Genomic DNA, 57671 nt, shown 5'->3' with positions numbered 1-57671 from the left:
AGCGCCCTTTCAGTTTAAAGTCATACTTATGACATCTTCATGTGGGAATATAGAAGCAAAAGCACGAAATTTGAAGCAAATGGAGAGACAGCCCCAATGGAAAAACGCTTTACGATCCCATACATCCAGGCTGCGCGCGGCATTGCCGTTGTTCTGGTCATGCTGTTTCACGCATCGCAAATGGCGAACAAATATTTTCAGATCAATTTTCTCGGGGTTAGTGACATGGGGCGTTCAGGCGGGTATGCCTACTTTTTCGTATTGACCGGATTTTTAATGTACACGCTGTACCATAATCATTTCGGCCGTTCAGGAATATGGCTTTCGTTCATCGTCAAACGGTTTCTGCGCATTTATCCCCTGTACTGGATCGTTACGTTAGCCGTCATTCCGGTATATTTCCTGGTCCCATCCTTCGGCCTAGGATTTGAAACAAAGCCTTCGGAAATTATCCGCTCCCTGTTTCTGATACCCGGTCCGAACCCGCCCATTCTGGGAGTCGCCTGGTCGCTTATTTATATTGTCTTTTTCTATGCGGCCTTCTCACTGCTTTTTGTTCTCAAGAAACCCGCCGCCGCTCTTTTATTCGCGGTATGGGTGACCATTATTGGTTTGAACAGTCTTGGCTGGATTCATTTGAAGGATCATCTGTGGATACACTTTTTATTTGATGGTCTTCATCTGGAATTTATGTTGGGGGTAACCATCGCGATCCTGACCCGGCATACCCGGATTCGGAACGGCTTTGGCTGGCTTGCGGCAGGAATCGCCGTGTTCCCTGTTGTGTGGGGACTTCGTCATGCAAATCCTGATTTTTCCTATGTGAACACCCTGTATACTATCGGTTCAGCACTTGTTCTTGTAGGAATAGGGTCCCTCAAGATGAAAGCCCCTGCGTGGCTTAAGCCCTTGCAATTTCTCGGCGATGCTTCCTACTCCATTTTGCTGACAAGCCTGATCGGTTTGTCCATCACGATGAAGCTGGCCAAAGCAGCCCATCTGACGAACTGGATCAGCCCTTCTGCAGCCGCTGCGCTCTGCTTTCTTATGGCATTGGCCATCTGCTGTACATTTTATGGCTTGATTGAGAAGCCGCTCGTCCAGCGCTTGAGACAGCTTCTGCTGCCCAAAGTCCAGCCGGCGGCCACTCCATCGAAATAGGAGCGGCTCAAACTTCATGCAACCCTGCGATCCGTTATCGTACGTTTTCGTTCGATACGCCGCAGGGCTGCTTCGTTTTGGGCCCATGCTCACCTTCCTTCCTAGCTCTCATACCAAAAAAGGACGCTCCTGTTAAGAGCGTCCAGATGGATGAGTAACTACAATCCCTTGAACAATGCGAAAGGTGGGAGGTGAGGTGTCTCCCGGAGGAGCGGAGCGTCCGCCTTTGTTATCAGGAAATCACACCTAATAAAGTCAGATTAAAAATTTCCTGATAACAACAGCGGCCGGAGGGAGATGCCTCACCGGGGAACCGGAGCAGTTGTTCAAATATCGAGGCTTCCCATCCATCCCAAAAAACGCTCTCAAGGAGCGTCCTTTTTTCCCCGCCTTAATCCATTTCATAAATCGAGCCGGACTTGCTGGCGAACATTTCGGCATATACTTTTTCCGCGTAGGCATCGGTCATACCCGAAATATAATCGGCAACAAAGCGGGGCCAAGGCCATCTGCTTTTATGCTGCTCGTAGTTCTCCATCCAATCCGGCGGGATGATCAAACGGCCGGTTTCATACTCGATGAAGCTGGTCCATAATCGTTGAATCATAATTTCGCTGCGCTTTTGCAGCCGCTGCACACGGAAATCCTTGATCAGCGTGACCCACGCCAATTTCTTCAATATTTCCATCGTCCGCAGCAAATGAAGGTCCTCTTGCCCGTCGCGGACAAAGGTAACCCGCTTCCAGCCTTTTTTCGGATCGTCGATAATCCCGACCTGGTGCGCGAAGGCGCTGACCCAACGGGCCTTGATCTCTCTCCGCGTTCTTGAGGCCTCCTGGCCGCACTCGGCATAAATCGTCTCCCACTGCTCCAGGAACGAGATAAGCACCTGCTTGACCATCACATTCAAATCGACCTGCTCCCAGCCCATGTCTCCGTTGCCGTGATCGTCGACGATTTCCTGGATCACATTCTCTACAAGCCGCGGGTCCTCGAAAAAGGTCCGGTTCATCTGAATTTTCCCTGCACGAATCCCGTCCTCGATGTCATGGGTGGAGTAGGCAATGTCGTCACTTAAATCCATCAGCTGCGCCTCGAGTGTAGAGCATCCCTCCGGCATCCCCCACTGGTCCCGAAGCATCCCGATCTCCTGCCACTCCATACCATACACGCCCTTCAGACGTCCGGGCTCATCCAGGTTATACGGGTATTTATTTATCGCAAGCAGCACCGCTGCCGTCAAATCCAGTCCGCTGCCGCTGCCTGCGCGCTTTTCAAGAAACATCAGAATGCGAAAATTTTGGGCGTTCCCCTCGTAAGCCATCCCATGGACGACGGCAAGTAGCTGATTCAGCACCTCCTCACCCTTATGCCCGAAGGGAGGATGCCCCAAATCATGGGCTAACGCTGCGCACTCCACCACCGCCGGATCCATCATCAGTCCCGGATGCTCCTTGCGTCCGAGGAAGGGGTACAGCTTTCCCATTTTACGCGCGACTTCACGGGCGATTTGGGACACCTCCAAAGAATGGGTCAACCGGGTCCGGTAATAATCCCCCGACCCCGCGCCGAACACCTGCGATTTGCCTTGAAGCCGCCGAAAAGCGGGAGATTGAATCAATCTCGCGTAATCCTTCTCGTATTCGTCCCGTTCTTCGCTGGATTTTGTTGCCGTCGTGTCATTCAATCGCAGTTTTCGCAAATCCATCTATGTTCTCATCTCCAATCACCTGTCCCGGGTCCGTTATCGGTAAGGTATATCGAAAAACGACGTTCCCCCGGAACGCCGCCTTCATGTTCTATGTACCATATTATCATTTTCATGGACAAAATAAAATCAACATTTAAATCGCTCAATCTTCGTCTGCAGCTCTTCCGCCATCGAAGACAAGGCTTGCGCAGAAGCGGATATTTCCTGCATGGAGGCCATCTGCTCCTCGGCCGCGGCGGAAATCTGCTCCGTATGCTCAGCAGCCGTCTCGGTAACCTGCTGCACCGTATTCATCGTTTCACTTACCTTATGCGTTCCAAGGGCTGCGTTCCGGGAGGAGGCCGAAGCGATCTGCATCTGGTCAGAGACCTCGGTGATTTTCCCTTTAATCTCTTCGAACAGCTGCCCCATACGATCCACGACCTCCTTGCCTGCGGCCACTTCCCGTGATGCCTCAATCATCGAATGCAGCGCCTGGTTCGACTGCGTCTGGATTTCTCCGGTCAGGTTATTAATCTCGCTCGACGACCGCGCAGTCTGCTCCGCAAGCTTCTTGACTTCGCCGGCAACAACGGCAAAGCCCTTGCCATGCTCTCCTGCCCGGGCCGCTTCGATAGAAGCATTAAGCGACAGCAGGTTGATCTGATTGGCGATCTCGGTAATCTGCAGGATCATCCGGTTAATATCCTCCGAGCGGCTGGCCTGCTCTTTCACGATAGCTTCCAGCTGATCGACATTGGCGCCGATCACATTCATTTGACGGATCACCGTCCCCAATACGACGGCCCCTTCATCCGAATAGCTTCGGGCCTCTTCCGCACGGGCGGACGAATGCTGTACCAGCCCGGTAATATTGGACATGTCCGCTGCCATTTCCCCTGTCACTCTGGAGCTCTCATTGACCTGTTCCACAAGAAGCTGGGAGCCCTGCGACATGTCCTGGGCCGAGGACGCAATTTGGTCCGTCGCCTTCGTATTCTGCTCTGCGCTTGCGCTCAGCTCCTCGGAAGAGGCGGCCAGCTGCGTCGAGGTTTCTCCGATTTCGACAATCATGGTCTTCAAGGATTGCACCATCTCATTAAAGCTTTGTCCCAGCTTGCCGATCTCATCCTGGGATCGAACCGTAACCGTCCGGCGCAGATCCCCTTGGCTCAAGGAAGCAGCCGTATCCATCAGCTCCCTTAACGGACGGATGATGGAGCGAATGATTCCAGCGATGAGCAGTCCGCCAAGCACTAAAGCTGCTATGACGACACCGGCCGTAACCTGGTAAATAACCGCCGATTTTTCCACCGTTTCCTGTGATTCCATCGCTCCTACCAGCTTCCAGCCCGTTGACGGATTCGTCACGAACGCAGCCTGCTTCTGCTGGCCGTTCAGCATATAGCTGGTCCTGCCCGAATCCCCCTTGTAGAACTGCGAATAATGCTCCTCCACCGCCTCCGCACCCGGCTTCTGTGAAGGATGAATCAGAAACTTTTTGTTTTTATCCAGTATGTAGACGTATCCCCGCTCCCCAATTTGCGCGTTTTTTACCATGGAAGCCAGCTTGTCGAGACTTAAGTTTACGCTGATAACCCCTTTTTTGTCGGGAAGCGTCATGGCAACCGATACTACCATATTCCCTGTAGTGGCCGACACATAAGGATCGGATATGATAACGGCCCCTGCGGATTTCATCGCATCTTTATACCAATCCCGCTCCCGGGGATCGTACTTTTGACTGCCGGGGTCCGGCGATTTCATCCATGCGCCGTTTTCGTTCCCGAGAACCGTGAGCTCTAGCTCCGGATGGTTGGAAGCGAAGGCATCGATGACTTCGCGGGCCCGGGAGCTTTTTTCATCAATCGCACTGCTCGAAAGCTGCTTGGCCAAGCCTTGCACATTGCTCATTTCCATGCGGAGATATTGCTCCACTGACTGATTCATCAGTTCGACCGTATCTTCTGCCGCTCCCATGAGTTCACCTTGCATGCTGCTTTTAGCAGTTTGATAAGCGATAATCCCAATCAACAAACAGGGAATGATAAGCACAATGGCAAACGCAGCAATCAGCTTGTGCTTTAAACTCACATTATTCAATCCAAGCATGGGCTTGTCTTCCTTCCATCTTTAAAGGGTATGTAAAGCATCATCCCAAATGTCTGATTCTTCTACTCCCAAAGCGCGGGCAACCAGGCTTTTGGTATAGGCATGGGGCTTGTTGATTTTACCGTTGCGAAGCTTGGAGAGCGTCGTTTTGGAAATTCCGGTCATGCGGGACAGCTCCAAGAGAGACATCTGCCGATCGATCATAAGCATTTGCAGCTTTAGAGCGGGAGGAACCGTAGGTGCGGCTTCATCACGAACTTCAAGCAGCACGAAAGCAAAATGCCGGAACTGCCCGTCCGCCCTGTAAAAAGGGCAAATGATCGCTTTGCGGCGCCGCCTTACATTTTTGACCAGCGTAGAAAAAATAAATTCCGTGACGTTCCCTTCCTTCGCACATTCCCGCAGCTTTTTACGAATTCTCATAATGTCTTCCGAAGCGGTAAAATGAACCAGAGAGCGTTCCTCGAAATGCTCGATCGACAGCTCTGTACCGGAAACGTATTGCGTAAGCCGCTCAACCGTCAGCTGCTCGCTTAGCAATCCAGAACCGATGATCTGCGGTAGCCGCAAATGAGCCTCAATCCACTTCCGCTCGGAGATATCCCGCACAACGCATAATAGAAACGTTTCGGCCCTTCCGGGAACCAGACTCATATGAATCTCAGCATGAATTCTCGTCCGATTTTTCCTTACAAGGACCGTTTCGGTCAGAACCGTTCTTTGCTTATGTGCCTTCTCCACTTTCTTGATCATTTCGCTGTCATTCTCCGGAGCAATCATTTCCCCGGGGTGGAGCTGGAACAAATCGCATATGGAGTCGCAGCCTAGCAAAATAAGAAACGAATCATTAGCTGTAACGAATTGCGACAGCTTCCCGTCCTTCAGACCGATAATCACCATTGCGTCCGGAGCGTATTGAAAGATCGTTTCTATAATTTCCCCTCCCCCAGCTCGTAATCTGTTGCCAACATTGTAACAAAGCCGTAAATTGGCAGGCTATTGTTAAATGATACCAATGGGAAAGTAAGAAAAGAACAAATGGACATGCCCTCAGTATAGGGGGTCATTTTGCCGCTTTACAAACGGTTACAGGCTCGTAACAATGCCGTGAAACTTGCGTTTTCGAGTCCGATTTTCCTCTTTCGACATATTCCGTACGAAACTTAAACAGATTAAACTTTTTCCGCAAAAAGTTTCATTTCTCCGTTTTTTTTGGGAACTAATCCCTAGGATAAAGGGTCTTATTTATAGAGGTGATACTTATTGGAGCGGCACTACTTGGAATTTTTGGCCGGAGGCTATGACCGCAATGCGGTCCTGAAAGAGCTCATGCAGAGCTACGGTGAAGACGTATGGAATTTCGCTTATTTTCTCACACGCCAGTCCCATGCGGCCGATGACATATCCCAGGACGTGTTTTTATCCGCATACGACAAGCTGTATTCCTTTCGCGGGGAGTGCAGCGTAAAGAGCTGGCTGTTGACCATTACGCGCAATAAGTCGCTTCATTATTTAAAGAGCGCCTTTATTCGGAAGGTGACTTTGCGGGATACATTGACTTTCCGTAAGGATGCCTCCCCTTCGGCTGAGCAGGTTGTTCTGGACAGACTGGAATCGAATCGGCTGTGGAGCTATGTCATGGAGCTGCCGCGCAAATACAGAGAGGCGATCATTCTGGACTACCACTATGGGCTAACCATGAGGGAAATCGCATTGCTGCTGGATATTTCAGAGGGAACGGTGAAATCGCGGGTGTTTCGCGCCAAGCAAAAAATATCGGAGCGTCTCGCCACAGCGGCCGAACGAGAGGAGGAGTAGAGCATGGATCATCAAAAGCCGGGTTGGGCAGAGGAAATGAAGGCCTCTCCATTTGCCGAAAATCATTTTACTCCGGAGCTTCAAAGCCAAGTTATCCAAAAGGCCTCCTTAACGAGAAGAGTAAAACCGGCATCGCGTGTAAGAGCCGTCGGAGCCGCCTTGGTGCTGGTCTCCATCCTAGCCTGTTTGGTCTGGATCGGAAAAGAGTACGGGACGTTCCCGTCACCCGCCTCCTCCCTTGGCGTCACATCGGGCCAGGAGCAAGTCCGACAAGTCTATTACGATAAAGGGAAGCTTGTCCTGGAGGTATTCCCGGACCCCGAGCTTAAAGCGGGACAGCCGTATGGATATATTTGGTCCTTTAAGGCCCCATTCGATGAGCTGAAAGGGAAGACGCTATCTATCACCGCTGAGCATAAGAAGTCGGGGCTGAAGCTGACCGTGCTGCCCCCCGTCGAAATAACGGAGCCCAGCAGCGGCTATCCCGGGCTGGAACGGTTTACGGCTACCTTCGGGCTTCCCTTCAGCGGGCTATGGCATTACACGGCGGTGCTGGACGGCCAAGCGTATGCCGATGTGGTCCTATCCGTACAAGAGCCTTCTTGGGAGGTCAGCCCGATGTTTCGTTCCGGCAGTTATGACATGCGGGGGATCGAGCATCAAGTCGGTTTTATCGATGCAGGGTTTATTGCGGGAGCAGGCCAAAAATATATGTGGCATTTCTGGGAAAACCGCGAGCCTCTGGAGGGAGCCTTTACAGTCAAAGCCGTCAAGCAAGGGGAGGAGCGGCTTATCGACGTATTTTCTGCTGCCTCCTTGGGCGGAGCGAACAACGGCGCCGACCGCACCGCCGTCTCTATGATGTCGCTCCCTGAGCCGGGGCTCTGGCGTCTCCTTCCCTATGTAGGAGACCGAATGCTCGGTTCTATCGTCGTCCGGGCGAAATAGAGGGAGCCACAAAGTTGGGCGAGTCTGTCGAGAAGCCTACAGAGCTTGAACTATGGCTAATATACTCCGGTGAGGCTCGGAGGCCTATACAGCAAAAAACCGGCCGCAGCGGCGGCCGGTTCTTTGTCATTAAGCGTGAATATTTTGCAGTACGTAAGTAGAAGCAGGCTGCGTCGTAATGAACGGGCTCAGCTCCCCGAGCGCGTAAATATGCAGCAGATGCATCGCACGCGTACATGCGGTGTAGAACAGCTTGCGTTCGCTCTCGCGGGCGTACTGCTCCTTCGAGCCATCGTAAAGGAGGACGGCGTCGAACTCCACACCCTTAGCGAGATACGCAGGGAGCACATGGATGCCCTTGGTAAACTCCGGCGTATGCTTCGTTATCAGCTGCAGCGGCAAGCGCCCCTGCAAGGCATCGAAGACATCGGCGCTTTCGCCCGCCGTCTTGCAGATGATCGCAATCGAATCGAAGCCGTCCGCGCGCAGCGCTTCGATATCGGCTGCAATGGCCTCGTGCAGGCTGCCTCGGTCGGCCGCCACCGTAACCTGCGGCTTGTCGCCGCTGCGGTTGAACGGGATGATCTCCTCGCCTCCCGGCACCATGCCGCGGGAGAACTCGACGATTTCCTGAGTTGACCGGTAGCTGCGGGTCAATCGGATCAGCTCCGTCTGCTCCGGTCCGTAGAGCGCCGTGATCGGGTCAAGCTCTCCAAGCGCCGAAGCGTGAGCGTAGATCGCCTGGTTCATATCGCCCAGCGCCGTCATGCGAGCGCGGGGGAACAGCCGCTTCAGGAATTCCAGCTGGAACGGCGAATAGTCCTGAGCCTCGTCTACGATAACATGGCGAACCGAGGTGTTCATCTGGAAGCCCAGCATCAGCTCGTTCAGATATAAGAGCGGCGTCGCATCCTCATACGCGATCTCCCCTTGCTCCATCCGGGCTAGCGTCTGCTTGCCTATTTCGGCCCACAGCGCCGGCTTGCCGGCTGCCCCGGATGCTTGCAGGAACAATCCGTCATCCTCGAATAACTGGCGGTAGACCGCCGTGACATGGACGAACTTCAGCCTTTTGATTCTGCCGCGAACCGGCTTCAGCTCCTCCTGCACGACCATCCGCGCAAGCAGGTCCTTCTCTACCTCGTAATCGTCGAAGGATTCTTCGCCATCCTTCTTCTTGCGGCGCATTTGGTTATAAGCCCGCTGATAATCCTCCGTCTCCAGCAGGTTGATCCGATCCTCCACCCATTCCGCCTGCCGCTCCTTCTTCTCGAATTCTCTTACTTCTTTCAAGAGCCAATCCCGGATCAGAACGATCCGGTTCGGAAGCCGGATCGAACGATCCATTTCATAGAATCGTTCTTTCATCTGTTCGGCAGAGACGATCGTTCTCCCTTGGAACTTAATCGGCTTAAAGATCATCCCTTCCTGCTCCAGCACTTCCTTATAACGGGAGATAACCTGCAAAAAATCAACGGAGGATTTGTAACGAATCCCCTCGATTCTCGCCTCATACCCCGGTTCGGACGCCGATGACAGCACATATTCCAGCTGGGTAAACGGATCCTCCAGATTGTACAATTTGCCAAGCCGGTGTTCCAAATATTGCTGGAACGTCGTCTGCTGCATGTTTTCTTCCCCCAGCTCGGGAAGTACTGTCGAGACATAGCTGTTGAACATCGGGTTCGGAGAAAACAGCACCATCTGATCGGCCTGCAAGGTGTCCCTATGCTTATACAGCAAATAGGCAACCCGCTGCAGCGCGGCGGATGTTTTACCGCTTCCCGCAGCTCCCTGCACAATCAGCATCCGGCTGCGGTCGTTCCGGATAATGCGGTTTTGCTCCTTTTGAATCGTGGCCACGATGCTTCTCATCTGAGCGTCGGAGCTTCGGCTCAGCACCTGCTTCAGAAGCTCATCGCCGATCGTAAGGCCTGTATCGAACATTAATTTGATTTGTCCGTCATGAATGACATATTGTCGTTTCAAATGCATCGTACCGGTCACATCGCCCGACGGCGTTTCATACGAGGCTGGACCCGGCGGGTAATCATAGTACAAGCTCGATACCGGAGCGCGCCAATCGTACACGAGGAACGTATTGTCATCCTCATCCGAAAAAGAAGCGATGCCCAAATAGATCTTCTCCGCTCCGCTCGTGCCATCCTCTGTAAAGTCAATCCGTCCAAAATAAGGCGTCTTGATCAGACGCTTCAGCTTCCCGAGCGCTATCGAAGCCTGACGATGCCGCCGCTCACGATCCGTGAGCACTTCAACCTGCTGCTTTAAGCTGAAGTAGGTTTCGGTCAGATCCTCCATCGTGCTTAGATTCACGGTTACTTCATCCCAAAAATGCCTGCGGATATCGACGACATCGGTTCTCACGTCGCCGACTTCTCCCGCCAGCTCCTCCATACGCTTGCCGATCTTTGCTGTAACCAGGTCCACTCGCTGCTGCTCTTCGCGCCAATCGATTTCCTTCATACTCAAAAAAATCGCCTCTTTTCGAATGGAATTCAAAACAAAAAAATAGGTTTGACATGGCTTGAACAGGATGCTATAATGATATTAGAAATGTTAATGTGGAGAAATATTACTTTCTGCGAAAACAGAAATGACCGAATCCCATTGTAACACTTCTGTTTTTTGAAATCAATATTTGGACTTGCTTAAACTAACGTCGCAAGACGTTTTTTTTATTTTCAGCTAGTAAGCATTGAATCGGCCCACCGCCGGCCCTTTCCCCAATGGAGTTATAGAATCCTCTAAATATAAATAATGGCCTATCAGAACATCGGCAGAATGGGCTTTACCAGATTCCAGAATTCGTACAGGTCCGCCCAAATCCCAACTAATCACTTCCAAGATTCCGGCGATAGATAGCAGAAAAGAGAGGATACTGACTACATAAAATGCCCTTTTCGCTTTTATCCATAATAAATGAATCAATACTAGCACGACTATCGATAAAATGCTCGAAAACACCACTGTTAGTCTTAATAAAAATAAAAACTCTTCTGCATTTGAGCTATTCTCTCGGAAAAAGTCAAGTAATTGCACACTAGTAACGAGATAAAGAGATATACAGTAAAAAATAAAAAAATAAAGGTAATAACATATAAAAGCTACCCATTTGACATACCTATTCATGCTGCCTTTATCCCCCAAAATCATTTACAGATTGTCTTATTCTACCACAACATGAACTGTACTAATAGGTTGAAACAAAAAACCGTCATGCACTTCCCTCGTTTAACCTCGAAGGGGACGCATAACGGTTTTTGCTTTTAGATACTAAGCTTTCCTTCTTAACAGCCTTAATGGTTAAACCCGAAAATTGTTATCCTAAATCGAACCCTTGTTTTGCAAGTTCCTACGGGTTTGCTTTTATTTTTTAAAAATTAGTGAAACAATGTACTCGTTTTGGAACGTCTTATAAATGTAAATCAAAAAAATAGGTAGAAAAGTGCTCATTTGAAACTCTTCAAATCAATCGTTCTATTAAATACTGCCTCGGCAGTATTATCTTTTTAACATTATTTTTTATTTTATTAAATAATGGAGGGACCTGAGACATGATCAAATTACTTGTAAATGCCCTATCTGTGGGAAGAGGACAAACGAAACTTTTCGTTATTTTTTCAATAATTATGTATTCGTTTTTACTATTAGGCTGCAGTTCCTCAGAGAAGGTGAAGGGCTTGAGTACGAGCATAACAGGGTATATTGTAAAAAATGAAAATACTCGCCTGCTTGTCGTTTCACAACGACCGTATCGGGATAAAGACTACGAAACAATATGGATCACAAGTAAGGATGCTGCTAACTTTACAGCTGGACAATTAGTTGAAGTACAATTAAAAGGCCAGATACAAACATCAAATCCGGCGCAGGGATTATCAGAAAAAATAAGCGTAATCAAAATGGATGCAATTCCTGGCGCACACAAAACCAAGGAAGACGTATTAAAAGAAGCTCTATCAAAACTGCAAAATGTTGAGGTCCCTCTAGTTAAAGATATAACATTTTCGAATGACAACAATAAATGGACTCTTACATTCTCTGATTCTAAAAATGCGGATCAAAAGGTAACTATAGACATAACCGATTAACCAGGTAAATCCGAGCAGCAATTTTTTTTGCTTGCAGAATCGGGTACTTCCAGAGCTGAAGAAATTTATTTTTAGGTCTTGATAACACGGAGTCTCGGTCTAATGTAGTGTAGTTTCTTAGGAGCAATAAATAAGCCCATTAAAGTAAATTGAAATCCGACTAATGTTCAATTTACTTAGTAATGGGCTATTTTTGTTCCCTTTAAAGGGAGTGTACCGATAGTCATTTATAAAAAATCATTGTCAACTAATTTTCTGACTGAAGTTCGTAATCTTCTCAACATTATTTACAAGAATATTCAACTTACTGGAAAAGGAATCCCATACCGGCGCCAAGGCTTGTTAGCGCCGAAATAATTGCACAAGCTCCGAACGGCGGGAACCGGTGCTATAACGAACGAGTCCGGGCGTTCCCCTTCGTATAACACGACTTCCTCGTCCTGGTTCAGGTCCAGCTCAATGAGACCGCCGCCCAGCAGCCTCACTGGCACTTCCCGTTCACCTATCACCCGAATGGCCGAAGTATCCAGCCAATCGGTTTGCAGCCGGCACGGCTCCCCCGCCAAGCTTTTGACGCGGATGAACGCTGTCCGTCCCTCTTTGCGCTGGGCGCTGAGGAGAAAAGCCCCTTCCGCCCGCAGATCGTGGAAGCTGACGTCTTTCCATGTGCTTGGAAGCGCTGGGAACACGCGAATTTTATCTCCCCAGCTTTGCAGCAGCAGATCGTGAATCGACTCTGCGCAGGCTAACGGGGACTCCATCACGGGCCCGGCTTCCCTGTACATCGTATTCGGCTTGATCAGATGCATGAAGGTTTGGATGTACTGCAGCGCTTCGTCTCCCTCTCCGATCGCCGCGGCGATAGAGGCAGCCCCGGTGAACGTGAAGCCGCGCATGTCCCCCTCCATGCCGGTCCAGTAGCGAAGCGACTTATGTATCAGCTTGCGCTCCTCCTCCTGCTCCCCCGTCATCTGGTGTAATGGGAACACGGCGAGCAGATGGCTGAAGTGCCGATGGCCGAATTCTATCGGAGCATCGCGCCCGAGCAGAAGCCCGTTCTCATCTACTGGATATGGGGTCAGGTGATCCAGCACAAACGTCCAACGCTCCGCTGCCGGATCCTCAAGCTGCAGCCTGTCGTTGATGCTGAGCAGCGTCTCACAGCCCCAGCGGATCAAGGACAGATCGTAGTGGCAGTCGGGAACGGTCATTTTCTTGAAGGAGCCGTACTCTGGTGAGACGGTCGGCGGCAGATGCAGCTTGCCGTCTTCCCCCTGCTCCAGAATATGGATGAAATATTGCACGCCGCGCTTTAACAGCGGCAGCAAGCCGTTTCTCAGCATCGACTCATCCATGGAATGGCGGTATTGACGCCAGTAGTTATGGCAGATCCAGAGCAGGTTGCCTGTCTCGTCCACTACCTTGCTCTTCAAATCGTAGCTGCAGCTGCGGCCCAGCCCCGCGGAGTCATGCCGATACTCCTCCGGAACGTTGGCGATCAGATGATCGAAATTAGCATCCAGCGCTCGGGTCAGTGACTCCCCCATCTCCAGTCTGTTGGACGTATACACCGGAGAATAGCTCATTTGAACGTTCATATTAAACCATACGCCCGGCCATGGGGTAGGCGCCATCCAGGGCCCTTGATTGTCTATGATCAAATGCTCCTTCCGGGTAGCGGAAGCCAGCTTATACATTTGAATCCAGTAAAAGCCTTCCAGCAAAGTATCCGGAATCGAAACGAAGCTTTGCGGATAATATGCATGCCACCAGCTCCGGTGCTGCTGCACCTCCTGCTCCAGATCGGCTTGCGCGGTTTGGCGTACAAGATCGGCAGCATCTTGCTTGACCGCGTCGCTAACCCCGTTCTGAATCGTCAAGTAACATACCCGATGATCTAAAGCGGCTTCTACCTCCTGCCATGCCGTTGTACAGCCGTCTCCCAGCGGATACTGCTGAACTCCGATATGTACCCCGTCTACTATGCTGCGGCTCACTTGAATGTCCGGAATGTACTGATTCAGATTGGGGCCGTCCGCGTTTTTCAGCACATGGGAAACCTCCGGCTCCGCATACCATTGAAGCTTCGCTTCGCGTTCCCCTTCGGAGGTCTCCAGCTCGATGACCATTACCATCTTTTCGCTGTGGATGAAGGCTCTCAACCCGATCTCCCCTACTGTAGTGACCACCCGCGCTTTGATTTCAGCGTTCCATAGATCAACCCTGATCTCCGTCGGCTGGTAAACCCATCCTACACATTCTAAATCGATCTCCCCGACCGGAATGCGCGGACTATAACCGCTTTTGCGCGCAGCCGTCACATCCGTGCGTCCCAGCACGAAGCGCAGCACGTTCCTTTTATCGCGATGCTCCTCCCCGAACATCATAGCGCCCATTAACCCGTTCCCAATGAATGCGCCTTCATTCCACGTCATAGGACGCGTTGTCCAAGTCATATCATGCCGGGATAAAAACTCTTTCCAATCCAGATTGACCTCAAGCCGGCTCGACTTCTCCTCTTCCACTCTCATACCGTTCTCCTCCCAGCTAGCGTTGTTCCTTCTTAATAGTCTGCTCTGCCGCCTCTTTGGCAGTCCGAAGCAAAGTGTTAATATCTGTATTGCCCGTCGTTAAAGCTTCGAACGCTTTATCGATTTCTTTGGACACGAAGGCATCGTTCTCATTGATCTGACGCATTGGTGCAGCCTTCAGTTTAAATATAGCCGAGGTGTTCTTCCCTTTCAATATGTTTACTTTCTCGCCGAACACCTGCTGCAGCTCCGCATCCTGAATCGCCGGCAGCTTGCCGTTCTTGCTCAGCTCCATCTGCGCCTCCTTGGAGGTCAGCTGCATCAGCACTTGAAAGGCTGCATCCTTGTGCTTGCTTGTCGAGGAAATAGCTATATTGTGCGAGTCAATACCATGGCCGATACCCGGCTTATCCTTCATAATGGGGAATGTCGCCATATCCCAATTCATCGGCTTGCCTTCCCGCTCCAATTGCTCGAGATTTTGCGTATTATCGTAGGTTATATATGTTGCCAGCGTCCGTTCCTTCAGGAACAGGTCGCGGTAATTTTTCATATATTGATTGCCGGGAATCGAGTAAAAATCCAGCATCGTCCGGAACGCCGTCACCCAGCCCTCGGAGGTTACGTCCACCTGCTTGGTGGCAGGATTAATATAGTTGAGGGACATCGGCGCTCCGCCCTTCAGCGCATACGGATTGACGCCTGAATACTGAACTCCGTCGACGACTCTTGTCAGCTTGCGGCTTAAATCGAGATAATCGTCCCAGGTCATGCCATCCTTCGGATAAGGAATGCCGAATTTATCAAAAATATCTTTATTGTAGTACGTTACCGCGTAATTGGTCGAGAACGGAAGCGCATACAACTTGTCGCTGCTGCCGCCCGCCTTGCGAATAGCATCCAATGCTTCCTTATTAAATGCATCCAATGGGAAGCTATTTTTCTTTGCGAGGGCATCGAGGTCCTCAACAACCTCCAGCTTCCGCATATCGGTGACGTACGGTGTACTGAGGAAGATGAGATCGGGCACATTGTCCGCAGCAATTAAATCCTCGATAGACGATCCTTTGGCATTATTAATAATTTCGATTGTGATGTTCGGGTACTTTTTCTGAACGGGCTCTATAATATATTTTTTTATGCTGTCCTCGGGATACGCAATACGCATGAACAGCTTTAACGTCACCGGTTCATTGCTAACCACAGTCTGACCCTTGCCCTCTTCCTTGGGCGAGGAGCTTCCCCCGGCTCCGCAGCCTGCCATCAAGACAAGCGCCATAGCCGCCAACCACATTCTGGATGGATGTAACATCGATAAGGTCCCTCCAATTCTTCATCCCCTGTATTCGCATTGCTCTTCTAGTGGGATCGGGGAGAAGGCCGTCCGAACAGGACAGCCTGTCTCCGCCGTGGAACCCGCTATCGCTTGAGAGCAACCGGATTATCCTTTAATAGCACCGACCAAGGCGCCTTTCACAAAATATTTTTGCAGGAACGGATACACCAGCAGGATCGGCACGGTGGCAACGACAATCGTTGCGTGCTTCAGTGTCTCCGACAGCATCGCGATATCGCTTGCGCTGGAACCGGACGCCATATTACTCGCTTCATTTTGCAGCAAAATCTCTCTTAAAATCAGCTGCAGCGGATACAACGAGCGATCCCGCAAGAAAATCATCGCGTTAAACCAGGAATTCCAATGGCTTACACCGTAATACAGCAGCATGACAGCAATAACCGGCATGGACAGCGGCAAAATGATCCGGAATAAAATGACGAATTCGTTCGCCCCATCGATTTTAGCCGATTCCTCCAAGCTGTCCGGGATTGCTTCAAAGGAGGTTTTCATGATGATCAGGTTAAAGGTGCTGATGGCCTGCGGAATAATCAAGGACCATAAAGTGTTGGTAATGCCCAGCCCCTTGACCGTCAAGTAGAACGGAATTAATCCGCCGTTGAAAAACATAGTGAACACGATGAACAGCATGATCGGCTTACGGAACTTCAAGCATTTGCGGGATAGCGCGTAGGCCCCCAACGAGGTGAAAAAGATGTTAAAAGCCAAGCCGACAATAACAACAAACAGCGTATTGCCATAGCCTTTAAGGATCATCGGATTGTCGAACACCATTTTATAGGCATCCCAATTAAACCCAAGCGGCTTCAATAGAAATCCTTTGTGGGCCATATATTCGCCAGGATCGCTTAAGGAAGCGAAAATGACGTAGATTAACGGGTAAATCGTTGTAATCATCAACAAGGTCAGAAATACGGCGTTACTCCACTCAAAGGCGATTTCACCCAGCTTTTTTCGATACGGCATACTCCAGCCCTCCCTCTACCATAAGCTCGTCTCGTTGAGCCTGCGGCTTAACCAGTTCGAAAAAATGACCAATGTGAAATTGATGACCGAGTTAAACAAGCCGACAGCGGAGCTGAAGCTGTAATTCAATTCCTGCAGACCGATACGGTACACATAAGATCCGATGACATCGGCGGTTTCGTAAGTCGACGGATTATAGAGCAGAATGATTTTCTCCGAACCGACATTCATCAGCCTGCCGATATCAAGAATGATCAGGATCACGATCGTCGGCATAATACCGGGAAGCGTAATATGCAGCATTTGCTTCCACCGGCCCGCACCATCGATCTTGGCGGCCTCATACTGCTCCGGGTCGATGCCTGTTAATGCCGCTAAATAAATGATCGTTCCCCAGCCGATGTGCTGCCAAATACCGGACGAAATGAATAGCGTTCGAAAATATTCCGGCTCCAGCAAGAGCGAGATTCGTTCCCCGCCGAAATAGGCGATCACATCGTTGACAATGCCTGAACTGGAAGTGAATTCCTTGATCATCCCGCAGACGACAACCAGCGAGATAAAATGCGGCATATACGTCACGGTTTGTACCGTTCTTTTGAACAAGGAGGAGCGGACTTCATTCAGCAGCAGCGCCAGGATAATGGGTGCCGGGAATCCGAACAGCAGCTCGTACAAGCTGATCAGGATCGTATTTTTCAAAACCCGCCAAAAGTAAAGCCCGCCGAAAAAGCTTTGAAAATGCTCCAGTCCCGCCCATGGGCTGCCCCAAATGCCAAGCCTTGGCGAATAATCCTTAAAAGCTATGATGGCGCCATACATCGGCACATAATGGAAGATGGCAAAAAACAAAATGACAGGCGCCAGCATTAAATACAGCAGTTTATTTTTGCGAATATCTCCAAGCCATTCAACAGCCAAGTTCCTCTTTGCCGGGTAGGGAACCGTATTCGGCTTCGTGAGCGTTTTCGTGCTCATCCTCATTCCCTCTCTCTTGTTGTAGTTAAAAGGGAACCGGCAGTCCAACCTGCCGGATCTCCCCATTGGCTTCCTCCATTAACGCTTGTTATAGCGGTCGAGGGCATCCTGATAAATTTTGACCGCGCGCTCAATCCCAAGCTTCTTGATCTGCGCTACATAAGTATCATAATTATCGAGCGGTTCCTTGCCGACTACGAATTTCACGAACATTTCTTCCTTGTAATTCGTGACGTCGTTAATGATTTTGCCGAGCTCCTTGCTCTCCTCCGCCGTTGGCGTCAGGAATAATGGAATCGTGTGCTTCTCCGCATCGGTCGCTCCCCAAATCGCCGGCGCCTCGTCCTGCTGCTTATAGGAGTTCCAGCTTCTGCGTTCGTCCGCTTCGTAAGGACCATTCGGCTTCGTATATTGGGAAATCATTTGCTGAAGATTGTACTTATCGTTCTTCACAATTTTATCCGTATACTTGGGAATGCCTTTGTCCATCGTGTAGCTGTCGCCTTCGATACCGAAGTTGAAGAGCAGCCCGCCTTTTTCGCTGTAGGCGTAATCGAGCCATTTGGCAACCAATTCCGGGTTTTTGGCTCCGGTAGTGATGGCTTTGCTTGCCCCCGGGCTGTATTTGAAATCACGGTGCCCGGTGAACGGCTTCTCGCCCTTTTTAAGCGATGGGTACGGGGCAGCGACCAAATTGTATTTAGGGTCCTTTCCTTTCATTGTATCCAGCCATTTGCCCAAGCCGCCGCTTTGCAGACCTACGGTGGCCCCTGTTTGGCCGCTTAGCATCTTGGTATCCAGCGCCTTGCCGTCCGTCAATGCAAAATCTTTGTCAAACAGCCCTTCCGCGTACCATTTGCGCAGCAAGGCTAACGCGTCCTTGTATTGCGGATCGATAGGACCGAATTTCACTTTGCCCTGATCGTCCAGGTAGAACGAGTTGGAGGTTTTGTAAGCGCCGATGAATGCATCGCGCATCTCCAGGTTGCCATTCACGTAGGTGACGGATAATGGAGCCGTGGCACCTTTCTTCTCTTTGAAGGCCTTCAGAACAGTTTCCCATTCATCGATGGTCGTCGGCATTTGAAGTCCAAGATCATCGAGCCAGTCCTTACGGATAATCGGTCCGCGGAATACGAGTCCGGAAGGGTTACGAATCATCGGGAATACATAGTATTTGCCGCTGTCCGTCTTGATCATTTTGTCGAGCTCTTTATCCGCCTGCAGCTTCTTCTTCAAGTTCGGCGCATATTTATCGATAATATCGTTCAACGGAACGATAACCTTATCGGCAATAGCTTTCTCCGGGCCGCCAGGATACGAGCCCGCGCTGCGTCCGGTCCAGTCATACTCCACCGTATCGGGAAGCTCATTCGATGCAATCATCAGATTGAATTGTTCTTTCGTTTGATTGTCGGCCGGGTGAATATATTTCACCTTTACCCCTGTTTCCTTCTCCAACTGTTTGCCGAAAGGCAGATCCGCCAAGTTGGGTGCGAAGGTGGTGGCGTTATTATTCAGACTCTCCCAGGAGGTGATGCCTTCCGTCGTTTGCAGCGGATAGCTGCTGCCTAATCCGGCTTGCCCTTTCGCCGCATCCTTCCCTCCGCTTCCTGTCCCGCTATCTGTTCCCGACTTACTGCAGCCTGCGAGAACCAACCCGCCGGCCAAACTAATCGCCAATCCGACACCGACGACATTTTTTACAGATCGATGCTTGCGCTTCATCCAAGAATCCCCCTAGTCTATATTTTCACCATATCCATGAAACTGTGGAGTGCACTCATGGCCTCATTATGCTATGTCCCCGGTCAAATGCCTATCTACAAAAAGTGAAATCGTCGATAAAATCGATACTTCCGGATCGGTACTTTAGGTATTGTTCGGCAATTGTTGAAAAAACGGTTCCTAAGAACAGCGAGGTTGTTGAGTACCCCGGAGAACTTGAAATATTGCTGCTCTATTCCAGTGGGATATGCCCCTCCAGCCGCTGTTGAAACCTGTGAATGGGGATTATATTTTGCGGTATTTTCACAGGTTTCAAAGGCGGACGTGAACTCCTCCGAGGCATACCCCACTTCCTTAGATAGCAAATTTCTCGATTCGGGCATCTCAACAAGCTTGCTGTTCTAATGAACCGTTTTAAGGGTAAGAAAGGGAGGGAGACCCCTCCCCCTGGTTCAAGATGCACTACGGTGTTACAGGGCCGACATCCGAAACGGTCAAAGGCTTGCGTACATCGGAGCTGGAGGCGTAATATTCATCCGCGCCGATATCGCTGATGCCCGAACGGGCTTCACCGTCCATATCCTCCGTAACGTAAGTGAACGTTCCGCCTGAAGCGTTGATAGCCTGCGTGCTTGCCGAGGAGAGCTTCTTCAGCATGAGCGGGCTGGAGGTCATGCCTTCGTTGACATCGACCAGATTAGGATCGGCATTTTTCACCTGTGCGCTAGTGGCATTAAAGTTACTCGCGCTTTGACCGAAACCGATATTGTTCTGGAATATTGGATTCACAGCTGTTCCGACGTTGTACATAGGCGTTGCGTTGATGCCAACCATGAGATTATTGGCTATTTTCACATCCTGCGGAGCGTAGTTCGGCGTTCTCGTCTTCATTCCGACGTTGATGCCGCTGGTGCTGTTAACAATCGTGTTGTTGACGATTTCCGCACGATACACCTTCCAATGCTTCGTCAAATCATCCTTCGTAGGATTGGTGCTGTACCCGTCGGAGCCTCCATCATAGTCACCGCTATCGACATTAACAGCGTCCATGGTTAGACCCGACATATAGTTGTTATAAATTTTGTGATCGTTGCCGTAAATCCGGAAGCCGCCGACCTTCGCTTTGACGCCGTCGCCCAAGATGAAATTGCCGTAGTAGCTGTTCGCATGGCCATGACGAGCCGTGATTTGACCTCGTGAATTTTTAACGGTGTTGTATCGGATCGTGTTGTGGCTGCTCTTAACGGAGATGACTTCGTCGTCGTTATCCGTATTTTCGAACAGATTATACTGCACCTTGGCTAGGCCGTCCGACATGGACATGCCGGATAGGCCGACGCGAATGTTTTCCCCGCCGTTGTCCGTAATATAGCTCCAATCGTGGAAATAGTTATACTCGATCGTATCATTTTGAGACACTTGGGTACCGGCTCCATCGACGGAGATCATCTGCCCGATGCCGTTGCGCGGACCGAATTCATTATGGTCTATCATGTTGTGATGGCTGTTGGCTCCTGTAAGCTCCACCCATTTCACTAAAGTGTTGGGGTCGCTTTGCTGCAGCTTGAAGAGATTGTTCGTCAAGCGAATGTTGTTGCTGGCGTTCAGCGATATTCCCGGCGTCAGTGCGGTGCTCGTCAGCTTTAAGCCTTTTATGACGATGTAGGAGGAGCTTTTGACAAGGAAGCTGCCGGACAGGACGGCTTGCCCTTGATTCGCCGCTCTTATCGTAATCGGCTGGCTGCTGGTTCCGTTCTTGCCCGAAATGACGAATCGCCCGGCAACCACTGGGCTCTCCGTGTTATTGGAGTTATAGTACGTGCCGTTAGCCAGCACGATCTCAGTTCCTGCCGTCGCATTGTTAAGTGCAGTCACCAATTGGGCGGAGGTCGACACATTGACTATATTGGAGCCTGTCAAATCCTCTCCGTAGATTTCAACCTCCGTGTAGCTGTTCCACGCACTGGCCGAGTTCATGTGGCCGATAATGCGCACATAACGGGCCCCGCTCACATCCGGAAAATCGAAGGTCTGCAAGCTGTTGTTCATAGCGCTCGTTACGTTAGATTTAGCGGTTGTGAATGTCGTTCCATCCGCAGAAGTTTTGATATCGAAATTGAACGTACGCGTATCCCCGCTTTGGAAGGCGATTTTGACATACGCGACCTTTTTGCTGGAGCCTAGGTCGTATTGAATCCATTGATTGTCTCCGCTTGCCGACCAACGTGTCGCCAGATTACCGTCAACCGTATTGGCCGGCACATTGCCGTCATCCGCGCTTGCGGTTACAGCGGAAGCGGCGATACTGAATTTCGCATCCGCAGCATACCCCATGCCGGGAAGCAGGGCTGTAAATAGAAGCAAGCATAAGCAGATGGACCACATTCTTCTTTTGATCATCAATTTTGCACCGTCCTTTGGCAGGCTTTTTTGATACCGGCATTTCTAAAAAAGGAAGCGTTATCAAAACATCCTTTGCTTCTTCCTCCCGCATCCCTCCTTCAGCATCCGTATCCAATGGAGTGCGCACTCACTCTATTATGAACGTCCAACTGCCCGCCAAAGTAAATCTCGAAAACGTAAAATGATCGTTAAAAAGCAAACTTGGACCCATAAAAAGTACCTATATAAAACGGAGAGCCGCAAAAGCTCAGCTTTTGAACGGCTCGGACAAAACAACAATGAGTGCTTTTTACGTCGGAGGAGTTTTGGTATATTTGCCGGGCGTGATGCCCTCAAACTTTTTGAAAATACGCAAAAACGTATTAACGTCATTGTAACCGACCTTGCCGGCCACCTCATTGACGGTATATTTCTGCTCCAGCAATAGCTTCTTGGCTTCCTCCAGGCGGGTTTTATTGATGAAATCCAACAGAGCTTCGCCCGTATATTCCTTGAACAGCCGCGACACATACGAAGGCGTCAGATCGAACGCTCCCCCTATCATCGATATGTTCAAGCTCTCCTCGCTGTAATGCTCCTTCACAAACGTCTGGATCTGCTCGACAAAATGCTTGTGATGGTTTTTCTTTTCCTCGTTGATGGATTCGCATACCTGAAGGAGCACCTTGTTAAGGTGGGTCTTCATGTCCTTAATCGTTTCGCAGCTCATCAGACGGTCAATCGCATCCGCTTGGTCAAAAAATTCCTTCCTGCTGCTCGCATTCACTTCGTCGATCGTCTTCAGCATGGTGCTGACCAAATCGAACATGAGGCACTGGGCCATTCGGACGGACATGGAGATGCCCGATACATTTTTCTCAAAGATTTGCTCCAGGAGCTCCTGAGCTTTAGCCACATTGCCGGTTTTGATAAAATAAATGAACTGCTGCTCGACATGAAGCGGATAATCGTAGGTACGACGTGCTTGCCCGTTCTCATTTTCCTTCAATTCCTCATAAGACAGAATCTCCCCGCTGCCCATAACGATCCGGTATTCCATCGCTTCCATCGCCTCTTGATACGCTTGGGCAATCCCGACCAGCTCTTGCCTCACCCCGCTGATCGATACCGTTAATTCGGCATGAATATGCTCCTTGATAAACGCCTTGGCGCTGTCCGCAATCCGCTGGAGCTCCTGGAGCGGGTCCTGCTGCGCTGCGTCCACATTCATAATGCAGGCCAGCACATCATCCATCTCGACGGAATAAGCCGTGATATGGGCACCCGCCAGCTCCTCGATAACGTTCGTAATAACAAAATACAGCATCTGCGCCTTATGATCGGCTCCCGGCTGCTCCGAGTCATCATTGAACTTGCCGTAATGCTCGACGTGGAACAGCAGCACCGCAAACTGATCGGATCTTAGCTGCATGTCATGAGCGGCCAATGATTCGTAAAGCGGCACTCCCCCGTCGGTCTGTCCCTTCAGCAATCTCCGCAAAAAGTGGGAGCGGATCGCATTATGATGCTGCTTGAGCCGCTGGTATACCTCTTCTTTTTCCGCGAAGGTGTTATTCATGGCCGCTTGAAAAAACACATACTCATTGGAGCCGATATCGAACGGAACCCCTGCTTTTTGGGATAAGCTCTCAATGAGAGTGCGGATGGGCAAATAATTTCGCCGCAAAAATAAATACGTTACGATACCGCCGAACAGAAAGCATAAGAACACGCTCCACAACGTCACTTTCTTCACAAAATTCATTTTCTCCGAGTAAATATCTGCCGGAATAAGCGAAACGTATTTCCACCCGGTCACATCCGAGGTTGTGTAGGACAGCGCCAGCTTGCGGCCGTCGGCTCCTTTTTCATACAACAACCCCTTTGCCCCTGTAAGTCTATCGTACTGCAGCCCGGAAGGGATATCCTGCTCGCCGATATTGGTCGCCACGACCCGGTTCTGCTCGTCCATGATGACCACATGTGCGTTCGCTTGAGGAGGAATCGTCTCCAGCAGCTTGGAGTCCTTCATAATAAACATGATGACGGCACCCGATGAATCCGGATAATCGCCGAGGATCGTCCTCGCATACATGACAGATTTCTCTACCCCTTTATCGTTCCAGCTGATAACGGGGGTGTAGCCTTGAATATATTTTTGGGCAAAATAGTCCGCCCATTCCTCATATTTCGTATCCTTCGTCTGCCGCAGCACCGAGTATAAGCTTTCGAGACTCATCCGATTATAGGTGGAGAGCACCGTGTTGCTGTTTCTATAGTAGACGTACAGCTGACTGATGAAATCATTAGCCATTTTAAAAACCCGGACATCCCCCGCGATATTAAACAACTGGAAGTGGTCGTCATCCGTCAGAGGCGCACTTACATTAATAAAGCTGGTTACCTTTTTGTTGTAAGCGATTTCCAAAGTGAGCTGTTCCAGGCTCTTGAGCTTGCTGTCGATAGCTTGTTCAATCTGGGTCAGCAGAAGCTCGTTCGACCGGTTCACTTCATTCTCTACAATACGCAGGGTTGCTATATAGATAATGACGCTGATGATAATCGGGACCAGCAAAACGGAAATATAAGAGATCAGCCATGTCGTCATAACGCTACGGCTATTCAGTCGGATTCTTTTCATTATGGCCAGCTCCCCCGGATGCTCTACGAATTGATTTGAAAATAGGGACAAACGTCACTCTCTCATTATATAGAAAAAACGGCATTACCGCATGGTTTATCTTCATTTGGTTTCGAACAATATTCATATCCCCGCGTGCGAGACTGCGAGCAGGATATCGGCCGTGCTACAGGCTTCTGGCCAGTGAGGACGCCGGCTTTATCACGGGACAAACCATTATGGTTGACGCAGGCTCTGTTATGTTAAGATAAGGACAGGCATTCGATGCCTGACTTATATTTCGACTGAGGTGTCCTTATTGCTGACAGGAAAGAAAAAAGAGCTGTCTCGTTTATATGCCCGGCAAACTTCGGATTATGTAAATGAGTTCACTAAAATCATATGGAGCTACGATCTGACCGATTCCCAGTACGCCTTGCTGCAAATTGTGAACCGAGAAGGCAAGAAAACTTGCTCCTACCTGGCTGAATCCCTTGGCGTCACCCTCTCGGCAGTGACCAATCTTTCCAATAAGCTGGTGAAAAAAGGGTTCATCGAGCGCATCGTTCCGGAAAACGACCGCAGAACGACGTTACTGCAAATTACGGATGCCGGAAAAGAAATGATGCAAAAAATGATCGACCGCTATACGGAAATTTCGGAGGGCATGTGGACCGGGTTTTCGGAGGAAGAGATGGAGCTGCTCATCGGAAGCTACAAGAAGATGATTGCCAATCTGGAGCGAGAGAAGAAATAAGGAGTGCTTTACGTGACGTGACGAATACCCCAAAGATCGACGGCGTTATCCGCTGTCTTTCCTTGGGGTATTTTGCATTCCCTTTGCTAATCTTAATCTGCAGGGCAAAGATGCTAAACCTGCTGCTCCTGCTTGGCCTCAGGGGCCGTATGGATAATCTCGCCAACGATAATTTGCGGATTCGCAAGAAGGTTCAGCACAGGGCACACCCGCTCCACCGCTTCATGAAGCTCGGCAATCGTTTCTTCGGATTCGGGAGATACAATATGCAGCTTGTACTGAATATTGTGCGGGTAGATAGGGATCTCCTCATAGCCCGGCTTGCCTGCCAGCGGATGCTGCTGTCCCGTCACTTCAACCTCCAGGGACTCCAGCTTCACGCCGCGTTCAGCCGCTTGAATCAAAGTGATATGAGTCAAGCAGCTGCCTAATACGCCTAGCTGAAGCTCAGGAGAGCTTGGTCCGAGATCATACCCGGCAAAATCCGGCGGGCTGTCGCTGATGATCTGAAAATCGCGGATGCGGATTTCCCGTACGCCGCTGCGGCCTTTGGCACGCACCTTGGCTCCAAAACGGTTAGGGGCCAGATTCGGGTCGTTTTGGGCTTTTTCGCGTCTTGCGATGGAAGCCTCACGCTTCTCCAGCAAATATTCATTTAATGTGCTCATGCAATAACACTCCTTTTATTATTTAAAATATAGAATGATGACTTTGTAACTTACGATTCCTTAAATGAGGTGAGATCAGTCCGTGTAGGGAGCAGCTTTACCCGGCCTCACCTCCTTCGAAGCGGATCGTTTGATGATAGAGGCGATCTATGCGAATGGTTATTGATGGCTCCTCTTGAAATTCGTGGAACGATGGATCGGAAGAAGACTCCTCCCGTCTCTCCTTCGGCTCGATTTCACTTATCTGCCAAAACGCCGGGATCGTCGCCTGGAGTACAGCGATGCTGCTTCGGCCAAGACGGAGCCCTTCCAGCGCGCCTTCAGATGCCTCGTAGTCCTCCTGCTCTTTCAAGCCAAAGCGATAGAGAAGATAATGGATCAACCCCCGCACCGTCAAAAATTTGAATTCATAGCCGTCCAGAATGGCTTGTTCAAGCTCATCCTTATTTTGCTCTCCATACTCGATCAAAATATCCCACGGCAGCCGCTCCGGTCCTAATGCCTTCAGCGTGTCCGTATCCTTACGATGAATGACATCGATTAACGCTTCACCTGATAATCCTCCCGCTCGCGCTATTTCCAGGCGGATTCCTACGGGCTGCGGCAGTCTTACTTTCGTTCCTTTGTTGGTCATGGCAACCACGCCTCCTTCACAGCCTATATCAAATGACAAGCGGCATAATGTCCTCCGCCCACGTCGCGAAATTGCGGCTCCTGTTCCCGGCATACTGGCGCGGCCATCGGGCATCGGGTATGAAACTTGCACCCCGACGGCGGATTGGCCGGGCTCGGAATGTCGCCTTTCAAGACAATGCGCTCCCGTCTTGCGTTGGGGTCGGGTATCGGAATGGCTGACAGCAGCGCTTTCGTATACGGATGCTGCGGCCGGGCGAACAACTCGTCCCGCGGAGCCAGCTCGACAAGCGAGCCGAGATAGAGCACGCCTATCGTGGAGCACAGATGCTCTACCACACTCAGATCGTGCGAGATGAACAAGTACGTCAGCTGCCTGCTCTGCTGCAGGTCATGCAGCAGGTTAATGATCTGCGCCTGGATGGAAACATCCAGAGCCGAGACCGGCTCATCCGCTACGATAAACTCCGGATTCAGGATCATCGCTCTGGCGATCCCGATCCGCTGACGCTGTCCGCCGGAGAATTCATGCGGATAACGGTCGATATGATAAGGCGCCAAGCCGCAGAGCGACAGCACCTCCTGCACCCTCTCCCGCGCCTCCGCCTTCGTTGCTGCGATTCCGTGATCCAGGAGCGCCTCCCCAATGGCGTCACCGATACGAATACGGGGATGGAGCGACCCGTAGGGGTCCTGAAAGACCATCTGCATCCGCGGACGGATACTGCGCAGCTCGGCGGGTGAGAGCGCGAACAGATCAATGCCGTCGAACCGTACCTCTCCATCCGTTTTGTCTGACAGCCGCAGGAGCGTCCTGCCTATCGTGCTTTTGCCGCTGCCTGACTCTCCTACCAGCCCGAAGGTTTCCCCGCGCCGTATCGTCAGGTCGATGCCGTCCACGGCTCTAACATCGCCGGTTTTGCCGCCAAAGAAGCCTTTCCGGATCGGAAAATACGTCTTTAACCCGTTAACCTGAACTAACGGCTGGGACATGCGCTCTCGCCTCCTCGTACAGCCAGCATGCGACCGGATGGCCGTCCCCCGCCTCGCGCAGAGGCGGCTGCTTCGTGCGGCACTGGTCCATGCAGTGCTCGCATCTGTCGCTGAAATAGCAGGCATCGCCTAAGCCGACAGGTCTCGGCACTTGGCCGGGAATAGAGTATAACCGTTCCTGCCGCTGCCCGATGACCGGTCTGGACTTCAGCAGCCCTTGCGTATAAGGATGCTTCGGCCGCTCGAATAAGTCGCGGACCGGAGCCTGCTCGATGACCTTGCCGCAGTACATCACGACGACATAATCGGCCATCTCGGCCACAACGCCGAGATCATGGGTGATGAGCAGGATCGACATGCCCTGCTCCTGCTTGATCTCCCGCAGCAGATCGAGTATCTGCGCTTGGATCGTCACGTCCAGCGCCGTCGTCGGCTCATCGGCGATAAGCAGCTTCGGATTGCAGCAGAGCGCCATTGCAATCATGACCCGCTGCAGCATCCCGCCGCTCAGCTCATGAGGATAGGCGTCCGCAATCTCCCTTGCCCGCGGAATGCCGACCCGTTCGATCAGCTCTACCGCGCGGATGCGGGCTATCTTTTTGCTTACGTTCAGATGCCGGATCAAAGGCTCCATCAGCTGCTCTCCGATGGTCAGCACCGGATTCAGGGAAGACATCGGCTCCTGAAAAATCATGGCCAGATCCTTGCCCCGCAGCCGATGGATGTCTTTCCTCCCGGCCTTTAGCAAATCCTGATCTTCGAACAGGATGCGGCCGCCCATAATGCGGCCCGGCGGCTCCTCGATCAATCCCATCATCGATAGCGCCGTGACGCTTTTGCCGCAGCCGGATTCTCCTACCAGCGCCACCGTTTCTCCCTCATGTATGCGGAAGCTCACACCATTGACCGATTGGACGACGCCTTCCTCGGTGTAGAAATACGTATGCAGATCTTGAAATTGTGCCAGAGTCCTCCGGGTCAAGCCGCTTCACCTACCTTTTCGTTCTGGGGTCCAGCGCGTCGCGCAGGCCGTCGCCCAGCAAATTAATCGCAATGACCGTCAAAAATATCGCCGAGCCGGGAGGAATCCACAGCCACGGTCTCGTCTGAAAATCAATCAGCGAATTCGCTGCAGCCATCATATTGCCCCAGGAAGGTGTCGGCGGCACAACGCCTAAGCCCAAGTAGCTGAGTACGGTCTCGCTTAAGATCGCGCGGGCCACGCTCAGCGTCGCAACCACAATGATGATCGGTATCGCATTGAGGATTAAATGAACGATTTTTCGCTTGTCACTCAGCCCCAACGATTCAGCCGCCAGCATATAGGGCCGCTCTCGAAACGATAAAATCTGGCTTCGCACAAGCCTCGCCAGGGATGGCCAAGCCATGAAGCTGATCATCAGCATGACCAAATAAATGCGATATTCCGAAGGCACCTTCAGATCGGATAAAATCGCCCCGATGATTATGAGAATCGGAATTTCCGGCACCGCCAGCAAAATATCCGCCGTCCGCATCACAAGATGATCCACAACCCCGCGGTAGAACCCGGCCAAGGCACCCAGGAGGGAGCCGATAGTAACCGACAGCACCATGGAGACGAGCCCGACAATAAGCGAAATTCTTCCGGCCTGCATCAGGCGGGAGAGCACGTCCCTGCCCAGATTGTCGGTGCCTAACCAATGAGAGACCGACGGCGGCTTGTTGATTAGCGCTACGTTCACCTTCCCTGTCGTGGGCTCTGAGAACAACGGGCCTACGAAGCAGAACAGAAACATGACGAGCAAAAACAATAAACCGGATACCGCCAGCTTGTTTCGTATAAGCCTCCGATAAGACGTGCGCCATAAGGATGAAGAAGGAGCCGCTTTTCCTTGGGGGCTGACCTTCAAGCGGGCATGGAGCGCCTCTGACGATTCCGCAGCCATACGCTCACCTCCTTCACTTTAAACGGATGCGCGGATCGGCCACGGCATACATCCAATCCGCCAGCAGATTGCCAATGACCGTGAGCACCGCCAAAAACATCGTAAAGCCCATCAAAACCGTATAATCGCGATTCGAGATCGCCTCCATGTGAATGTAGCCTACCCCCGGCCATGTGAATATCCGTTCGGTGATTATCGCTCCCGAGAACAATCCGGGAAGCTCGAGCCCGAGCAGCGTAATAGCCGGCAGAAGGGCATTGCGCAGGGCATGCTTGTAAATGACGGTTCGTTCCTTCAAGCCTTTGGCCCTTGCGGTTCGGATGAAGTCCTGCTTGATGACGTCGATCATGTTGGCGCGAAAATGGCGGGTCAGCGACCCTACGCTAAGCATGGTCAGTACTGTCGTCGGAAGAATCATGTGCCGCAGCATTTCCCACATTCGCGCATAACCGGTCGTTTGGCTGCCCGTATCCAGCAGGCCTCCGATAGGCAGCCATCCGAGATCTACGGCGAACCATTTGATCAGGAGCAAGCCGATAAAAAAGGACGGAAACGACATCGCCCCGAATACAGCCAGTGTAATCAGCGAGTCGTACCAGGAGTACTGCCGTGTGGCGGAGAATACCCCGATGAATACGGCAATGATCCAGGTGAAGACCAGGGACACTCCGGCGATCAGGAACGAATTGAAGACATATTCCTTCAATACCGCCGCCACGGGCTGCTGATACTGCAGCGAATAACCGAAATCCCCTTTTAGCGCATTGCCCAACCAGATGAAATATCGCTCCCACAACGGCTTATCGAGGCCGTATAACGCCTTAAGCTCTGCCGCCCGCTCCGGTGTAAGCATGATATCGGAGTCGACATAATCTCCGGGAGCAAGCGCGAAAATGAAGAAAATAATGAGAGATGCGCCAATCAGCGTTGGAATCAGCTGCAGCACTCTTTTGACCATATAGGGACGCATGACAGCCTGTTGCCTCCTTACCGGCCGGGCCGGTTATGGCTTTTAGCCCGGGTCCGTGCACGGCGTTATTCGATCTTTAACTTGGGAATGGAACGGTTCAGAATGGACACCGGATCGGGATTGATCCCTTGAATACGGGCATTGTGTGCCGATAAGATTTTCAAATAAGACAGCAGCAGCACCGGCGGATCTTCCTTCAATTGCTTATACAGATCGTGATAGATCGGAATCCGTTTATTCGTATCCAGCGTTTCGGTCCCTTGGTCTATCAGCTGATCAATCTTCGGATTGGAATAGCCGCTGACATTGTATTTGCTATGGAAGCTCTTCACACCGTCGTAAGGATCCGAGAAATTGGTGGAAGTAAAGGAAGCAATGTCAAAATCGCCTTTTTTCCGTTTAGCCAGCAGCGCATTGAAATCGAGAATTTCAGCCTCTACCGCAATTCCGATATCCTTGAAGTTTTCTTTGGCAAGCGGTATCAGCACATCGTCGATGTTGTACCCTTTGCGTCCCAAATATTGCAGCTTCAGCTTCTGCCCATCCTTCTCACGAATGCCGTCAGCGCCGACCTTCCAGCCTGCTTCATCGAGAAGCTGCTTCGCTTTTTGCGGATCGAACGGGTAGGGCGTTACCTCCTTCGTGTAAGCCCATGACGCAGGAGATACGGGTACGTTGGCGACTTCGCCGAATCCTTGGTACAAAATATCAGTGAACTTTTGCCGGTCTAGCCCGTAATAGAGCGCCTGCCTTACCCGTTTATCCTTAAGGAATTTGCCTCCGCTGTTAAAATCCAAATAGACGTAGGAGGTCGCCGTGAACGTATTGATATTGACGAAGCCGAGCGCCTTCAGCTGATCGAAATTATCGCGGTTCGCCGTAAAGCGGTCGTAATCCGTCTCGCCCACCTTAATATATTGAAGGTTTGTATCGTTGTTCGTAATTTTGAAAATAAAGTTCTCCACGGCAGGCTTCCCCGCGTAGTAGTTAGGATTCGCTGTAAACCGGACTTCCTGGCCTTTGATAAATTTATCGAATTGGTAAGGGCCGGCACCAAGCGGCTTGTCGTGAAGCGTCTTGATGTAATCCAGATTACCTTGCTTGTACTCCTTGCCATAATAAGCCTTGGACAGCACCTCGCCGCCCAGCAGCGGCAGCGCCAGAGTCGTCACCTTCTCCGTCGTAAATTGAATGGTCAGCGGATCGATCACCTTAATCCCTTCTACGGTATCCGCCTTTTTCTCCTTGTAGGCCGCTCCGCCTTTAATGTACGCCTGCGAAATATCGACTCTTCCGTCATAAGCGGGATCGTGCAGCAGCGTTAATGTGAAGGCTACATCCTCCGCCGTTAACGGCGTGCCGTCGCTGAACTTCAGATTAGGCCGCAAGTGGAAGGTGTAAGTCAGCTGGTCCGTGCTTGTGTCCCATTTCTCCGCCAGCTCCGGAATCGGTTTGCCGGTTTCGTCCTTCGTAATCAGCGAGGCGAACAAGACGCCCGTGACGTTGCCATCCCAGCCGTTCTGGTAAAAATAAGGGTTAAACACCCCTTCCGGCGTTTGTGTTCCGGAAATGAAGGTGGTGGTTCGTTTTTTAGCGGCGTCGGGATTTTTGGATAGTTCCGATGCTTTGATCAGCCCGTCCTTGACGCTGCTTAGACCAGCCTCACTCTTATTTTCCGCCTTATCCGCCGGGTCCGGGCCCGTAGCGGAACGATTCCCGCCGCATGCCGTCAGCAGCAAAGCCAAGGCCAGTACGGAAACACTTGCTTTCATCCATTTGCCTTTCATCTCTGTTCCCCCTATTCTCTTGTCCTGGAAGCAATGAATTAATCGATTATACATACCTGAATAGTAGGAATAACGATAGAAGTTTTCCCTGTTTGTCTCTGCATATGCCTAATAGACCAACAGCTCCCTATCCGTTGATCTCCGTTGGTTACGGTAGATTCCCCTTCCCCTGCTCCTATATATGTACCTTTCTTACCTGCCCGTCAAAACAAAAAGGAGACTAACAGCCATTCGTTAGTCTCCGTTCGTACGGTAGATATCAAAGTATTCTTATGTGATTTATATGCTATCACCGTCTCTTGTATCTGTCAACCTTTTTTCTAGGCTTAACCGGAAAAGACCGCCATCTCGCTATAGCTGTTCCACGCGTTAACCGAGTTGCCGTAACCAGTCACGCGAACATATCGTGCCTGCTTCGGGGCGAAGCCGAAATACTCCATATTCGAGGAAAGGCCGCTGCTGACCGCGTTCTGGACCTTCTCCCAGGTCTGACCGTCCTGCGATACGGAAATATCCAGTTTAAAATATCGCGTCGCACCATTGTAGAAGGCGATGCCCAAGCCGTTAATCGGCTTCACTCCTCCAAGATCAAGCTGAATCCACTGGGTGTTCTCGGCGGACCAGCGCGTATTCAAATCACCGTCAATAGCTCTGTCTTCGCCATTGCCTTCCTGCGCTGAGCTGGCCGTTACTCCCTGAACGGCCAGCTGCGTATAGCCAGCAGGCTTGGTTGGAACGGACTGCGCATTGAACTGGACCACGTATTGCTGCGAGCGGTCCGTATATACAGCATCCGTCACCGTGATGACAACCGGGTTCGGCGAGTATACATTTTGCGCGACTGTCACTTGGTCGCCGGGCTTGGCAGGCGTTGCGTTCACTGCCGGATAGCTCTGTGACCCGAACGGAACGTTGACCGCATAATGGTAATTCGTTTTACTGAAGCCTGACAAAGGCTGTCCGTTCAACGTTATTTGCGATAGCTGCGGAAGCGGTTGAATCTCTCCGTCCGCAATGCTCCAGCTCGCAAGCGGAACATAAGACGCTACCCCTGGCACGTTATCTCCGACAGCCAGTGGAGTCAGATGGATCGCCATATTGAGATCCTGCACGCCAGTCAGCTCCAACGCCAGCTTGCGGATGCCGGTATTGGCATCTTGACCGGACGGGTTCGGCGACACCGGCAGCGGCTTGGCGTCCATCACCTTGAATACGGCCCCTGCCGGAGCCTGGCCGGAGAAGCTCATCGTCACACCGAGACGCTTGCCGTTCTGAGTCAAAATCGCCGATTTGCCGTCAGCAGCGACCGCGATATCGGCCTTCGTATGCATGAACCACCATATCGTCGATGGCGCTTTGGCATGAATTTCATCCTGAACCGTCAGGGTGTTTCGGTTATTACCGAACATCAAGCCTCTCTTGGCCGTGGCGGCATTCTTGGCATAAGCCGGCGTCATATTGACGATAGCCAGCCCTCCCTGAGGCTTCGATTCATAGCGTTCGATCGGGCTGAATGCGTATTGGTCCTGCTCGAAGGTACCGTCCGGATTGATCACAACCGTATTATGGCCTTCCGGCATGAGCCGGTAATATTTGAACCGCTGGTTATCATAGTCAAAATAATTAGGAAGGTTATAATCATCGCTTCCTAAATCAATAGCCCACTGGACGCCGTCAGCCTCAAAGACGAAATTGCCGACATCGGAATGTGCATGGCTGGAATTGCCTTTGCCGCCCATGATTCCAGCGAATCTAGCCGTTAAGTCATTCCATTTGCTGCGGAATGTGGCGAGCTCCGTATTGCGGAAATACTGATCTAACGGAATGGATACGTTCATGTTCAGCAAGCTCGGATCGTACCAGAGCAGATCGTATACACCGCCCGCCTGCTTCGCTTCCTGCATCAGCAATAACCGAAGTCCGGCTACATCCGGATTGTTAAGCTGCTTCGCCATCCAGAACAGCTCCGGCGCCCGTATTTTGAAGCTGTTGGAATCGCCAAAGTTAAACGAGCCCTGCGGACTAAGCACATAATTTATGAAGTAAGCCGTCTTGTAGAAGCCGGGCGTTTCCGTATGACCGTAGGTTTTGCCTAATGCGGTTTGCATGGCTGCCATATAGGTTACCAAATATTCTACCGTATAGCGCCAGTAGCCGGGCCCTTCGCTCCAGCCTCCGTCGGGATTAAATTCCAGCAGGATAAAATCCTCCAGCGAGCGAAGCGATTTCGCCATAATGTCCCCTGCGACGGCTTCCTCCTCATCTCCAATGGCAAGAGCGCCCAGGATAATACCGCCGTTGCATACGGCGTTCCAGTTGCTGATCTTCTCGTTATCCGACAAGCTCACCCACCAAGCGTTATTGTTATGGGCGTCGATGGCTTTGGATAACCCCTTGTCACGGATCGCCGTGCGGATTGTGTCCCTTTGCTGCTGGGTTAAATAGCTGTACAGCCAGTCATATCCTATGGCCATGCCTGCAGTGAGCTCCGATGTGTTCAGAAACTCATTCTGCTCATTCCAATTCGGAATGGAGGCGGCCTTCAGCATTTCATCGACCGCCCGCTGCGCGTACTTGGTCTCTCCGCTTAACAAATACATGAGCGCCGTCTTCTCGATAAAAGGGCGCGCATCCTTGGCGGAATCCATCCGCCGGCCATCGGGGAGATCGTATGTACCTACCGGTGTGGTCAGCACGGTATCTGCGCTTTTGCGCAAATCGCCATACCATTTGGACAAATTGGCGTCCGTTTGAATTTGGTTTTGCAGTGAGGTGATACGGTCCGGCGTCATGAACAACCGGGGGTGCTGCTGATTCGGGTTATGCTGCTTCAGCTCGGCCACCAGCTCTGCTGCCGTCGGGCGATCGTAGACGATGCGGCGAATGGCCTCCTTCGTCAGCTTCAACAGCTCGCTCTCATCCGGCAGCGGATTGGCCGTACTGATCAGTACCAGCTCATCGTGCGACAGCACATGCTGTCCCAAAGCTTTCGAGAACAAATCGGAGGAAACGAGCACCGTGGTTCCGATTAGACGCACGGGTGCATCGAGTACGATCGGACTGCTGCCCCCTGTCACATTGGAGCTGCCGACCGTCAGCGTCAAGGCACTGCCTAGCGTCCCTGATTTCGGGCCCAACGTAACAGTACCTGCCGTCGCATTCCAGCTATACGGAACGTCCAACTGCTCTGCCACAAATTGCAGCGGAACGAGCACTTTGCCGTTCTCCACTCGGGGCTTCACCGTCGGATCGGCGGCATTCAATGGCTTGCGCTGCAAAAAAGCGTAAGCATTCGGGAAGCCTGCCAGCAATGCGATGGACTGCTTCAGTCTGGCTTGAGCATAAGCATCATTCGCATTTCCAGTGCCAGGATCGGGCGTTTGAAAGTAGGAGTCGTCAAGCGGCACTTCACTTGCATACACGCGCACATCATCCATCCAAAACTCATTATCCGTTCCCGTCTGTGCCTTCGTATAAGCTTTAAACGAAGCGATATCGTTCATCGTAGCGGAATTGCTGTAGATGCCGTCCGCCATTTTTTTGACGCCGTCTACGTACACGTCGATTTTCTTCGTCGCATGTTTGACGATGACCGTCACTTGGTACCAAGTATCCGCCGCATAGGTGCCTCCCGGCAGCTTCGCGCCCCCAGCATACATATAGCCGTCCGCCTTGAATTCCAGCAGCGCGGACTGAACATTCGTACTCGACTTGATTTGGATCAGAGGGCTATAAAACTTCGCTTGGTTGTATTTGACCTTCATCTCGATAGCTACATTGCCTGTCAAAGGCGAGGTGAAGGTCTTGGTCAACACCAAATCCGACGCGGTCCCACTGCGAAGGTGGAGGCTTTTTCCTGTTCGGCCTGCGACCTCTTCACCTGTGATCATCGCCCCTGAAGTCAGTCCGGACGCCGACCATCCTTTAGGGGCGCCGGAACCATGCGTGTCGAAGTTATCATTTACGTAAATGACCGGCGCCGCTCCATCGGCATATGCAAGAGCGCTGCCTCCCGCCCAAGCCGAATAAGACGTGAAACCGCTCAGGATCAGCAGCGCTGTCATAAAGAGCAGCAACCCTTTAAAGTATGGACTCGTTCTTAGCTTCATCAGTAACACCTCTTTCGGTTAATAGATCCATCTCACAGTAGGGTATTTCGTTCCTCCATTTCCTACGATCTGTTTTGCAGGAGTAGGTCGGGTTGCTTTAGGTTATGGTGAAACCGAAAAAACTCGAAATGCTGCCACTATATTTCGGTGGGATATGCTCCTCCAGCCGCTGTTGAAACCCGTGAATTTGATTTAGAAGTTAGCGGTATATTCACGGGTTTCAAAGGCGGACGTAAACTCTTCCGAAGCATACCCCACCTGCTTATATGGCAGATTTCTCGTAAAGTTGGTTTCCCATAAACCTAAAAGCTAATCCGCCCTATCCTGCAAACGATCGTTTCTATTTCTTTTTAGCTTTTTCCGCCTCAATATCTTTGGCGAGAAGCTCGTTAGCTTCCCGAACAGCGGTGACGCTGTCCTTTTGGCCCCGGCCGATAAAGCCGAAAGCATCGTTAAGGCGCTTCCAGGCTAGATCGTTATACTCGGTCAAAGGAGCCGGAGCCGCGTATTTTTTCGGGAAGATGGCGTTGATGTTTTTGCCTTTGTATTTCGGCAGGTCCTGAGCAAATGTCTTCTTGATCTCCGGATTTTTCAAAGCAGTTTCGATCCCCATCTTGGAACGCATTGTTTGGAATTCATCCGAGGTCAGTGCTTGAATGACGTCCATAGCCTCGTCTTGATGCTTACTAGTCTTACTGATGTAGATATAACCAGGGTAAGCTTGCGGCCCTACTTCACCCAGTTCCTTAAAGTATGGTAAAGAAACGTAATCCCAGTTCAAATCATCCGGGAAGTTGATCGCCGAGTTGGAGAAGTGGGACCACATTGCCAGCGTCCGATCTTTTGCAAACATATTGGACTGCGCTGTGGAAGCGAAGAAGCCCCCTGCCAGCGGCTTGCCGTCTGGAGACGGGATTAATTGATAGAAGCGCTTCAGGTTATCCAGGAAGGCCATCATCTTCGGATCGTCGAACATCGGCTTCGATGTCTTAGGATCGACGAAAGGCGCCGAGAACTGATTCGTCTTGGAAATATGCTCTGGCGACGCTAGAAAGCCGTAATATTGCGTACCATTATCGTTACGGGTCACTTGCTTGGCCAGATCATAGATTTCATCCCAGGTCATACCGTCCTTCGGATAAGGCACTCCGAATTTGTCGAAAATGTCCTTGTTGTACATAATGACAGGAGATGTATTGGACAATGGGAGACCGTAGATCCCGCCGTTGGCGATTTCCTTTTGCTGATCGATGGTGAACGGCTCGAACCGGGTCAAATCGACGCTCTTTTTCTTGATCAAGTCACTGATATCCATCTGGAACTCGTTGCGGATCAAATTCAGATGCGTATGGCCTATCGAAAAAATCAGGACATCAAACTGCTGACCTCCGGTAATCAGAGCATCCATCGATTTGGAGGCGGGAACCGGAACGAATTTGGGAATGATATTAGGAAATTTTTGCTTAATATAATTGCCGTAATTGTTCATGAAGTCTTCTTCTTTCCAATCGGCATTCCCCGTTTGATAGAAGACGAGCTCCACTGGCTCCTTTTTGGTTGATGCCGAAGCCCCTTCCTGCTTCCCACTGCTGCAGCCTGCCAGTAAGCTTGCCGCTACTATGGAGACAGCCGCCGCTTTCCCTGATCTTATAACCCACGATTTCATGTGGACACCCCTTTTTTCGTCTAATGATCCATTTTCCTCAATATGGACCTTGCACTGTTCTCATCCCATGTTCCTTTACTTCTGCTTCTCGGCGATAATCGCCTTATTGATCGTTTCTTCCAAATCCCTAAGCGCCGTATTTACGTCCTTTTTGCCGGTAAGTACATTGTTGAACTCCTTATTCAGCGGTGTGGTCACCGGAACCGTAACCAGCTTCGAGTCCCGCGCAGGTGTCGCTTGGACGGGCTTATTTACATAAAGAGCTTCCGTATGCTTGCCCTTCAACTTGGAAAACTCCTGTCCGAAAGCTTGCTGAATAGCCGGATTTTTTAGCACCGTAGCCTTCCCCGATTTGCTTGCCTGCATCTGCATTTCATCGGACAACACCAATTCAAGCACCTTGAACGCTTCCTCTTTATGCTTGCTTGCGCTGATCAGGTAGTAGAAACGGGGGTTAATCTGCGCATTCGTGCCTGGAGCCTCCTTCATCGTAGGCAGTGAGACCATATCCCAGCTCGTAAAATCATCCGGAAAGCTCTCTGCGGCAGCCGTAACATCCGCATGCATGGCAGAGACCCGCTCCTTCATGAAGCTGTTCACTTCCTTCACCCGGCTTCTTTCATCCATAGGCGTGTTCATCGGAAAACGGTAAAATCTCGTTAGCGTGGAGAAAATCGACTTCCAAGCATCCGTATTCACCGCCGATTTGTCCTCGCTGGCATGCAGGTACGGCGCTCCAAGCTGATTGTTATCCAATAAGTAAATGAAGTTCATGGTCATCCCGCGGTATTGAACCCCATCCTCGTAACGAGTTAGCTTTTGGGCTAACGCATAGGCATCGTCCCAGGTCATGCCGTCCTTAGGGTACGGGATTCCGAATTTGTCGAAAATATCTTTATTGTAATAAAGCACCGGAGTATACGCGTTGACGGGCAGACCGTACAACCCGGCTCCGTAGCTTGCCGAAGCGTTCTTGATGATGTCGAGATAGGCCGGATCGATTCGGCTCAGATCCAAATTCGATTTCTTGATCAGCTCCGTCAAGTCATATTGAAGATTGAACTTGACCAGCTTCTCGTTTAGCGCTGAAATTCCCTGGTAATAGATGTCCGGACTATCTCCGGCGAGCACGAGATCCTGAATTTCTTTACCTTGATCGGCTCCTTGAAACTCAAAGGAGATGTAAGGGTATTTCTGCTTCACCTTCGCTTCGACTTCGGTACGGAATTTTTCCTCATAATCCTTATCACCGGTATAAAATTTCAGCGTTACCGGCTCATGCTTCACTTGGGGGTTTTCGTTGTCCGGAGCACTCTGCTTGCTGCAGGCCGAGATGAAAGTAACGGCAAGAACAGATGACAGTGCAGCCAAGCTGATTTGGATTCCTTTTCCCATACTAGGTCCCTCCTATTCGCATTCAACTTCAAAAGTTTCCGCTGTCTGTACAGAAGGAGCATGGTATTACAAGATCAGTAGTGCAAGATCAATGCTTTAGGCTAATCTACAAGGCCGGACTGACTGGCACTTGTTCCGTCCCGGGCAGGTCTGCCCTGCAGCTTCTCCATCCGGGCTAACGCGCAGCCTCCACGTAAGGCGTATCCTTGACTTCAAGCTGCTTGCGGTGCAGCTCCTCAGTTAGCTGCTTCACCGTCTCAGCATAAGCCGGATGATGGTATACGTTGTTCATTTCGTTGGAGTCCTTACGCAAGTCGAACAGCTCCCATTCCGGAGGCTTCGGATCGTCAATCGCATCGGTAGCTCCAAGCGCATCGGCATAGTAGTAGATCAGTTTGTAGTCATGCGTCCGCAAGCCGTAATGGGCATAGACGCCATGCTCACTAAGATGCATCCAGTACCGATAATACATGGAGGTGCGCCAGCCTTCCGGTTTTTGGTCCTGCATTAGGGGGCGCAAGCTGACTCCCTGCATAAAGTCAGGCACATCGATTCCTGCGTAATCCAGGAAGGTTGGGGCAAAATCGACGTTAAGCGCCATCGCATCCTGTACTGTGCCTGCTTTAATCTCTTGAGGATAGCGTACGACGAATGGCATGCGTAAAGATTCCTCATACATAAAGCGTTTATCAAACCAGCCATGATCTCCCAGGAAAAAGCCTTGGTCCGACGTATAGATCACCATCGTATTATCCGCAATGCCTTCCTCCTCGAGCTTATCCAAGAGACGGCCTACGTTTTCGTCTATGGATGCTACGCAGCGCAAGTAATCCTTTATGTAGCGCTGGTACTTCCAGCTCTTCAGCTCGCGCTCGGTCAAGCCCTCCGGCGGGTCCATCTTCAAGTCCCGCTTCTTCAAATCGCGGTCGATTCTCATAATCGCCGCTTCGGCAGCCGCTGCCCGGTTACTGTAATCGTCATCGAAGGTCGGCGGCTCCGGTATGTCGATATCCTCGTATAAATGAGCATGCTTGGCATCAGGAATCCAAGGGCGATGCGGCGCTTTATGATGACACATCAGGAAGAACGGGCGCTCTTTATCCCTCTTGCCGATCCAATCGATCGATTCATCGGTAATAATATCGGTAACGTATCCCTCGTATTGCTTTTCTTCACCCATTTGAATGAACTTGGGGTCATGGTAGTCCCCCTGTCCAGGCAATACGTTCCAATAATCGAAGCCGGTCGGATCGCTGTAGCCTCCATGGCCTAGATGCCACTTACCGATGATGGCCGTCTGGTATCCGTCCTGTTGAAGCAGCTTAGCCACCGTCTGCTGGCGGCCGTCAAAATGATCACCCAGCGTCTGAACGCCGTTCAGATGATTGTACAAGCCGGTCAGTATTGTCGCCCGGCTCGGAGCGCAGATGGCATTCGTGCAAAAGCAGTTGTCATACCGCATCCCTTCATTCGCAATGCGGTCCAGATTCGGCGTTTGATTGATTCGGCTGCCATAGCAGCTCATCGCATGGGCCGCATGGTCATCGCTCATTATAAACACGATGTTCGGTCGGTTCATCGTTCTTTGCCTCCTTTTGCTTAGCTGAAGCTTCGCTTCAAGCAAGCGCATAAATCGGCGAGATCCAAGCGCATTGGCCGTTGACCTGCTTGATCTCGACATGGTAGACATCGCATTCGGACTCCACTTGGGTATCCGTCCAGGCTTCCTTCACGGTGTAAGCCTGCTCTGGAATCGCATGATGCAGGACGATAGCTTCGGAATTATACGGCTGCAAATGCTGTGTTCTGTTGCCCTCCAGCAGCTCTCCTACGGTTGCCGACATTTCTGCATCGTTGATTTGCACTTGGATCGTCGTGTCCAAGTCTCCTTCGATTTCGAGGATGAGCGCAGCCGTATGCGGATGCAGCGTCGTCGGGTTTTTGAACGTCATGCAGCTCCATTCGACGGCTTCATCCGATTGGCGGATCAGCTTATTGCCAAGCTCATTCATAGAAGGATCGTCCTTCATTTCCGGCGTAGGAGCCAATACGCTGCGACCGCGGAAGCAGGTTTCTACGGAAAGCAGCTTACCATGGCTTACATTGGCGGTTCCTTGCCACTTAAAGCCGTTTTTGCTGTTGCCCCAGCCCATTTCGACTCTTACTTTATATTTGCCCGCCGCTTTTGCAGCTTCGGGACTTGGGTTTATCAAGGATTCTCCGTTAATGACTTTCCAAGGCCTCAGGTTTTTGTAAACGACAATTTTATCGATTTGATCGCATGCTGTAACCTCCAGCTCCAGCTGGCGGTCGCTCGCTTGCACCTCGCTGCCCATCAAGTGCCCGTTCATGCTGAACCGGCAGGCGATTTTATCTCCGGTCACCGCGTACGTTCTGCGTGCCAGAATCGCTTCCCAGATGGACTCGCGGGTTTTGGAGTCGGCCAATACGGCCAATCTGCCATCCCCGTAAGAACCCGGATACCCCGCATGGTGATCCGTCGAACCGACGAAGCCGAAGCGATGCTTCCGTTTCAGCGCCTCATACACACTGCTTCGGGAGTCGCGGGGCCCCATGTCGTGGTAGTACGGATATAGGGACTGATCGGACATGCCGCTGCCGTGCTTGGAATACACCTCGACAATCGGACTGATAGCGCTGTTGAAGCTGTCCCAGTTGCCTCCGCGGTATCCCGGCGTATATCCGACATGATGTGGAACGGCGATAACCCGGCGCGGCGCCAGCTTTTCCACGATTGCTGCAGGGGATTCTCCCTCTAAAAGCGGCAGATCATCGTCCGGCGAGACGAAATGATGGTCGCCGTATTGGCTGGAGTGCGCTTCATAGCCCTGAAAGGTGACGAATTCTCCCGGCACGTTGAAGCTCTTAACCGTCTCTCGTACATAATCCCAATGCCCGCGCAGCTTGGCGAACCCTTCCTTATGAAAATCGACCAGGTATTCCAGTCCTTCCGTGCGGGCAGGAATGTCGTACCAGGACGCATGACCGATAATGGCTACGAAATCAAGCTGGCCCTTGGCCGCAAGCAAAGCGTTCTCCAATCCTCCGAATCCGTAGCTGATTCCGCAGTGGTTGTGCAAATCTCCCCAGTATAATGGCATAGTATTATTCCTCTCCTATTCGTATGGTCGAAGGTATGCTATCTCTTTGTATTTGGCACTTATGTTTAAGGCTGGCGGAAACGAATGAGGTGGCTTCCTTCCTGCCGGGATTGGTTAGGTGTCAGCACAATGCGCTGAAGCCGCTCTCCCCAGGCATTGCGAAGCTTTTTGTCCTCGATGGGTATGGTCTCCACCGCAGCGGTAAATTGTTCGGAATCGTATTCCATGTATAAAGCTTCTTGATCGTTACGGCGTAAACTAATGCGTCCGCCGCTATCGATCACCGGCTGGCAGCACGTCATGAAGTTAAGTGTAAATTGGCATGCTGTACCGTCGGCAAAGGCATACCGTTCCTCCAGCTCAACAACGGCCTGTGGCAAGCGGTTCAAGCGGCAGCACCGGTTCCAAGAACGGATTCCCGCTTCAGGCAGGTAAGCGGACGCGATGTCCATGCTGAGCTGTGAGCTTGCTCCCGTAACTTCGTATTGTGCTGCTGAGGCGCGGTAGTTATTTCCGTCCTGCTGCATGAAGCCGTTAATTGTAGGAAGGTTGTGGTACCCGGACTGCATCGTCCAAATCTCGTATCGCTGCGCGCTAAACGTTTTGGCCGTATACTCCTCGACACCAATATCGATGAGCACCGGCAGTCCATCCGCATACACGACAAAGTGCCCTACATCGTTATGGTTATGGCTTTCCAGATTGTGTCCGCCCTTCATGGCCAGGTACAAGCCGTGATCCGAGGATTCGGTCTCTCGTGCTGCCATGACCTGAATGCCGTCCATGTACATATCCCGTTGAAACGTTAGCGGTCTGTTCTCATTCTCAATCATGCTGTAATGAAACAATGCGGGGAGCACACGGAGAAACGATAGAAATTTCATATTCTTCCATCCTTCGGTACGCAGCATTTGGTGCACGGCCGTTCCGAGAGCCATCATATTATCGTCACTTATCCGTTTCCCGTAGCGGTATACGATATCTTCCTCCACCGTTATCCTGTGGGGACCGTCCGCAAAATTAAGGAAGTATCTATCATGGATATGAACCTTGTAAATATAACGGCCGATATTTTGAATCAACGGCTCACCATACACATTCAAGGCACCGTTAGTTGCGGTATACAGAAGCTCCAGGCAATCAAACAGCGATCCGCCTGCTTTGTTCCAATAGCCGGGACCCTCGTCGCAGCCCCCATCCGCCGGGTGCATTGATAAGAACCGGTCCAGGCTCTTCATCGCCTTACGAACAGCCAGCAGCCTTCTGCTGTCATCCTCCTCCGCCAGGAGAAAGGCGCTTAAACAGTTGGACGTACACCAAGGCGTCCAGTTGTTCAGCCGCTTATCCCGATCCTGGATCCCCATCCACCAGCAATCATCCCGTTCCAGATAAGGCTCCAGAATACGATGCCTCAGCTCGTTAACGATCCGCTGATCTATAAGCGGGTTGATCCGATCGAATACTGGCTTAAGCAGGTAGTGCAGCCATGCGAATAGGTTGCCTGTCTCGGCAGCGAACAGATCGACGCCGGGCTGAATCGAGGTATCCGGCAGACTGGGATGCTCGCGCTGGAACATCCGGTTATGGGCCGAGATGACCCAACTGGATTCTTCGCTGATCTGCCAAATGCCATTGATCAGATCATTCACAAAACGCCCTTGATTCTCCACGCATTCGGCGAGGGCAAGACTTGTCACCGCTCTTCTGCGCAGATGATACGGTCCGTCGTAGCGCGTCCGGTTGCCATTATTCAAAAACTCCATATACATTGTCGCGGTCAGGATCGGCCATGCATAATCGAGGTACTTTTCCCCCTCCGCAATAACCGATAGTCGAAGCTCTTCAGGCAGTAACTCCCACTCGCCCCTCTGCTCAATATCCGGAAAAGGGCGGTAGGCTGCTTTGCTTAACAGAGATTCAGCCAGTTCTTCCGTACTTAAACGATCACCAAGATTGTTCATCAGGAAACTTTACTCCTTTCCTTCCGCTTTTGCGGTTAAGGGAATGAGACGGACAGGGGTCGACACTTCCGTAAGGTGGAGCACGCCGCTCTCTTCCGTGACCACATACTGCTCTCGTACATCCCCACGTTCTGCGATCCAATCTCCTGCCGCCAGGTCGGCTATGACATAGTGAAGCGATGCCGAAGCTTCTGATATAACCGGTGCTGAAGGAATAACCAGCTCTTCAGACAGTCGCTGTCCGTTCTTGCTGAAAAGAACGACCCAATCCTTGATCTGCGCCCCGACAAGCGGATCACTGTCCACTCGATAGGTCGGCAGCGCTTCAGGTCCGTCCGTATCCTTAAGCTGCATCACGTTCAAGAAAATGTCCTGCTCCGCAGCCTGAGCCGGGCTGACCTCGATACGCCACGCTCCCTGTTCCTTCGTGCTCGGAAAATCGTTGATGTAATTGGTGCCGAATACCCAAAACTCCTTACCCGGGCCCCCGACTGGGGTGATTTCGAGATTATCAGCCGTTGGGAGCAGCGTATCGTTAATGAGCTGTCCGTTATAGCCGTCCTCGCTGCGCGAGATGACGGTACGGCTGCCGTCGACCTGCGGCTCTTCGATGCTGTGCAAAAGCCAATATTTTTTGAAATCCGGGTTAGCTGATTTGACGCGGTCGAACACAATGAGTGCGGCCGGATGGTTCGCATCCTTAAAGTTTAAGAACATGAAGGAGCGCTGGAACTGCTTCATCTTGCTCGAATACGCAGCGGTAATGTCGCCTTTTAAATAAGAAAAGTCAGGCTGTACCGGGTCCGGACCGTACGCATGCGCCAGTACTTCACCGCGCTTGAAGTCTTTGTTCAGCAAATCGTCCAGCGTAAGCGGCGGTCGCCCTTCATTTGGCCAGCGCTGCCCGCCATCATTCACGTTCGGCCATGTGAGGCCGCCGTCTTTGACGTAAGGATGATGCTCTAACTCATCGGGATCGTAAACAAGAACCGTGTTATGGGCGATCGTCCGTTTGAAATAATATTTGTTATGCGGCGAATGGTATTTGCCGGAGGAGCCTTTGTAAATCCCGGAATCGATAGCCAAGTAGCCCTTGTAATACAGCTGGAATGCACCCGCATCCAAATGCTGATGGTTGTTGTACTGGTATTCCCCTATACGCATCTCGGCGACTACCGTCGGTGAGCTTTTATCCATCCCCTCATCCCAGCCGGTTCTTGCGATCATAATTCCTGTCGGTGACCCGAAATAACGGGTAAGCGGCAGCTCCTGGATCGACTTGGGCTTCACCTCCGGGTTATAGAACAAAAAGGCGTGAAACACGTACATGTCCGGTATCGTTGGATATTCGCGGAACTGCTGATCCATGAAGTAAGGATTTTCGTAGTAGCTGCCGGACATCAAGTACACAAGCGGGAAAAACTGAATATATTTGTTTTCCGCATACAATGGGTTATCGCTATCTCCGTCCCGCAGCAGCTTGCCGTCCGGCCTTCTTGTATAAATCCATTGATACCCTACTTCCCCTTGGGAAGGGTCGTAAGGATTGCCGGCTCCCATGCGGTCCAAAATCCAAGTAGCGAACAGCTCCGCCTGGTATCGATAGGTGCCGTAATTATCTCCTTGATGATGCCAGCCCGAAGGATAAAAGAAATTCCGTGCAGGTACCATCTCGGCATAAAAGCGTCCTGCGGCTACGTCATAAATTTCCGGGTCCTCGTCGTAGATGGCGATACCCGTACCGATAAGATCACGCATCAGCATCCATTCGCTCGTATGACCAACGATGGAGCCCTCCTTCCTCGGAGGGAAGCCGCATTCCAGCATGCCGGCTAATCGTTTGAAATGACCGATCATCAACTGCCGTTCCGTATCATCGATCAGATCGCGGCACCAGTCGTAGACAACGGCTGCAGACGACATCAGGCGCCCGATAGCTCGGGAAATATCCTGAAAGTTCGGATTGAATGATTTTGTAATGGTGGCGAGCGCCAATGCTTTGGCTCGAAGTCCCGCTTCTTGATCTCCATTGAGTATATACATCAGCGCGTTCGCTTCGATGAGATAAGCTTCATCCGGGTGTTCAGCGGAATGCGCCTGGCTAATATCCACCTGGCTGAACTCCACAAGCCGCTCCCATACTTGCTTCATTTCCGGCTTGAATCGTTTCTCCCTTAAACCGGGCAAATGCTGACTCCGCAACAGTAGACGCGGATGCTCCGGCGGCGGTGTAACAGGCGGTTTCGGGTACATGCTGTGGCCTCCTTTTCTTGTGAGGGTGTTCGATTGCAAATAAAACTGACGCTAGCGCGGTGAGCTTGTTGAGGCGTAAAAACATGGAAAAAATGCTTTGGTCCCCCGGTGGGGTATCCCCTTCCGGCCATGCTTCCGAAGTAGGCTTTGCTACGCAAAGCCCTTAGCTGTTGTTCTCGGGAAATTTTGATTAGATTTGCTAGAGGATATTTCCCGAGAACAAAGGCGGACGCTTGAGAGTTTTCCAAAGGAAAACTTACTTCGTAAGCAAGGGGACACCCCACCTCTCACCTTTCGCTTTTTTCTGAATTAATGAATGTCTCAACAATCTAACCGCTCACGCGGTCGCTCATCTTTGATTCGCGTCGATTTACTTAGATTTTTCCTCCACATAGAAATGTTCCACTCACTTTAGTCCATCCGGACGAAGTGAACAACATTTCTATTGGCGAAAAAAACTTCCTCTGGGCGCAGTCGCTCATCTTTGAATTACTGCGATCACTTAGATTTTTTCTCCACATAGAAATGCTCTTGTTCACTTAGTCCATCCGGACGAGGTGAACAGCATTTCTATTGGCGAAAAAACTTCCTTATAAACACGGTTATGCTACTCTGCTTTACATCGATCATCGAGATTTTTTCATATCCACCATCGTCTTCTCCGCTTTTTCCTGAATCTCCCTCAGGACGGTATTGACGTCTTTGTTGTTAACCGCCATATCTTTGGCCCCGTCACGTATCAGCTGCTTGAAAGGAAGATCGTAGTCGGTCGGCTTGACGATAGGCGCCTGCTTCGTTTTGAAGACGGCCTGCACGTTTTTGCCCTGGAAGCCTTTTAGCTCGGAGGCATATGTTTTCTTGACCGTATCGTTGTTCAAGGATGTCATTCTTCCGGTTTTGTTCATCGTGATCTGCGCTTCGTCGGAGACCAAGGTGGTGATGACCTTGAACGCTTCCTCCTGATGCTTGCTCTGGGGTGAGAGCATCATCAGATGCAGATCGACAGGCTTGCCGACACCGGGACGGTCCTCGAAGCTCGGATACGTGACCATATCCCAGTTAACCGAGCTCCCTTGCTGCGCCATATCCTCGATCGTACCGACGACGCCATCGCCCCAGACCGGGTACATCGCCAAGATCCGGTCCTTGAAAAAGCCGTTGGACGTATACATGAACTTGTTCTTCTCGCCGATAAAGCCGGGAATCTCATACATCGCCTTCAGCTTGGTGAAAGCCGCCTTATAGCCCGGCGTATTGATCTCCGGCTTCTCCTCCTTCTCATCTACATAGGGAAGCGAGTACTGCCGGGTCAGGTTCTCCGGGTAATCGGGATCAATACCGATGTACTGAATCCCGTCCTCCTTGCGAGTCAGGTTCTTCGCCACCGCAATCGCCTGATCCCACGTCATGCCGTCCTGCGGATAAGGAACCCCGAATTTGTCGAAAATGTCTTTGTTGTACAGCATGAGGCCGTAATTCATCGAGAAAGGGACAGCGTATACCTCCCCTTTATCCCCGAACTGCTTGATCGCTCCCATGCCTACCGGATCGAATCGGTTGAAATCCAGGTTGTTCTTTTTCGCCAGCTCATTCAGATCCATGCCAAGCCCCAGCTTGTTAAACATGCCGATATACACATTGCTCGTCAAAATGAGATCGGGCAGATTGCCCGAAGCGATAATTTGCTCCGGCGTGTCCTTGTCTCCATTACGGGAAACGAGCTGCATCGTAATATTCGGATATTTCTTCTGAACCGGCTCTACAAAAAACTTCTGAAATTCCGACTCCTGAATCCCTGAGCTATAGCTGTACACGACAAGCTTGACAGGCTCCTTGGATTCCGGCTTGACGACGGTCTCACCCGCCTTTTCCTTGGTGCAGCCGGACAGCGCCACGGACAAACAGAGCAAACCTGGCAGAACGAAACCTTTTTTCATCTCCGAAAGACCCCCTGTTCACGTATGAGAAGCGTGTTAAGATGAATCCAACGCAATCGTGTTAGTTAATCGGTGCAGCTGTCATTAAGGCAGCTTCCACTCGGAAAGCGGTACATAATCATGACCTGCCGAAGGTATAGCCTCTCCGGCTGCGAGCGGAACGAGCTCCACGGCCAATCGCACATCCTGAACCCCATCGAGCTTAATAGCCAGCTTGCGAATGCCATTATTAGGCGTCTGCCCTTTCGGATTCAACGACTCTGGAAGCGGCCTGGCATCCATAATCTGAAATTTCGCTTGTGCAGGAGGCGGCGCATCCTTCGGAAAGGTCATCGTCACCCACAGCCTTTTGCCGTTCTGGCTTAGCAATGCCGATTTGCCGTCCTCGGCCACTTGAATAGACGCTTTCGTGTTCATAAACCACCAGAACGCCGAGGGCTTCTTGGCTCGAAGCTCATCCTGAACAATGAGCCCTTTGCGGTCGACAAACCGAATGCCTCGCTTCGCAGCGTCGGCATTTCTCGCATAGGCGGGCTGCATATCCGCAATCGCCAAAGCCCCCTGGGGCTTCGACTCATATCGGATGATTTGGTTCATAGAAGCCTGATCCTGCTGAAACTGCTGGTCCGGGTTCAGCACGATCGTATTGTGTCCCTCCGGCTTCAGCCGGTAATAGGTATACCGTTCCTTGTCATACTCAAAGTAGCCCTTTAAGTTATAATCCTCCTTGCCGGGATCGATAGCCCACTGCTCGCCGTTCGCGTGAAAGACGAATTCGCCGATATCGGAGTGCGAGTGGCTTGCGATAGCCGTGCCCGCTTTGAAGCCGACATATGACGCTGCCGGATCATTCCATTTGCTCCGCATAATGACCAGCTCCGCATCGCGGTAATATTGGTCGGTCGGGAGAGTCATTTTCATGTCACGAAATGATGGATCATACCAGAGCAGATCATATACCCCGCCTGCCTGCTTGGCATCCTCCATCATGGTAAGCCGCTGTCCGGCAAGCATAGGATCGTTCGTTGCCTTGGCCAGCCAAAACAGCTCCGGAATTTTCATCTTGCCGCTGTCGCTATCCGCAAAGTTGAATGTTCCCTGTGGTCCGGTCACATACACGGGGAAGTAGGCCGTCTTATGCAGAGCCGGTGTCTGCGCATGCCCATAGGTTGTGCCAAGCGAAGACTGCATCGCTGCCATATAGCTAACCGTATAATCCATCATGTACCGCCAGTAGCCTGGTCCTTCGCTCCAGCCGCCGTCCGGCTCCCAATGGCTTAAAATAATGTTTTGTACAGATTGCAATGAGCGGAGAATAATCTCTCCGGCAAGCGCCTTCTCTTGCTCCTCGTCTCCGATAGCGAGAGCTCCCACGATGATGCCGCCGTTGCAGACGGCGCTCCAGTTGTTCACCGGATCGGTTCTGATGCTCCACCATACCTGCTTGTTGTGGGCGTCGAGCGCTTTTTGCAGCCCCTTCTCCACCATGGCCTTACGGATGGAATCCCGCTGCTCCTGCGTGAGATAGTCGTACAGCCAATCGTAGCCGATCCCCATGCCTGCAGTGATCTCAGCCGTGTTAAGAAATTCCTTCTTATCGTTCCAATCCGGGAATGCAACCATCGCCATCATTTCCTGCACGGCCCGCTTGGCGTACTTCTCATCCCCGCTAAGTCGGTACATCATCGCATTCTGCTCGATGATCGGTCTTGCATCCCGGGCGGACAGCATGCGCCGTCCATCCGGTGTTTCGTACGCTCCGACCGGCTTCGCCAACGTTTTGTCGGTCGCCCGCTGCAAGTCGCCGTACCATTTGCGCAGCTGCGGATCCGTCTTGACGGTGTCCTTCAGCTTCGCAAATGCGTCGGCTGTCGCGAACAGCCTTGGGTGACGCTGCTTCGGATTGTTCTTTTGCAGGTCGGAGATGATTCTCTCCGCCGTCGGCGATCCGCCGGTGTATGGCGCAAACGCCTGCAGGGAAGGTGTCGGCTCTGCCTGAGCAGTCGCCCCAGGCTTCTCGCTCGAAGACGGAGCAGCCGTATCCCCGGAGCAAGCCGGCAGTATGGTTATACCTATCGCCAGCAGCATAGTGAAAGCAGCTTGAGTCAGTTTGAGAAACGGCATCCTGTTTCCTCCAATGCCAGCTTGGCGCTGTCCACGAGAGACAAGCGCGATTTTTTACCAGAACAGCTCCGTCTGTCCGCGCAGCTTGGCTAACGCCTCGACGAAATAGTAGTCGCCGTAGATCAGGCCGACGTCGATATTTTTGTTCGCAGGCCAATGCCCTGTGCCATGAGGCAAAATCGCTTCATCGCTTGTATCCCAGATTGCATAGTGGTCTACTAATGATTTGAGAATCCGCTTCGCCGATGTCTCATATAGACGTCCTTCTTCAGCCGGAAGGGATTCCGCCAGCAGTAGCAGACCGCTTGCGGCAATCGCCGCCGCCGAGGAATCTCTTGGGGCGCCTTCCTGCGTAGTCAGGCGGAAGTCCCAATAAGGCACCAAATCTTCCGGAAGATTTGCGAGGAAGAAATGGGCTACCTTTTTACTAGCCTGCAAATAAGCATCGTTCTTCGTATAGCGGTAGCAAAGGGCCAGACCGTACAAGGCCCAGGTTGTTCCTCTGGCCCACGCCGATTCAGGAGCAAAGCCTTGGCCGCCCAGAGCGCCGATACGCTCTCCTGTCTCGGGATCAAACTCTACAATGTGATACACCGAGCCGTCGGCACGGATAAATTCGCGCATGACCATATGGGCATGAGCTTCAGCAATATGCTTGAATCTTGGGTCACCGATCTGTTCTGAAGCCCAGAAAAGAAGACTTAAGTTCATCATGCAATCGATGATGGCCCAGCCGGTGTTCCCGTTAATGCTCTCCCAGTTGCTTTGATTCCAGGCACGAATGAAGCTCCCCTTGAGATTGAACCGCCCGGCCAGCCACGCCGCCACCTTCAACGCCCGCAGCTTAGAAGCTTCGTTGCCGGTTAGCTTATAGTTAGCAACCGAAGTTAAACTCCACATGAAGCCTACATCATGATGCAAGCGAGTATATTCATCGATGCATACATCCATCTTGCTCTCGCATTGCTCGGCCAGCTGCCTAAGCACTTCATTGTTCGTATCGCGGTATAGAAGCCACAGCAGTCCCGGCCAAAAGCCGGAGGTCCAGCCTTGTGGGTCCGTGCAGTCATATTTTCCTTCTTTGGATACGTGGGGGAACCCGGCTCCAATCGTCTTGCTCGTTTGCTCCACCTTGGCGACAACCTTATTCCATGCTTCCTCCACCCACAAATCGTATGTAACTGCTGACATCGTAATTCTCTCCTTTAGGTTTGATTCTTTGCAGATCGTTCTATTTAGCCCATTCCAAGTCTTAAGCCTTAAATTCCGAATAATCGGCCAGGAAACGATCGTATAGGTCAGCCGGAAGCTCGAGCAGATCGTTGGTATCCCGCATATGCTGCCTCAAGCTGCCCAGCAGGCTTTCAATCCGGCTTCCGTACTCCTCGGACTGGAAGGCCAAGTTATTCATCTCCTGAGGATCGTTCTTCACATCGTACAGCTCCATGAAGCTCTCATCCTTGAACATATCAACGATTAGCTTATAGTCACCTTCCATCACACAGCGTTGAAAATTACTGCGTGCCCCGTTGCCGTCAAACTGGATGAAAATCCGTTCCCGCTCCAGCTTCTCTTGCTCCCCTCGAATAAGAGGCATGAGGGATAAGCCCGATACCCCTTGAGGCGTCTCAATACCAAGAAAATCGCATAAGGTTGGCAGCACATCGACACTGCTGACAAGCTCTTCAGAGCGTTCCATTGCGGGGGTAAACCCGACCGGAAATTTAAAGTACAGCGGCGTTTTGACCGATTCCTCGTACATGCACATTTTTTGCCATAGCTTGTGGGAACCCAGCATCTCTCCATGATCACTTGCGAAAAGAATCAGCGTATTATCGTAGAGCCCCTGCTGCTTCAGCTCGGTGATCAACTGTCCGACGCAATGATCGAGCAGCGCAACCAGCCCCAGATAAACCTTCCAGATTCGCTCCCATTCCTCACGCGTATAAGGCGTACCCAACACACCCGTCAAGTTGTACAGCTGAAGCGGAGATTGATTATCCGCCCATACACCGACGTTATCCGGCAGCTTCACCTCCTGAATCATGGAGTACCATGGATCAGGTATATCCAGCGGAGGGTGCGGCGCAAGGAACATCGCATTCAAAGCAAACGGCTTGCTGCGATCCCTATTGCGAATCGCCTCCAAAGAATCATTTAGAATAAAGCCGTCATAGAAGAAATCCAGCTCCTCATCATACCTGCCTATCGTTGGAGTCGAATACTTGCGCTTCCTCGTAATTTTGCCGTAGGCAAGCTCCGGAACAAGACCCTGAAATGCCGGTCCGCCCGGCTTTTTCTTGCCGTTCTTCTTGAGGAACGCCTCATAGCGCTGCTCCAGCTGCAGCCAATGCGTCTTGCTGTCCTCACGGTGCTCCAGCTTAGGGGCGGTGAAGAGGTGCTGCTTCCCCGTATGCCAGCTGTCCCACCCCTGTTCCAGCAGCTCATACCAATGGGTATGCTCTTCCCGAACCATCCCATGCTGCTTCTCCTGCTCCGTCCACGGATTGATGAGCGAGCCTGTGACATTTGGGTATTTTCCAGTGAAAAAAGCCCCGCGAGCCGGGACGCAAAGCGGTGATGCGCAGTAAGCCCGGTCGAAAACGACGCTCTGTGCTTTCAGTTGGTTGATATGAGGCGTATGGGCTCCAAACGCATCCCAGCGCAGCTGGTCCGCCATAATAATGACTACATTCGGTTTATCGCTCATGCTTGCACCTCCCTGTTGATCCATGGTTCGAGCCATTTAAGTAAACCAGGCGAAGTCTGTCCGCCGCTCCCTCACTCTGCCAGTGCAAAACACCAGCCTCTTCTGTTACTTCCGCTGTGAGCAGCGTTCTCCATTCCGCACCTAGAGCTCCCGCACATTCCTGTTCCACACTCCATTGCCCTGCTGCGAGATCAGCTGCGAAATAATAGAGGCTTCCGCCAACGACCGTTCCTTCAGCAATATCCGGAAGAATCATATCCTCCTGCAATCGCTGCCCGCTCCTGGAGAAAAGAGCGATCCAATCGTTTATTTTGACGCCGACCACAGCCTCTCCATCGAGTCTCTGTGTCGGCAACGCTTCAGGACCATCTATATCCTTTACCTGCATAACATTTAAAAATAAGTCCTCTTCCGCAGGCACCTTCGGACTAACCTCGATTCGCCATTCGCCCTGCTCCTTCGTACCCGGAAAATCATTTACGTAGTTGGTGCCGAACACCCAATACTCTTTGCCCGGACCGCCGACCTTTTCGATGGTCTGGTTTTCCGCTGCAGGAAGCAGCGTATCGTTGATCAGCTGACCGTTATAACCATCCTCGCTGCGGGAAATAACGGTTCGGCTGCCCGCCGTCTGCGGCTCCTCAATGCTGTGCAGCAGCCAATATTTTGGAAAGTCCGGATTCGCCGATACGACGCGGTCAAACACGATCAATGCCGCCGGATGCTCCGTATCCTGAAAATTCAGGAACAGAAAGGAACGCTGGAACTGCTTCATTTTGCTCGAGTAGGCTGCCGTTATGTCTCCTTTTAGATAGGAGTAGCTCGGCTTCATCGGGTCAGGACCTATTGCATGAGCAAGGACATCTGCGCGTTTGAAATCCTTATTCAGCAGATCGTCCAGCGTGAGAGGCGGCCGCCCCTCATTAGGCCAGCGCTGCCCACCGTCGTTCACATTCGGCCATACGAGACCCCCATCCTTGACGTACGGGTACTGCTTCAGCTCATCCGGATCGTAAACCAGCATCGTGTTGTGTGCGATCGTTCTTTTGAAGTAGTACTTGTTATGCGGGGAATGATACTTCCCTGACGAACCCTTGTAGGAGCCTGAGTCAATAGCCAGATTGCCCTTGTAGTAAATTTGGAACGCACCCGCATCCAAATGCTGATGGTTGTTGTATTGGTACATGCCCACCTTCATCTCGGCAACCACGACGTTCGAATCCATTCCCGTCTCCCAGCCTGTACGCGCTACCATCACACCGGTCGGCACCCCGAAATAACGGGTGAGCGGCAGCTCGTCGAGCGGCTTGGCTTCCACATTCGGGTCGGCGAACAGGAAAGCGAATAAAACATCCTTATCCTGCAGCCTTCCCTCGTCCATCTGCTTCTGAGCTATGAAGTAAGGGTCCTTGTAGTAACCGCCCAAAATCCAATAAATGAAATGGAGCCTCGTATACTTCGTCTGCTTCAGCATTACCGGAGTCGTATCCCCGTCACGAAGCAGCTTGCCGTCAGGACGGCGCGTATAAATCCACTGATAGCCGACCTCTCGCTGCGAGGCGTCGTATACATTACCAAAGCCCATTCGATCGAACATCCAGGTAGGGAACAGCTCCCCTTGGAACCGGACACCGCCGTAGCCGTCCCCCTGATGATGCCAGCCCGAAGGATAAAAGAAATTGCGAGCCGGAACCATCTGATGAAGAACCCTGCCTGCAGCTAAATCATACATTTCCGGCTCCTCGTCATAAATGGCGATGCCCGTACCCAGCATATCGCGCTGAATCATCCACTCGCAGCTGTGTCCTACGAACGCGCCCTCCTTAACCGGCGGATAGCCGCACTCCAGCAATCCTGCCAGCCGTTTGAAATGCCCGATAAAAAAGGTTCTTTCTTCATCCGTCACAAGATCGTAGCACCAATCGTACACGATCGCCCCGGCCAGCATAAGCCGCCCAATTTCTCTGGAAATGTCCTGAAAGTTGGGGTTGAAGCTCTTCGTAATGCTGCTGAGCGCTAACTGCTTGGCTTTGAGACCGGCTTCCCGATCACCCTGCAGCAGATACAGAAGCGCATTGGCTTCGATAACGTACACGTCCCCGGGGCAATGCTCGGAGTTCGCCTCCTCTATACTGTACCTGCTGTACTGGACGAGCCGTTCCCACTCCTGCTTCAGCTCCGGCCTCGTCATCTTCTCCCTCAGCTCCGGCAGATGCTCCTTGCGCAAAAATAACCGCGGATGCTCCGGCGGCGGTGTTAATTCAGGTTTGGCAAACATGGCAGCTGACCTCCTATCGCTATTCTGCTTAGGGTTTAATCGTTTCAATTCCTGGCAACACTATAGCCGCTTTGCGCCGCTAATTGTAAACGTTATCAATAATAAACTATGTAGATATCCCGACGGCTGCTTTACTTCTCCTCCTGATCATACGTCCGCGCCAAACTTATGTCAATAACTAAACTTAGATTAGATAAAATAATATAAAAACCTCTGCTTTTAGAGCGGGGTTTTCAATATTTATGTAAAAAATTAAATTTTATCCCCTCAAGCTCCATTGCTAACTCGCGATAATTTTGATATGGTTACATTATCAATATTGGAGACCGAAAATGAATGGCGAGGGAAAGCTATGGATAACATTCGCAAAATTTGGGATCAAAAAGGAAGCAAAACCGCGATCCTTCAGATGCTGAGAGTGCACGGCCCGATGTCCCGAATCGAGCTGACTCAATTGACGGATCTAAGCCGTGCGACGATCTCCGTCACCATCAACGAGCTGATTGAGCTGGGACTCGTGCATGAAACCGTGCTGCGCCAATCTACCGGGGGAAGACCGGCCACGAATCTGGAGCTCGTCCCCTATTCCCATATGATACTAGGTGCCGACCTGAACCATCAGACATGGACGCTGGGCGCCTTCGACCTGCTGGGCAACACCATCGAGAAGAAGCAGATCTCGTTCAGCCCACTGACTCCGGAGGCTGCCGTGCAGGCCTTGGTCTGTGAAATCCCTGACTTTATTAAGCAAATAGACAAAAGTCCAATCCCTTTGCTGGGCGTCGGCGTCCCTGGCCTTGTCGATACGCATAACGGTCTGCTGCACAGCTCGGCCGTCATGGGATGGCAGCAGGTGGAGCTCGGTTCGATGCTGGAAAAAGCGCTGGGCTGGCCGACGGTTGTGCTGAACCGCAGCCGGGCCCGCGGCTTGTCCGAATGCCGCTACGGTGCGGGGAAAGACTACCAGCACATGATTTACATCGGAATCGATTCCGGCATCGGGGCCGGCATTTATGTACATCGTGAACTCATTCACGGTGCCCTGGGTGGCGCCGGTGAAATCGGCCATACGACGGTCGATGTCGACGGTCCGCTCTGTCCATGCGGCAACAACGGCTGCCTGCAAATGATGTCGGCCGCTCCAGCCATGGAGCTGGAAGCGCGCAAGCTGCTGCGGATGGGTACTCCTTCCGCGCTACATATGCAGCCGGGCTTTGATCTGCAAATGCTCAAAGCCGAAGACATTTGCCAAGCCGCCGAGCAAGGAGACGAGCTGGCTTCTCAAGTCGTCCATAATGCCGCTACCTATCTGGGCATAACGATGGCCAATCTGGTCAATCTGCTCAATCCCGAAGCCATTATTCTAGGCGGCTCCATTCCGAAAGATTGCCCGTCCTATGTACAGACGGCCGTGAAAGTGATGAGACAGCGCGCCATGGGGCAGCTATCCGCCTCTACTGTCGTCCATATCGGTGAGTTCAAGGAAATCGGCGGCGCGCTGGGAGCTGCCAATATGGCGCTGGACCGGCATATGTCGTTTGCCCATTTTTCTCCGCAGTCCAGCATGGTGAAGTAAAACTATTCCCGGCAGCGGCCGGGCTTCATAGGGAAGACTAAAGGGGGTGCTCACGATTGAGCACCCCCTTTAATTAACGCGGCTGAGTATTGACCTCGAGCATCCAAATATTCCCCTGTCTATCGAGCCCATAATCGAACCCGAGCTTATCAATCCCCGGAAACGCTCTAGTCAGCGCCTCCATCCCCAGGTAGGAGAGCCTGTTCATCTCCTGCTTTTTGGCATGGGGAGAAATGGATAGCGAGCGGCGAAGAGCGTCATTTGCCCTTAACACCGTTCCGCCGCTGTGAATGTTTGTCACGAACAATCCAGGCTTAGCCAATCGGCCGACAATCGCTTTAGTAAACCATTTTCCGTGCCGCCGAAGCAGCTTCACCCGGTAATCTACGGGGCGGCCGGAA

At 51.6% G+C, this 57671-nt stretch carries 37 protein-coding genes (1 of these 37 only partly in view); 6 read left to right on the top strand and 31 right to left on the bottom strand.

Annotated elements, in window-relative coordinates:
* Positions 1–96: 96 nt before the first annotated feature.
* The gene (locus tag ABEA66_RS11665) at positions 97–1161 is read left to right on the top strand and encodes an acyltransferase family protein (RefSeq protein ID WP_345587667.1); all 1065 of its coding nucleotides are present in this window, start codon (positions 97–99) and stop codon (positions 1159–1161) included.
* Positions 1162–1552: 391 nt separating this feature from the next.
* Here ABEA66_RS11665 and ABEA66_RS11660 read toward each other — a convergent pair whose 3' ends face one another.
* From ABEA66_RS11660 to ABEA66_RS11650, 3 genes are all read right to left on the bottom strand, one after another.
* Complete coding sequence (locus ABEA66_RS11660) at positions 1553–2869, bottom strand: deoxyguanosinetriphosphate triphosphohydrolase family protein (protein ID WP_345587666.1); 1317 nt, start codon at positions 2867–2869, stop codon at positions 1553–1555.
* Between the two features lie 129 nt (positions 2870–2998).
* Positions 2999–4963 carry a methyl-accepting chemotaxis protein gene (locus tag ABEA66_RS11655; RefSeq protein ID WP_345587665.1) on the bottom strand — a complete coding sequence of 655 codons (1965 nt, stop codon included), beginning with the start codon at positions 4961–4963 and terminating at the stop codon, positions 2999–3001.
* A 21-nt stretch (positions 4964–4984) separates the two neighbouring features.
* Positions 4985–5887, bottom strand: coding sequence for a helix-turn-helix domain-containing protein (locus ABEA66_RS11650; RefSeq protein ID WP_256865528.1), 903 nt, complete (start codon positions 5885–5887; stop codon positions 4985–4987).
* A 354-nt stretch (positions 5888–6241) separates the two neighbouring features.
* On the opposite strand from ABEA66_RS11650, the gene ABEA66_RS11645 reads away from it, so the two are divergent.
* Positions 6242–6781, top strand: coding sequence for an RNA polymerase sigma factor (locus ABEA66_RS11645; RefSeq protein WP_345587664.1), 540 nt, complete (start codon positions 6242–6244; stop codon positions 6779–6781).
* A 3-nt stretch (positions 6782–6784) separates the two neighbouring features.
* Positions 6785–7729 (top strand): DUF4871 domain-containing protein, encoded by a 945-nt coding sequence (locus tag ABEA66_RS11640; protein WP_345587663.1) that lies wholly within the window; start codon positions 6785–6787, stop codon positions 7727–7729.
* Positions 7730–7858: 129 nt separating this feature from the next.
* Here the strand turns inward: ABEA66_RS11640 and helD are convergent, their stop codons facing one another.
* Entirely contained in the window at positions 7859–10213 is a 2355-nt protein-coding gene (gene helD, locus ABEA66_RS11635; RefSeq protein ID WP_345587680.1) for an RNA polymerase recycling motor HelD, read from the bottom strand.
* Positions 10214–11304: 1091 nt separating this feature from the next.
* On the opposite strand from helD, the gene ABEA66_RS11630 reads away from it, so the two are divergent.
* On the top strand, positions 11305–11841 hold the full coding sequence (locus ABEA66_RS11630) for a DUF3221 domain-containing protein (RefSeq protein WP_345587662.1): 537 nt from the start codon (positions 11305–11307) through the stop codon (positions 11839–11841).
* Between the two features lie 299 nt (positions 11842–12140).
* On the opposite strand, the gene ABEA66_RS11625 is transcribed toward ABEA66_RS11630, so the two are convergent.
* The 7 genes from ABEA66_RS11625 to ABEA66_RS11595 form a co-directional block, all read right to left on the bottom strand.
* A complete protein-coding gene (locus ABEA66_RS11625; RefSeq protein WP_345587661.1) occupies positions 12141–14372 on the bottom strand; it encodes a glycosyl hydrolase family 95 catalytic domain-containing protein in 2232 nt (743 codons plus the stop codon).
* A gap of 16 nt (positions 14373–14388) precedes the next feature.
* A complete protein-coding gene (locus tag ABEA66_RS11620) occupies positions 14389–15684 on the bottom strand; it encodes an ABC transporter substrate-binding protein (RefSeq protein WP_345587660.1) in 1296 nt (431 codons plus the stop codon).
* A gap of 129 nt (positions 15685–15813) precedes the next feature.
* Positions 15814–16695, bottom strand: a complete 882-nt coding sequence (locus tag ABEA66_RS11615) for a carbohydrate ABC transporter permease (protein ID WP_345587659.1) — start codon at positions 16693–16695, stop codon at positions 15814–15816.
* A gap of 15 nt (positions 16696–16710) precedes the next feature.
* A complete protein-coding gene (locus ABEA66_RS11610) occupies positions 16711–17673 on the bottom strand; it encodes an ABC transporter permease (RefSeq protein ID WP_377740679.1) in 963 nt (320 codons plus the stop codon).
* A gap of 78 nt (positions 17674–17751) precedes the next feature.
* Positions 17752–19401: an extracellular solute-binding protein gene (locus ABEA66_RS11605; protein WP_079913458.1), complete on the bottom strand. Its 1650-nt coding sequence runs from the start codon at positions 19399–19401 to the stop codon at positions 17752–17754.
* 462 nt (positions 19402–19863) lie between these two features.
* Positions 19864–21801 carry a chondroitinase-B domain-containing protein gene (locus ABEA66_RS11600; protein ID WP_079913459.1) on the bottom strand — a complete coding sequence of 646 codons (1938 nt, stop codon included), beginning with the start codon at positions 21799–21801 and terminating at the stop codon, positions 19864–19866.
* A 292-nt stretch (positions 21802–22093) separates the two neighbouring features.
* Positions 22094–24424, bottom strand: a complete 2331-nt coding sequence (locus ABEA66_RS11595) for a helix-turn-helix domain-containing protein (RefSeq protein ID WP_079913460.1) — start codon at positions 24422–24424, stop codon at positions 22094–22096.
* Between the two features lie 298 nt (positions 24425–24722).
* Between ABEA66_RS11595 and ABEA66_RS11590 the strand changes: the two genes are divergently transcribed.
* Positions 24723–25160 (top strand): MarR family winged helix-turn-helix transcriptional regulator, encoded by a 438-nt coding sequence (locus ABEA66_RS11590; RefSeq protein ID WP_225948575.1) that lies wholly within the window; start codon positions 24723–24725, stop codon positions 25158–25160.
* A gap of 113 nt (positions 25161–25273) precedes the next feature.
* On the opposite strand, the gene ABEA66_RS11585 is transcribed toward ABEA66_RS11590, so the two are convergent.
* The 19 genes from ABEA66_RS11585 to hepB (ABEA66_RS11495) form a co-directional block, all read right to left on the bottom strand.
* Positions 25274–25828, bottom strand: coding sequence for an OsmC family protein (locus ABEA66_RS11585; RefSeq protein ID WP_079913461.1), 555 nt, complete (start codon positions 25826–25828; stop codon positions 25274–25276).
* 97 nt (positions 25829–25925) lie between these two features.
* The gene (locus ABEA66_RS11580) at positions 25926–26462 is read right to left on the bottom strand and encodes a hypothetical protein (protein ID WP_079913462.1); all 537 of its coding nucleotides are present in this window, start codon (positions 26460–26462) and stop codon (positions 25926–25928) included.
* A 23-nt stretch (positions 26463–26485) separates the two neighbouring features.
* Positions 26486–27454, bottom strand: coding sequence for an ABC transporter ATP-binding protein (locus ABEA66_RS11575; RefSeq protein WP_079913463.1), 969 nt, complete (start codon positions 27452–27454; stop codon positions 26486–26488).
* Positions 27429–28436 (bottom strand): ABC transporter ATP-binding protein, encoded by a 1008-nt coding sequence (locus ABEA66_RS11570; protein WP_079913464.1) that lies wholly within the window; start codon positions 28434–28436, stop codon positions 27429–27431. Before ABEA66_RS11570 ends, ABEA66_RS11575 begins: the two co-directional genes overlap by 26 nt.
* Before the next feature lie 10 nt (positions 28437–28446).
* The gene (gene opp4C / locus ABEA66_RS11565; RefSeq protein ID WP_079913465.1) at positions 28447–29382 is read right to left on the bottom strand and encodes an oligopeptide ABC transporter permease; all 936 of its coding nucleotides are present in this window, start codon (positions 29380–29382) and stop codon (positions 28447–28449) included.
* A gap of 13 nt (positions 29383–29395) precedes the next feature.
* A complete protein-coding gene (locus ABEA66_RS11560) occupies positions 29396–30352 on the bottom strand; it encodes an ABC transporter permease (protein WP_079913466.1) in 957 nt (318 codons plus the stop codon).
* A gap of 65 nt (positions 30353–30417) precedes the next feature.
* Entirely contained in the window at positions 30418–32139 is a 1722-nt protein-coding gene (locus ABEA66_RS11555) for an ABC transporter substrate-binding protein (protein ID WP_079913467.1), read from the bottom strand.
* 326 nt (positions 32140–32465) lie between these two features.
* A complete protein-coding gene (locus ABEA66_RS11550) occupies positions 32466–36248 on the bottom strand; it encodes a discoidin domain-containing protein (protein ID WP_079913468.1) in 3783 nt (1260 codons plus the stop codon).
* Between the two features lie 340 nt (positions 36249–36588).
* On the bottom strand, positions 36589–37914 hold the full coding sequence (locus ABEA66_RS11545; protein ID WP_079913469.1) for an ABC transporter substrate-binding protein: 1326 nt from the start codon (positions 37912–37914) through the stop codon (positions 36589–36591).
* Between the two features lie 75 nt (positions 37915–37989).
* Complete coding sequence (locus ABEA66_RS11540; protein ID WP_345587658.1) at positions 37990–39309, bottom strand: ABC transporter substrate-binding protein; 1320 nt, start codon at positions 39307–39309, stop codon at positions 37990–37992.
* Positions 39310–39484: 175 nt separating this feature from the next.
* Entirely contained in the window at positions 39485–40888 is a 1404-nt protein-coding gene (locus ABEA66_RS11535; protein WP_079913471.1) for a sulfatase family protein, read from the bottom strand.
* Between the two features lie 37 nt (positions 40889–40925).
* On the bottom strand, positions 40926–42431 hold the full coding sequence (locus ABEA66_RS11530; RefSeq protein WP_079913472.1) for a DUF3604 domain-containing protein: 1506 nt from the start codon (positions 42429–42431) through the stop codon (positions 40926–40928).
* Positions 42432–42496: 65 nt separating this feature from the next.
* Positions 42497–44392, bottom strand: coding sequence for a heparinase II/III family protein (locus tag ABEA66_RS11525; RefSeq protein WP_079913473.1), 1896 nt, complete (start codon positions 44390–44392; stop codon positions 42497–42499).
* Between the two features lie 9 nt (positions 44393–44401).
* Positions 44402–46645: a heparin/heparin-sulfate lyase HepB gene (gene hepB, locus ABEA66_RS11520; RefSeq protein ID WP_079913474.1), complete on the bottom strand. Its 2244-nt coding sequence runs from the start codon at positions 46643–46645 to the stop codon at positions 44402–44404.
* A gap of 626 nt (positions 46646–47271) precedes the next feature.
* Complete coding sequence (locus tag ABEA66_RS11515) at positions 47272–48582, bottom strand: ABC transporter substrate-binding protein (protein ID WP_345587657.1); 1311 nt, start codon at positions 48580–48582, stop codon at positions 47272–47274.
* 84 nt (positions 48583–48666) lie between these two features.
* On the bottom strand, positions 48667–50706 hold the full coding sequence (locus ABEA66_RS11510) for a heparinase II/III domain-containing protein (RefSeq protein ID WP_345587656.1): 2040 nt from the start codon (positions 50704–50706) through the stop codon (positions 48667–48669).
* Positions 50707–50760: 54 nt separating this feature from the next.
* Positions 50761–51897 (bottom strand): glycoside hydrolase family 88 protein, encoded by a 1137-nt coding sequence (locus ABEA66_RS11505; RefSeq protein ID WP_345587655.1) that lies wholly within the window; start codon positions 51895–51897, stop codon positions 50761–50763.
* Positions 51898–51958: 61 nt separating this feature from the next.
* Positions 51959–53416, bottom strand: a complete 1458-nt coding sequence (locus ABEA66_RS11500) for a sulfatase family protein (protein WP_345587653.1) — start codon at positions 53414–53416, stop codon at positions 51959–51961.
* Positions 53406–55694, bottom strand: coding sequence for a heparin/heparin-sulfate lyase HepB (hepB, locus tag ABEA66_RS11495; protein ID WP_345587651.1), 2289 nt, complete (start codon positions 55692–55694; stop codon positions 53406–53408). The genes ABEA66_RS11500 and hepB (ABEA66_RS11495) overlap by 11 nt, the downstream gene beginning before the upstream one ends.
* 352 nt (positions 55695–56046) lie before the next feature.
* Between hepB (ABEA66_RS11495) and ABEA66_RS11490 the strand changes: the two genes are divergently transcribed.
* Positions 56047–57270, top strand: a complete 1224-nt coding sequence (locus ABEA66_RS11490; RefSeq protein WP_345587650.1) for an ROK family transcriptional regulator — start codon at positions 56047–56049, stop codon at positions 57268–57270.
* Positions 57271–57343: 73 nt separating this feature from the next.
* Here the strand turns inward: ABEA66_RS11490 and ABEA66_RS11485 are convergent, their stop codons facing one another.
* Positions 57344–57671: the 3' end of a YheC/YheD family protein gene (locus ABEA66_RS11485; protein ID WP_345587649.1), read on the bottom strand. The gene runs 329 nt beyond the window's last position; only the last 328 of its 657 coding nucleotides appear in the window; its start codon lies off the right edge, out of view; the stop codon is at positions 57344–57346.

This window comes from Paenibacillus vulneris (assembly GCF_039543185.1).
Taxonomy (GTDB): Bacteria; Bacillota; Bacilli; order Paenibacillales; family NBRC-103111; genus Paenibacillus_S; species Paenibacillus_S vulneris.
The sequence above is the reverse complement of the archived record's forward strand: the minus strand, read 5'-3'. Positions and strand labels throughout refer to the sequence as shown.

What these genes read in the sequence shown, in the direction of transcription:
- ABEA66_RS11560 (WP_079913466.1), bottom strand. Translation starts at nt 30,352, where the DNA reads ATGCGTCCCTATATGGTCAAAAGAGTGCTGCAGCTGATTCCAACGCTG.
- ABEA66_RS11490 (WP_345587650.1), top strand. Translation starts at nt 56,047, where the DNA reads ATGGATAACATTCGCAAAATTTGGGATCAAAAAGGAAGCAAAACCGCG.
- ABEA66_RS11665 (WP_345587667.1), top strand. Translation starts at nt 97, where the DNA reads ATGGAAAAACGCTTTACGATCCCATACATCCAGGCTGCGCGCGGCATT.
- ABEA66_RS11535 (WP_079913471.1), bottom strand. Translation starts at nt 40,888, where the DNA reads ATGAACCGACCGAACATCGTGTTTATAATGAGCGATGACCATGCGGCC.
- opp4C (WP_079913465.1), bottom strand. Translation starts at nt 29,382, where the DNA reads ATGGCTGCGGAATCGTCAGAGGCGCTCCATGCCCGCTTGAAGGTCAGC.
- ABEA66_RS11545 (WP_079913469.1), bottom strand. Translation starts at nt 37,914, where the DNA reads ATGAAATCGTGGGTTATAAGATCAGGGAAAGCGGCGGCTGTCTCCATA.
- ABEA66_RS11510 (WP_345587656.1), bottom strand. Translation starts at nt 50,706, where the DNA reads ATGCCGTTTCTCAAACTGACTCAAGCTGCTTTCACTATGCTGCTGGCG.
- hepB (WP_345587651.1), bottom strand. Translation starts at nt 55,694, where the DNA reads ATGTTTGCCAAACCTGAATTAACACCGCCGCCGGAGCATCCGCGGTTA.
- hepB (WP_079913474.1), bottom strand. Translation starts at nt 46,645, where the DNA reads ATGTACCCGAAACCGCCTGTTACACCGCCGCCGGAGCATCCGCGTCTA.
- ABEA66_RS11555 (WP_079913467.1), bottom strand. Translation starts at nt 32,139, where the DNA reads ATGAAAGGCAAATGGATGAAAGCAAGTGTTTCCGTACTGGCCTTGGCT.
- ABEA66_RS11600 (WP_079913459.1), bottom strand. Translation starts at nt 21,801, where the DNA reads ATGATCAAAAGAAGAATGTGGTCCATCTGCTTATGCTTGCTTCTATTT.
- ABEA66_RS11530 (WP_079913472.1), bottom strand. Translation starts at nt 42,431, where the DNA reads ATGCCATTATACTGGGGAGATTTGCACAACCACTGCGGAATCAGCTAC.
- ABEA66_RS11515 (WP_345587657.1), bottom strand. Translation starts at nt 48,582, where the DNA reads ATGAAAAAAGGTTTCGTTCTGCCAGGTTTGCTCTGTTTGTCCGTGGCG.
- ABEA66_RS11605 (WP_079913458.1), bottom strand. Translation starts at nt 19,401, where the DNA reads ATGAAGCGCAAGCATCGATCTGTAAAAAATGTCGTCGGTGTCGGATTG.
- ABEA66_RS11660 (WP_345587666.1), bottom strand. Translation starts at nt 2,869, where the DNA reads ATGGATTTGCGAAAACTGCGATTGAATGACACGACGGCAACAAAATCC.
- ABEA66_RS11550 (WP_079913468.1), bottom strand. Translation starts at nt 36,248, where the DNA reads ATGAAGCTAAGAACGAGTCCATACTTTAAAGGGTTGCTGCTCTTTATG.
- ABEA66_RS11615 (WP_345587659.1), bottom strand. Translation starts at nt 16,695, where the DNA reads ATGCCGTATCGAAAAAAGCTGGGTGAAATCGCCTTTGAGTGGAGTAAC.
- ABEA66_RS11625 (WP_345587661.1), bottom strand. Translation starts at nt 14,372, where the DNA reads ATGAGAGTGGAAGAGGAGAAGTCGAGCCGGCTTGAGGTCAATCTGGAT.
- ABEA66_RS11580 (WP_079913462.1), bottom strand. Translation starts at nt 26,462, where the DNA reads ATGACCAACAAAGGAACGAAAGTAAGACTGCCGCAGCCCGTAGGAATC.
- ABEA66_RS11620 (WP_345587660.1), bottom strand. Translation starts at nt 15,684, where the DNA reads ATGTTACATCCATCCAGAATGTGGTTGGCGGCTATGGCGCTTGTCTTG.
- ABEA66_RS11505 (WP_345587655.1), bottom strand. Translation starts at nt 51,897, where the DNA reads ATGTCAGCAGTTACATACGATTTGTGGGTGGAGGAAGCATGGAATAAG.
- ABEA66_RS11630 (WP_345587662.1), top strand. Translation starts at nt 11,305, where the DNA reads ATGATCAAATTACTTGTAAATGCCCTATCTGTGGGAAGAGGACAAACG.
- ABEA66_RS11500 (WP_345587653.1), bottom strand. Translation starts at nt 53,416, where the DNA reads ATGAGCGATAAACCGAATGTAGTCATTATTATGGCGGACCAGCTGCGC.
- ABEA66_RS11575 (WP_079913463.1), bottom strand. Translation starts at nt 27,454, where the DNA reads ATGTCCCAGCCGTTAGTTCAGGTTAACGGGTTAAAGACGTATTTTCCG.
- ABEA66_RS11540 (WP_345587658.1), bottom strand. Translation starts at nt 39,309, where the DNA reads ATGGGAAAAGGAATCCAAATCAGCTTGGCTGCACTGTCATCTGTTCTT.
- helD (WP_345587680.1), bottom strand. Translation starts at nt 10,213, where the DNA reads ATGAAGGAAATCGATTGGCGCGAAGAGCAGCAGCGAGTGGACCTGGTT.
- ABEA66_RS11610 (WP_377740679.1), bottom strand. Translation starts at nt 17,673, where the DNA reads ATGAGCACGAAAACGCTCACGAAGCCGAATACGGTTCCCTACCCGGCA.
- ABEA66_RS11525 (WP_079913473.1), bottom strand. Translation starts at nt 44,392, where the DNA reads ATGAACAATCTTGGTGATCGTTTAAGTACGGAAGAACTGGCTGAATCT.
- ABEA66_RS11640 (WP_345587663.1), top strand. Translation starts at nt 6,785, where the DNA reads ATGGATCATCAAAAGCCGGGTTGGGCAGAGGAAATGAAGGCCTCTCCA.
- ABEA66_RS11585 (WP_079913461.1), bottom strand. Translation starts at nt 25,828, where the DNA reads ATGAGCACATTAAATGAATATTTGCTGGAGAAGCGTGAGGCTTCCATC.
- ABEA66_RS11655 (WP_345587665.1), bottom strand. Translation starts at nt 4,963, where the DNA reads ATGCTTGGATTGAATAATGTGAGTTTAAAGCACAAGCTGATTGCTGCG.
- ABEA66_RS11595 (WP_079913460.1), bottom strand. Translation starts at nt 24,424, where the DNA reads ATGAAAAGAATCCGACTGAATAGCCGTAGCGTTATGACGACATGGCTG.